The sequence below is a fragment of the Azospirillum mesophilum genome, from assembly GCF_053470405.2.
The window spans coordinates 1-46,698 of record NZ_JBPXMQ020000044.1; the positions used below are offsets into that span (position 1 = coordinate 1).

A 46,698-nucleotide genomic window follows, 5' to 3' on the forward strand; every position below is an offset into this window, starting at 1 on the left:
GCCGGCAAGGCCAATCCGCCTGGACCGCCATCCGCGACCTGATCGACGGAACCTTCGTCGTCGCCTGACCACTTACCAGCCGCCAGCCAGGTGAGCAGTTACGTCTCTGCCGACCAGCTTCCCCTACCAGGAAAGCCTCGCGATGCTGGCCGCCCGCACCGCCAAGCTGCCGCCGTGAACGCCAGGGCGACGTGCCCTCGAACGAACCTGTCCCCGCAACCCTCCAAACCCGTCGTGCCGCGCCGTTGGCGCCACCCATCAACGCGCCTTCGGACAGACCTTCCAAAACGCTGATGAATGATCCGGGCTAGCTCCGCCCCGGCGCATTGGGCGCGAAGCGGCCGCGAGCTGCGTCGTAAGCGCGAGTTGTTTGCGGAAAAAATGTTCAGGAGGCGCTTGCCGTTAAGTATCGCTCCTTAAGATCACGGGTCGTTCGATCAATGCTCGGATACACCGTGGTTTCGTTGATGTTTATGCTGCTAAGTTGCTTCAATATATGCGCCTTGTTGGTGATTTTAATTCGCGAAATCTCAATGCCTTCGATCCCGGAGTCTGGCGACTCGGTCTCGTGGCCGAACAGCAGAAAGGCACCAGATTGCGATCTGATCCGCGTGTTGGTCCGCTTAGCCTTCACACAAAGGATCGATCCCAAGTGCTCCGGGATGATGCGCCCCTCGAAAAAACCTTTTTCCGATTTGATGTGATGCAGAAGTTTTTGCCCAACCTCTGACGCGTTGAATTTATCTTGGTCAGCCCTTGGGTCAACTTTATTCTTCTGCTCGTAGGTAAGATTAGAAAGATTTGCAAGACAGCTGACGGTGTCGGAGTCGTAGTATTTTATCTTCTCTGATAGCACCTGAAAGATGATTACTTCGCCATCGATGATTCCAGCGTCCGCGCCAAGCGGCCCCTTTGCGTCGCAGCAGGCAAAAAACAGCGCGACCAGAGGGTTGCTTGTAATATCGAGAAGTCGAGTCGGCAACCCGTAGTGCTGCATACGAACCAGACGGTCGAAGCAGTACTGGTCGCCCTGGAACTCGTCATAATGAGCAATAAGAACCTCTTTGCAAAGGCGATCCTCGTTCGGCATGTAAAACCATGACCCATCCGGCCGCTTCCGCAACAAAGATGGCGTCAGCTCAAATTTCTCGTTCTCTTGTCCGCGAAAGAAAGTTTCCGTCGATTTTTTAGATGGCAATTCGTACAACATTGCAAGAAATGCCTCGACGCTATCGGCGGTCCCGATCAGCTTCTTTGTTTTTGGCGGCGGCGCGGCCGCTGCAGCCGAGAGGTCCGCCTCCAGTGGTCTTGTAACCGCTCCGGTTGTCTCCGGCTTCATCCGCGCAAGCTTGTCCAAAATCGCCTGTGCATCGCCTTCCCTGACCGCCCAATGTGTGCGGTAAAGTTGGTACCTGCTGGCATCAAACAGGTCACGCGCCTGCTTGTCATCGACAAACTCAACGACACCAAAATCAATTAACGTTCTGAATTTCGCCGTAACTTCCTTCCGGTCCGCTTTCGTATGTTCAATTCGCCCGAACTTAACGATCATTGTGACCGCGTCGCCTGTATCTTCAATTTCGCTGCACAGGAACGTAGGTAGCTTTTCCAGGAAAGCGACCGATACAGGATCAAGACCTTCAAGCCGCTTTCCGATATCGGTGGGTGTGTATTCGAACATTCGGCCACGACTCATCGCGACGACGTCGACCGCCCCTTCGACATAATCCCGGTTTCCAAATGCAATGTAATTATAGTTTTCTGACATATCCCCGCCCGCTCGACCGCCATCCGCTCTGATTGTGCGTCGATTTATATCTTACAATCGCCGGCGCGTCAGCACGAGGATCACTGGGTTGCCCGGTGGCGGCTTATGCCCTCAGCGGTTCGTTGACATCGGTCGCATCCCAGACAGCAACCGTACGGCACAAGCGCTGGAACCGGCCGACCGCTGTGAAAATTCCACTCCTGGCGAGCGGGCCTCTGCTCTCAGGAAGGCCCCTTAATCCCTTTCGGCGCATTCGCCATCGCCACCTTGACGCCCCTGGGCAGTGAAGAGGAAGCTGACGAGCGACCGTCGCCGCACGGGACAGGGGTCAAACCGTAGCGCCAATTCCCTTTGAAGGGGTGACGCGATGGCGATCAGCACGACAGCCGAAACGAAGGCCAAGCGTCTCCCGAAAAGATCCAAGAGGAAAGTGGCGATCGCCCGTCAGGGCGGCGGAAGCCACACGGCGTTCACCGCCGGCTTCCTAATGGCGATGCTCGACGACGACGCGTTCTGGAAGCACCACGAAATTGTCAGCCTGAGCGGCACCTCAGGCGGCCCCGTGTGCGCTGCGCTCGCCTGGTCCGGAATCCTGTCCGGCATGGATGGCGCCGCGCCCGGGGCAGCCCCCCGGTCGCCGAGCAAGCGGTCCCGCGCGGACGCCTTCCGCCGGCTTGAAGGGTTCTGGGGCGAGTTGTCCAGCACCGGCAACCCCGACCAGATTCCAAACGTCCTTGCGCAGATGTTTGCGAGACTCCCGATCACCGTCGACTGCGCGCTCCCCTTTGTCTCGTCAAACGTCCGCGCCCGCATGACGAGCCTGATCAACGAACATTACATGCCCCGGCGGCCCCGTCAGGTCCGGCGGCGAGACTACCCGCGCCTTAATGTCGGCGCGGCCTACGAGCCTGTTTGACCGAAATGGCGTCCTGCCTGTTGGTATCGGCAGGAGGATTGGTCGATGTGGACAGACGAACAGCGAGAGAAATACAAGGATGACGGTCGGCGCTATCCCAGTGACCTGACGGATGCGGAATGGGAGACGATCCGTCCTCTGTTTTCGGGTTACGATACCTTGACGGTGGACCTGCGTGAGATGGTGAACGCCTGCCTGTACCTGCACAAGTCCGGCTGCCAATGGCGGTATCTGCCGATGGACTTTGGGTCGTGGCACACGGTGCGCACGTGGCACGACCGCTTCCGGGCCGATGGCATCTGGGCGGAAGCGGGCGCCCTGCTGACGCGGACGGTGCGCCGGAAACGTGATCGCGCGCCCGAACCGTCAACCGGGATCCTGGACTCCCAGAGCGTCCCCTCCGGCCCGCAACGGGGCGAAAGCGGCGTGGACGGCAACAAGCGGGTCAAAGGCACCACGCGCCACATCCTGACCTGTTCATTCGGCTTCGTTCTGGCGGCGCTGGTCACCGCTGCCAACGTTCACGACACCAAAGCCGCCGGAATCCTGCTGGATCGCGCAGCCCAGGACGGTTGGAGCCTCGACCGCATCAAGGTGGACGGCATCTACGTCGGCCAGCGCATGGACGCCGCCGCCCACCGCCATGGCGTGGACGTGCAGGTTTCCAGCAAGCCTCCGCAAAACACCGGCTTTACCCCGCTGCCTATCCGCTGGCGCATCAAGGCGACCTTCGGTACCCAGACCAACCGCTACCGCCGCCTGACCAGAAACCTCGAGCAGGATCCGGCAGCCGCCGAAGATGCTGTTAACATCGCAGCCTTCAGCCGCGTTCTCAGAGTATACAGCCGCGAAATCAATCATTAAGCATAATCAAACAGGCTCTACATCTGCGAGGGGAAGCGCTGCGTCTTCTGCGACGATGATGTTAACGGCACCGCGATCCTGGCGTCGGCCGCGATCCCCCCGCTGTACGACCCCGCGCGCAAGCGGTCGGGCAACGCCGTGCACTGGTACTGGGACGGGCTGTTCGCCACCAATCCCCCATTTTCCGAGTTCGTCCGCGGGACGAAGGACTGGGGCTACAGCGACAAGCCGGATGTGGTGGTGCTCCTGCAGATAAACCCCACCCGCAAACCGGCTCTGCCCACCTTTTACTGGGAGCAGGTGGACCGGCGCAACGAACTGGCCGGCAATCTTACCCTCGAACAGGAGCGCGCTGCAAACCGATGGATGGTAAGGCCGGGAGGCCCCCGGCCCATGAAGCGTCAAAGCTCTCGCTTCCGATGGTGGGTTTCGAGTAGAGGCTCAATTTACTGACTTGGTAGGTTTGGGCAGGGAGCCATCTCACTTTCAGTGCTGATTCGCCATTTCGTCTCACCAAAAGATACTTGGCACTTTCAACCAGAGCCTTCATTATGGTGTCAGTGGATCTTCCCCACTCCCATTCAATCTAAAATCCGACAAGTTTTTTCGGCTTCGCCGTCGGCGAGATCGGTGTGCGCTGCATTTGCGGCCGCATTGTCCTGATAAGCCTGCTTCCGGCTATCATCTCGGTCCTGCACGGCACCATCGGGGCGGGTTTTGGCTGGCGATCCTCTCGCACTGGCGGGCGTGCCCAAACAGATCGCCAAATTGAAGCGATGCGCCGGCCCAGGGCACGCAAAGGTTATGCCCCGGAAACATTGCACCTCCGGTATTGAACAATTGCGGGAAGATCAAAACATCTTCTTGCTTTAGCGAACCGATGCCCCTTGCAACCATTTACTTTTCCCAGTCCGCGCGCAATGATCGTTTGTGAACCCAGCATTCTGGTCAAACACCGCGCATGCGCCTCCGTCTGTCCGTCCCGGTTCTTGCCGCCGCGCTTCCGCTGGTTGTCTTCGCGGTTGCCATGATCCTGGCGTTCAACCGCCAGCAGCAGCGCTCGGTCGAGAGCATGATCCGTCAAGCCGCGGCCGCATCGGCTCGTGCCGTGGAGGAGCGGATGGCGGTCGCGCGGAGCGCGCTTGAAATGCTCGCCACCTCCAAGACGCTGGAAGAGGCCGAAGGGGCGGCCTTCGCAGACCGCGCGCGGCGCGCCTTGCGCCAGCGCCCCGACTGGGTCGCCCTGGAGTTGCATGGCCACAACGGGTCCGTCCGGGTCTTCATGCGCGACGACGCGGACGGACGGGGCTTTCCCGCCTCCCCAACCCACGAGGACGAGGTCCAGGCCGTGTTCCAGGACGGCAAGCCCCGCGTCGGCGGTGTCGTGGCCGCCCCGGAGCTGACCGTGGAGCCCAGCGTGCCGGTGAGCGTTCCCGTAACCGGAAACCAGGGGGTGTCGCACGTCCTGACCGCCCATGTCCGGGCATGGTCGGTGCATCGCGCGCTCCGCGAGCAGGAGCTTCCGCCCGGATGGGTGCTCGAAGTCATCGACGGCGGACAGCGGCTGGTGGCGCGCACCCTGTCGGACGGCCCCCTCGATCCGACGCTGGTATCGCCGCTTGATCCCTCGGTGGGTGAGGGGCTGCGCCAGGGCGCGCCGTTCTTTTTCACGCAGACGCTGCAGGGGGAGAGGTTCTACACGGCTGCGGCCCCATCGACGGCGACCGGCTGGACGGTGCTGCTCGGCGCCCCCGCTGCCCACATCGACCGGGCCAACCGACAGACGACCATGGCCGTGATCGGCGGTGGCCTTGCAGCGTTGCTCCTCACGGCCGGCATCGGCGTGACCCTGGCCCGATCCCACGCCCGAAGGGAGGCGGCGGAACGCCGGATTCTGGCCCTGGAGGCCTCGTCCGACGCCGAGCGGCGCTCGGCCGCCATCCTCGAAAGCACGACGGACAGCGTCTTCGAACTCAGCACCGACTGGCGGATCACCTACATCAACCGGCGCGCCCGCGACCTGATCGCCGGCGGCCGCGATCTGACCGGCCGGGTTCTGTGGGAGGAGTTTCCCGACGCCGTCGTCACGCAGTTCTGGACCCAGTACCACCACGCTATGGCGACCCAGAGCCCGGTGGAGTTCGAGGAATGGTACGCGCCGTTCGGCCGCTGGTACGCGGTGCGTGCCTTCCCCACCAGCAACGGGCTGGCCGTGTACTTCCAGGACATCACCGAGCGGCGCCGCCTGTCGGAGAACCTGCGCCGGTACGAGGCCCTGCTCGACCGCGTGATGCAGACCTTGCCGGTGGGCGTGTGCGTGATCGACGCCGACGGGCAGATCCTGAAATTGAACCCCGCCGCGCAGCGGATCTGGGGTGGCGCCCGGGACGTCGGCATCGACGGCTACGGCGAGTACAAGGGCTGGTGGCGCGCCACCGGCGAACGGATCGAGCCGCAGCAGTGGGCGGCCGCGCGCGCGATCCGGCTGGGCGAAACGTCGCTCGACGAGATTATCGACATCGAGTGCTTCGACGGGTCGCACAAGACCATCCGGCACTCGGCCGCACCGCTCCAGGCCGGCGATGGCGCCATCTCCGGGGCGGTGGTCGTGCTGGAGGACATCACCGAGCAGCTGCGGGCCGAGGAACGCCTGAAGGAGGCGGGAGAGCGCGCCACGGAAATCCTGGAGAGCACCGGCGACTCCTTCTACGCCATCGACCAGGACTGGCGCTTCACCTACGTGAACCGCCAGGCGTTGCGCCTGTTCGGCATGACGCGGGACGAGCTGATCGGGCGCAACCTGATCGACGTTTTCCCGCGGATCGCCGGGAACGAGATCTGCGCCCGCTTCGCCGAATCCATGGCCGACGGGCAGGCGCGGACCTTCGACACCCATTCGGGCATCCTCCAGCGATGGACGTCCTTCAGCATCTACCCCCAGCCGGGCGGCGGGCTGTCGGTCTATTTCCGCGACATCTCCGCCCAGAAGGAGGCCGAGGCGGTCCTGAAGGACAGCGAGCATCGCTTCCGGACGCTGGCGGACTCGATCCCCCAACTGGCCTGGATGGCGCGGCCCGACGGCGCCATCTTCTGGTTCAACAAGCGCTGGTACGACTACACCGGCACCACGCTGGACGATATGCAGGGATGGGGGTGGAGCGGTCGGCTGCATCCCGACGACGCGGAGCGGGTCCTCGCCCACTTCCGTCATTCGCTGGCCACCGGGGAGCCGTGGGAGGACAGTTTCTCCCTTCTCGGCCGCGACGACGCGTGGCGCCGGTTCCTGTCGCGCGCGCTGCCCGTGCGTGACACCGACGGCAACATCATCCTGTGGTTCGGCACCAACACCGACGTGACCGAACAGTACGAGGCGGAGGAGGCTCTGCGGCGGGCGACGAGAGAAGCCGAACAGGCCGCCCGGTCGAAATCCACCTTCCTGGCCTCGGCCAGCCACGACCTGCGCCAGCCGATGCAGTCGCTGTTCCTGTTCGCGGGCGCGCTGCACGGCCATGTCCAGGACGACAAGGGCCGCGCCGCGCTGGCCCATCTCGAACGCGGGCTGGACGTGCTGAAATCGCTGCTGGACAGCCTGCTCGATGTTTCCCGCCTCGACGCCGGCGTGGTGCGGCCGACCATCGAGGACTTCCCGCTGGACACGCTGCTCGACCAGATCGCCGCGGGTTACGCGGCCGTCGCCCGGGGCAAGGGGATCGAGTGGCAGATGGGGCCTTGCCCGTTCCACGTCCGCAGCGACCGCGTCCTGCTCGGCCGCATGATCCGCAATCTGGTCGAGAACGCCGTGCGCTACACCGAGGCCGGCGGCGTCGCGATCGAGTGCCGGGCGGAGGGAACGCGGCTGCGGATCGAGGTGCGGGACACCGGCCTCGGCATCCCGGAAGACCAGCAGGCGCGCATCTTCGAGGAGTTCCACCAAGTGGGCAATCCGGAGCGCGACCGCACGCAAGGGCTGGGGCTGGGCCTGGCCATCGTGCAGCGGATCGGCCGCCTGCTCGATCACCCCGTGTCCGTGCGGTCGGAGCCGGGGAAAGGGTCGGTCTTCAGCATCGACGTCCCGCTGGGCGAAACGAAAGCCCCGGCCGACCGCACGCCCGACGCGGAGGCGCCGTCACCCCACCCCAATGAGCGCTTCGCTGTGGTCGTCGACGACGACGCCATCGTGCTGGTCAGCCTCCAGACGATCCTGAAGGAATGGGGCTACACGGTGCTCATTGCCGGATCCGGCGCGCAGGCCATCGAGAAGCTGCGTGCTGGAAACCGAACGCCCGACATCGTCATCGCCGACTACCGATTGCGCGACGGCGCCGTGGGGACGGACGTCATCCTCGCCATCCGGGCGCTGTTCGACACGGCCATTCCCGGCATCATCGTGACCGGCGAGACCGGCCCGGAGTGCCAGCGCGACGCCGCGCAGCACGGCTTCGGCCTGATGCACAAGCCGGTCACGCCGCGGCAGCTCCGCAGCGCGATGGAGCGGTATCTTGCCCTGGCGGACTGAGCAGACACGTCAACCATGCCCGGCTTCCGTGGAGACGGGGACGAAGCGCCGCTGGCCGCCGCGGTCCACCAGCAGCAGGGCGCGCTTGTCGTGCTCCAGCGCCGCCGACAGACGCCTTGCGGCGGAGGCGGCGTCGCGGACCGGCTCCTGGTTGACCTGCTCGATGACGTCGCCCGGACGGATGCCCGCGGCGGCGGCCACGCCATCCTCCTCGACCGCGACGACCAGCGCGCCCCGGGCATTGTCCGCCAGATGAAGCTGCTGCGCGACCGGCGGCGTCAGGTCGCCCAGCGCCAAACCGAGCGCAGCCCCGCCGGACTCCTCGCCCGACCCGGCGGCGGCTGCGGTCTTTTCCGTCGGCATCTGCGCGATGGCGACCGTGAGGGTCTCATCCTTTCCGCGGCGGCGGATGGTCAGTTGCGCCGGATGACCGATGGCGCTGTTCGCCACCAGCCTCGGCAGGTCGCGGGACTGCTCGACGTTCTGCCCGTCAAAGCGTTCGATCAGGTCGCCGGGCTGAAGGCCTGCCTTGGCCGCCGGCCCGCCCGGCGTCACGTCGGTCACCAGCGCGCCGCGCGGCTCCGGCAAGCCGAGCGCGGTGGCGATGTCGGGCGTCAGCTCCTGGATCGCAACGCCCAGCCAGCCGCGCGTCACCTTTCCGTTGGCCTGCAGCTGAGCCACCACCGACTTGGCGAGGTTGGAGGGAATGGCGAAGCCAATCCCGATGCTGCCACCGGTCGGCGACAGGATCGCGGTGTTGATGCCGATCACCTCGCCGCGCGTGTTGAAGGTGGGGCCGCCTGAGTTGCCGCGGTTGATCGGCGCGTCGAGCTGGAGGAAATCATCGTAGGGGCCGGAGTGCAGGTCACGGCCGCGCGCCGACACGATGCCCGCGCTGACCGAGCCGCCCAGCCCGAACGGGTTGCCGACCGCCACGACCCAGTCCCCCGGCTTGGCGTTGTCGCTGTCTCCGAAGGACAGGTAGGGAAGCGGGTGGTCGGCGTCGATCTTCAGCAGCGCCAGATCGGTCTTGTCGTCGGTGCCGATCACCTTGGCCGGATGCCGGGTGCCGTCCTGAAAGACGACGGTCACCTTGTCGGCGTCGCCGACGACGTGGTTGTTGGTCACCACGAACCCATTTGCGGCGATGATGAAGCCGGAGCCCAGCGCCACCCGCTGCCCCATGTCGCGCGGGGCTTGGTTGGGGCCGCCGAAGAATCGCCGCAGCATCTCGTCGTAGGGCATGCCCTCGGGCACGCCGGGGCCGGCCTCGGCGGTCTGGGCGGCGTCGGCGCGCTCGATGACGGAGACGTTGACGACCGCCGGCATCACCCGCTCGACCATCGGCCGGAAGCTGGGGAGACGGTCGAGGCCGGGGTCGGCGGCCGGCGCCTGGTTGAGCGCGGGTGCCGGGGGCTGTGCCTGAGTCTGCGCCTGTGTCTGCCCCTGGGTCTGGGCCAGCGCCGCCGACCCGAAGGCCGGGCACACAGCGACGCTCGCCGCCAGCAGCGCGAGGCGGACGCCCTGCGGCGTGCGGATGCGCGGGTTCCGTCGATCCGACATCGTTCAATCTCCCTCGGTGCGACCCCGGCCATGGCCGGCTTCGTGCTGCCAACACACCGGGTCGGAACTCGTCCCGCGGCAAACGACGGTGTGGAACGGGCGCTGCACCGGGGTCGTTGAGGAAACAGCATCCCATACGACGTATGGGACCCATTCCACCGAAGGGAACGACCATGAAGACGAACCATTCCGACCGAAAGGTTCCGGACGACGACTGGGTCGGCGCCTATGGCTTCGGCGGCCATCACGGCCCCGGCTATGAACCCGCGCCCGGCGAAACGCGCGACGCCTGGGACCGCGCGGCCGACTCCTTCCTCGCCCTGATCGGGGACGAGGACGCCGAACGCCGCCTCCACCAGGACCACGTCCACGCCGCAGCGCCGGCCGGCCAGAGGCGGCATTACTGAGCCTGTTCGGGCTCCCCAACGGTGAGGGGGCCGGTGGGGAGGCGGCGATGAACCAGTCTTCCGGGGCTCCATCTTCCCGCGAGGCCCCAGCACCGTCCGCCCGGCGGCGGAGCCCCATGGTGGCCTGCCAGGACTGCGCGTTGCGGCGGATGCGGCTGTTCAAGCCGCTCGACGACGGGGAACTGGCCTTTGTGGCGCAGTTGCGCGACCGGCAGATCGCCCGCCCGGCGGGCGCCCAACTGCTCCAGCCCGGACCGGCGGGAGGCTACATCTACACGGTGTTCTCGGGCTGGGCCTACCGGTCCATCCGGCTGGCCGACGGCACGCGGCAGATCCTGGAGTTTCTGCTGCCGGGGGATGTCTTCGGGCTGCAGGTGGCCCTGCTCGGCGACTGGGACTACGAGGTCACGGCGCTGACGCCCGTCGTCCTGTGCCGCCTGCGCGCGCCGTCGCTGGACGATCTGTGCAGCCGCTTTCCCGCCCTGAACCGCGCGCTGATCCACACGCTGGTGGAGGACAAGCGGCGCGCCGACGGCCGGCTGGCCGTGCTGGGCCGCACGCTTGGGCCGCAGCGCATCGCCTACCTGATGCTGGAACTGGCCGAGCGGCTGGAACTGGCCGGCCAGATGACGGACGAGTGCTGCGAATTCCCGCTGCGCCGCCGCCACCTCGCCGACGCCACCGGCCTGTCGGGGACGCATGTGAACCGCTCGCTGGCCGAACTGCGCGACAAGCGGCTGGCTCATGTGGAGGACGGGCGGCTGACCATTCTCGACCGGAGCCAGCTGGTGCTGTTCGCCGGCTACGCCTCCGTCCTGCCGCGGGTCCAAAGGCTGATCCTCTGACGGCCAGAACATCTGATGGCCGGAACATTAAATCGCGTACATATGTGCCGGATTGGCGGAACCAGTCCCCCACCGCCGAGTTGGTTGAAAGGACCGCAAACGCCGGGGGACACCGGAATGCCGACGGCCTTCGAAACCGACCTCGTGGGGTGCATCCCCGAACTTCAGCGCTACGCCCGCAGGCTGGCCGGGGAGCAGGCGATGGCGGAGGACCTCGTGCAGGACTGCCTGGAACGCGCGCTCCGCAACGCCGACAAGTTCCAGCCGGGCACCAACCTCGACGCGTGGCTGGTCACCATCCTGAAGAACATCTTCTTCAGCGAACGACGGCGTTGCCGGCGCTGCCCTGTCTGCGAACTGGAGGAGGACGACCGCACCGTTCCACCGGCGCAGCTGTGGTGCGTCGCCCTGGACGAGACGCAGGCCGCCCTGGAGGAATTGCCGCCGGCGCAGCGCGGCCTCGTGGAGATGGTCGCCATCGAAGGCATCGCCTACCAGGATGCGGCCGACCGCCTGGGCGTCCCCGTGGGCACGATCCGGTCGCGGCTGTCGCGGGCGCGCGAGCAGATCCGCGTTCACCTGGAGCGTCGGCGGCGGACGCGCATCCGCATCGCCTTGCCGCCCCAGCCGCTCCACCCACAGCCCGCTCCGGCAGCGCAGCCGCAGCCCTCGGCACCGGCGCCCAACGCCCCGGCGACCGGCAAGGGCCTGCGCCATCCCCGTCCATCCCGCCTGCCTGCGACCGTCGCGCTTTTGCCGCATCGGACGCACTACGCGGCGGTGCGCATCCGGTTCCCGGATACCCCGGAGCGTTGCGCCGGCGGCTCCGTCTGGTCCTGCGCCTGTCCGTCGGCGCGGAGCCCGCCGGCTGCGCCGGTGCCGGCCGGCGGCTTTCGCCTGTTTCCCCACACGACGCAATGACCGGGGCAGGGACGGAGGACGGCATGGCAGAGCGGATTGAGGACTACGCCCTGCTCGGGGACTGCGAGACGGCGGCGCTGGTGTCGCGCGGCGGCTCCGTCGACTGGCTGTGCTGGCCACGCTTCGATTCCGACGCCTGCTTCGCGGCCCTTCTCGGCGGGCCGGAACACGGCCGCTGGCTGCTGGCCCCGGCCGACCCCGCGGCCCGCTCGACGCGGCGCTACCGCGAGGACACGCTGATCCTGGAAACCGACATTGAGACGGCGGACGGGGCGGCGACCATCCTCGACTTCATGCCGCCGCGCGGCAAGGCGTCGGACGTCGTGCGGATCGTGGTCGGGCGGCGCGGCCGCGTGACCATGCACACCGAACTGGTCATCCGCTTCGGCTACGGCCGCTCCGTGCCCTGGGTGACCCGGCTCCACGATGGGGATCTGCGCGCCGTGGCCGGGCCGGACAGTCTGGTGCTGCGCACGCCGATCCAACTGCACGGGCACGGCCTGACCACGGTGGCCGACTTCACGGTGTCGGCCGGGGAGCGGGTTCCCTTCGTCCTGACCTACACCCCCTCCCACGAGCCCCTGCCCAAGCCCGTGGACCCCGAGCAGGCCTTGCAGGACACGGAGGGTTTCTGGCGGGACTGGACCGGCCGCTGCTGCCATGACATGCCCTGGGCGGGCGCCGTCCGGCGGTCGCTCATCACGCTGAAGGCGCTGACCTACCGCCCGACCGGCGGCATCGTCGCGGCCCCCACCACCTCGCTTCCCGAACAGCTCGGCGGCGTGCGGAACTGGGACTACCGCTATTGCTGGCTGCGCGATTCCACCCTGACGCTGCAAACGCTGATGAACGCCGGCTATTACGACGAGGCGGACGCCTGGCGCGACTGGCTGCTGCGCGCCGCCGCCGGCAGCCCGGACCAGCTGCAGATCATGTACGGTCTGGCCGGAGAGCGCCGGCTGATGGAGTGGGAGGCCGACTGGCTGCCCGGCTACGAGGGCGCGTCCCCCGTGCGGGTCGGCAACGCCGCCTCCGGTCAGCTTCAGCTCGACGTCTACGGCGAGGTGATGGACACGCTGCATCAGGCGCGCCAGGGCGGGCTCGGCAACAACCACGCCGGCTGGCAGCTGCAACGCGCGCTTGTCCAGCATCTGGAGGCCATCTGGAACCAGCCGGACGAAGGAATCTGGGAGACGCGCGGCGGGCGCCGGCACTTCACCTTTTCCAAGATCATGGCCTGGGCGGCCATCGACCGCGCGGTGAAAAGCGTCGAGCAGTTCGGCATGGACGGCCCGGTCGAGCGCTGGAAGGCCCTGCGCCGCCACATCCACCAGGACGTCTGCGCCAACGGCTACGATTCCGACGTGGGCGGCTTCGTGCAGTTCTACGGCGGGAAGGAGCCGGACGCGTCGCTGTTGCTGATGCCGGTCATCGGCTTCCTGCCGCCGCAGGACCCGCGCGTGCGCGGCACCGTCGCGGCGGTGGAGCGGCACCTGCTGAAGGACGGCTTCGTGCAGCGCTACGACACCGGGAAGAGCAACGACGGCCTTCCACCCGGCGAAGGGGCGTTCCTGGCTTGCAGCTTCTGGCTGGTCGACGCCTACGTCCTCCAGGGCCGGCGCGATGACGCGCTGGCCCTGTTCGAACGCCTGCTGGCCCTGCGCAACGACCTGGGCCTGCTGTCGGAGGAGTACGACCCGCAGGCCAAGCGGCTGGTCGGCAACTTCCCGCAGGCCTTCTCGCACATCGCCCTGGTGAACTCCGCCCACAACCTGAGCAGCGACGCCAAGCCGGCGCGCCAGCGCTCGGATCATGGTTCCGACCACGGTTCCTGACCCTTACTCCGCCGCGTGAGGCGCGCGCTCCTGATTGGCGGGCGTGTGGGACGTCCGGCGGCGCAGGCCGTCGCGCCAGACCTCGGCCAGGGTCAGCGCGTGCCGTCCCGTCAGCTGCTCCACCTGCTGGCGGCAGGAGAAACCGTCGGCGATCAGCAGCGTGTCCGGCGGGGTCCGGCGCAGCGTGGCGCCCAAGCCCTGGTCGAAGATGGCGCGCGAGACCTCGTACTTGTCCGCCTCGTAGCCGAAGGCGCCGGCCATGCCGCAGCAGCCGTCGTCGAGCATGCGCGCGTCCAGCCCGCTCTTCCGGATCTGCGCGGCGTCGCAGCCCAGGCCGAACACCGCCTTGTGGTGGCAATGCGCGTGCACCACGGCCCGGCCGGACAGGCGCGGCGGGTCGAAGCGGGCGACCTTCTCCAGGAACTCCGCCAGCAGCATGGTGCGCTTGGCGAGCCGTTTGGCCTCCGCGTCGTTGGGGAACAGGTTGGGCAACTCGTCGCGGAACACCGACAGGCAGCTCGGCTCCACGCCGACCACATAGGCGCCCGCGTCCAGCTCGCGCCTCAGCCCGGCCATGGTCCGCCGCAGCGTGCGCTTGGCGGCGTCCAGCCAGCCGAAGTCGTAATAGGGCCGGCCGCAGCACAGGTTGGCGCGCGGGATGGTCACGGCGAAGCCGGCGGCCTCCAGAACCTCGGCCGCCGCGAACAGGGGCTCCGGCGTAAAGTGGTTGTTGAAGCTGTCGGTCCACAGCACCACCGGCGGGCGCCCCCCGGCAGTTTCCGGTTTCCAGGCGCGGCGGAAGGTGCGCGCGGCAAAGGTCGGCACGGGGCGTTGCGGAGCGATGCCGGCCAGCGCCCGCGACAGCCGCCCGAACAGCGGCGTCTGCGTGGCCGCGTTGGGCGCCCACCAGACCGGCGCCAGCAGCCGCGCCCAGCGGTGGATCAGCCCCATGCTGTAGGCCGCGCGCGGCCGCAGATGCCCCTGAAAGTGATGGTGCAGGAACTCCGCCTTGTAGGTCGCCATGTCCACGTTGACCGGGCAGTCGGCCTTGCAGCCCTTGCAGCCCAGGCACAGGTGCAGCGCGTCGTGGATCGCCTCGTCCCGCCAGCCGTCCTGGATGGGGTCGCCCTGCAGCATCTCCTGAAGCAGCCGGGCGCGGCCGCGCGTGGTGTAGCGTTCCTCGCGGGTGGCGCGGAAGCTGGGGCACATGGTGCCGCCCTCGTGCCGCCGGCATTTGCCGACCCCGACGCAGCGCAGGACGGCGTGCGCGAAGGACCCGCCGTCGTCTGGATAGGCGAAGACGCTGTCGACCCGCGGCGGGTGGAAGCGGGGGCCGAGCCGCAAGTCCTGGTCCATGCGATGCGGGTGCACAACCTTGTGCGGGTTCATGCGGTTGCTCGGATCCCAGACCGCCTTGAATTCGGCGAAGGCGCGGACAAGGTCGTCGCCGAACATGATGGGCAGCAGTTCCGCCCGCGCCTGCCCGTCGCCATGCTCGCCGGACAGCGTGCCGCCATGGCACACCACCAGATGGGCGGCGTCCTCCATGAAGGCGCGGTACTTGCGCACCTCGGCGTCGGTGTGGAGACCGAAGCCGATGCGGCAGTGGATCAGCCCGTCGCCGAAATGGCCGTAGATGGAGGGGTGATAGCCGTAGCGGTCGAACAGCTTCAGCAGGTCGCGCATGTAGGCGCCGAGATTTTCCGGCGCGACCGCCGAATCCTCCCACCCCGGCCATGTGTCGTGCTTCTGCCCCGGCACCCAGGCGGTGGCGCCCAGGCCGGATTCGCGCACCGCCCACAGCTGGGCCTGCTCCCCATGGTCGGTGACCAGCTTGAGGTCGCGCACATGCGCCTCGCCACGGAGGTGGTCGGCGAGTTGGTGGGCCTTGGCGGCGGCCTCCGCCGCGGTGTCGCCGCCGAACTCGATGAACAGCCAGGAGGGGCCGTCGGGCAGCAGCGCCAGATCGTCAACATGCAGGTGCTTCTTGCGCATGAAGCCGGCCAGCCGCTCGTCCACCCCCTCGATCGCGTCGGGGGCGAAGCCGCGGATCTCGCAGATGCGGTCGGCGGCGTGCACCACCTCGTCGAAGCCGACGACCAGCAGCACCTTGGCCGCCGGGTCGGGGATCAGGTTCAGCGTGGCGCGGAGCACGGTGACGCAGGTCCCCTCCGTCCCGACCAGCGCGCGGCCGAGGTGGAAGCCGTTCTCCGGCAGCAGCGAGTCGAGGTTGAAGCCGGACACCCGGCGCGGGATCTTCGGGTAGATGCGGCGGATTTCCTCCGCGTAGCGGTCGCGCAGATCCGCCAGCGCGCCGTAGATCTCACCCGTGCGCCCGCCCGCGGCGATCAGGCGGGCCAGATCCTCCTCCCCCGTCGCCCCGACGGTCAGGCGCAGGCCGTCGTAGGTCAGGATCTCCAGGCTCTCCACATTGTGGCTGGTGACCCCGGCGATCACCGAATGCGGCCCGGCGGAGTTGTTGCCGATCATGCCGCCCAGCGAGTTGTGGTTGTGCGTCGCGGGGTCGGGGCCGAAGCGCAGGCCGTGCGGCTTGCAGCGCTTCTGAAGCTCGTCCAGCGTGATCCCAGGTTCCACCGTGGCCAGCCGGCGCTCCACGTCGAGGGACAGGAAGGCGTTGCAGTATTTGGAGCTGTCGATCACCACCGTGTGGTTGGTCGTCTGCCCGGCCAGCGCCGTGCCGCCGCCCCGGTGGGTGATCGGCGCGTCGAATTCCGCGCAGACCCGCACCGCCTTGGCCAAGGCCTCCGTGTCGTAGGGCACGACGACGCCCAGCGGCACCTCGCGGTAGTTCGACGCGTCGGTGGCGTAGAGCGCGCGGTCGCCGTCGCCGAAGCGGATCTCGCCGTCCACGCGGCTCCTCAGCGCGGCCACGAGGGCTTCCCAGTCGACGGTCCTTTCGGGGCGGTTCATGTCCGGAACCTTTCTGCGTCGGCCCGCTTCAGCGTGATGCCCAGGCCCGGACGCGTCCGGTCTGGCGCCAGCCGGCCGTTCACCGGGGTGATCGCCCCGTCGAACAGCATGGTTTCGATGCGGGCGTGGTCGTGGAAATATTCGATGTTCTTCAGGGGACGGCAGGCGCAGCCGACCTGGGCGTGCAGCGTCGGGGCGGTGTGCGCCGACAGCGGCACGGCGAAGGCCTCGGCCAGCGCCGCCGCCACCAGGAATCCGGTAACGCCGCCGCAGCGCGTCGCGTCCGCCTGGAGCACGTCCACCGCCCCCGCCTCCAGCATCCGGCGGAAATAGATGGGCGTGTAACCGTACTCCCCGGCCGCGATCATCATGCCGCCGGGGCCACGGTCGCGCAGCAGCCGCAGGCCCTCCAAGTCATCGGAGGACACCGGCTCCTCGAACCAGGACACGCCCTGCCCGGCGAAGCGCTCGGCCTGGGCCAGCGCCAGTTTGCGGTCGTAGGCGCCGTTGGCGTCCACATAGAGGTCGGTGCCGGGACCGATGGCGGTGCGCGCCAGGGCGACCCGCTCGACGTCGCGCGCCGCGTCGCGGCCGATCTTCATCTTGACCGCCGGCAACCCGTCCCGCGCCCATCCCGCAAGCTGCTCTGCCAGTACCGCGTCCGGGTAGGAGGTGAAGCCGCCGCTGCCATAGGCCGGCGTGCCGTCGCGCGCGCGGCCCAGCAGATCGGCGACGGAGCGGTCCAGCAGCCGCCCCTTCAGGTCCCACAGCGCCACATCCAGCGCGGAGACCGCCATGGACGCTACACCCGGCCGGCCGAGGTTGCGCACCGCCTCCGTCATCACGATCCAGGCGCGGTTCGTATCGAAGGCGTCGAGGCCGCGCAGGCGCGCCGCCAGCGTGTCGGCGATCAGGCGCGCGGTGGCCGTGTCGGCGTAGCCGTAGCCCAGCCCCGTACGGCCGCCCGCCTCGACGGTGACCAGCACCAGCGCGGTGTGATCCCAGTCCATGGTGCCGTCGGCCTCCGGCCGGTCGGTCGGGATGGTGAAGGTCTCGACCCCGACGCTGGTGATGGGGACGCTGTCTATGGGGATTTCCGGGCGCATCGCTCGTCCTCGCGGTCGTGCAGCCGGCCAACTCCCCCTTGACGGTCCGGTTCCTATGAATGCGGTGCCGTCCTGCCCGCCCGAAAATTCATGCCGCGCCGCCGAACCGAAACCGCCGGCCACGGTTGACCCGGAAACGGCAGCGGATTGCGTGAGAGGACACCATGGCGGCGAACGTCAGCGACTTCTTCTGGCAGCGGCTTTCGGAATGGGGCGTGCGGCGCGTCTTCGGCTATCCCGGCGACGGCATCAACGGGCTGGTCGGGGCGCTCGCCCGCGCCGGCGACCGCTTCGACTTCGTGCAGGTCCGGCACGAGGAGATGGCCGCCTTCATGGCGACGGCCCACGCCAAATACACGGGCGAGCTGGGCGTCTGCCTCGCCACCTCCGGCCCTGGTGCCATCCACCTGCTGAACGGCCTGTACGACGCCAAGCTCGACCACCAGCCGGTGCTCGCCATCGTCGGCCAGCAGGCGCTGACCGCGCTCGGCGGCCATTACCAGCAGGAAGTGGACCTGCCCTCCCTGTTCAAGGACGTGGCCGGCGAGTTCGTGCAGATGGCGTCCACGCCCGCCCAGGTGCGCCACCTCGTCGACCGCGCGGTGCGCATCGCCACGTCGGAGCGCGCGGTGACCTGCATCATCATGCCCAACGACGTGCAGGAGATGGATGCGGTGGAAACGCCGCCCCGCGCCCACGGCACCATCCATTCCGGCGTCGGCTACTCCGCCCCCGTGGTCCGGCCGTCGGACGCCGACCTGCGCCGCGCCGCCGACGCGCTGAACGCCGGCTCCAAGGTCGCCATCCTGGTCGGGGCGGGCGCGCTGCACGCCACCGACGAGGTGATCGAGGCGGCCGACATCCTCGGCGCCGGGGTCGCCAAGGCGCTGCTCGGCAAGGCGGCACTGCCCGACGATCTGCCCTTCGTCACCGGCTCCATCGGCCTTCTCGGCACCCGGCCGAGCTACGAGATGATGATGGGCTGCGACACGCTGCTGATGATCGGCTCCGGCTTCCCCTATTCGGAGTTCCTGCCGAAGGAGGGCCAGGCGCGCGGCGTGCAGATCGACATCGACCCCAAGATGCTCAGCATCCGCTACCCCATGGAGGTGAACCTCGTCGGCGACAGCGCCGGCACGCTGCGCGACCTGATCCCGCTGCTGACGCGCAAGCAGGACCGGTCCTGGCGGCAGACGATCGAGGCCGGGGTGGCCGACTGGTGGAAGGTGCTGGAAGCCCGCGCCATGAACGACGCGACCCCGCTGAACCCGCAGCGCGTCTTTTGGGAGCTGTCGCCGCGCCTGCCCGACGACGTGATCATCGCCTGCGACACCGGGTCGGGCACCAACTGGTACGCGCGCGACCTGAAGATCCGCCGTGGCATGAAGGCCAGCCTGTGCGGTGGTCTGGCGACGATGGGGCCGGGCATGCCCTACGCCATCTCCGCCAAGTTCGCCCACCCCGACCGTCCGGTTCTGGCGATCGTCGGCGACGGGGCCATGCAGATGAACGGCATGAACGGCCTGATCACCGTGTCCAAATACTGGAAGCAATGGGCCGACCCACGCTTCGTCGTGCTGGTGCTGAACAACCGCGACCTCAACCAGGTGACCTGGGAGATGCGCGCCCAAGCCGGCGACCCGAAGTTCGAGGCGTCGCAGGGGCTGCCCGACGTGCCCTACGCCCGTTACGCGGAACTGCTGGGCTTCAAGGGCCTGTTCGTGGACAAGCCCGGCGACCTCGGCCGCGTGTGGGAGGAGGCGCTGGCGACGCGAGGCCCGGTGGTGGTGGAAGCCTACACCGACCCCAACGTGCCGCCCCTGCCGCCACACATCACGCTGAAGAACGCCGCCGCCATGATGGCGACGCTCGCCAAGGGCGACCCGGAGATGTGGGACATGCTGAAGGACACCGCCAAGGACGTGATGGCGGGCGTCCTGCCCCAGGGAAACGGGAAAAGCTGAGAACGCACCCCCTGCGGTCCGGGCCGGGGTTGCCCGGACCGCAGGGATGGCGGCATCAGGCCACCGCCTGGATGGAGTCGGCGACGACGTTCATCAGCCGGTCGAGATCCTCGCGCTCGCTGATGAAATGCGGGCCGAATTGCAGCGTGTCGCCGCCGTAGCGGACGTAGAAGCCCGCCTCCCAGCACTTCATGGCGATCTCGTAGGGGCGCCGCGCCGGCTCGCCGGGCAGGGCCGCGATCTGCACGGCGCCGGCCAAGCCGTAGTTGCGGATGTCGGTGACATGTTTCAGCCCCTTCAGCCCGTGCAGGACCGTTTCGAAATGCGGTGCCAGCGCCGCCGCCTTGTCGGCCAGCTTCTCACGCTCGAACAGTTCCAGCGCGGCGAGGCCGGCGGCGCAGGCCACGGGGTGGGCGGAGTAGGTGTAGCCGTGCGGGAACTCCACCAGATAGTCCGGCCCGCCGTTGTCCATGAAGGTCTTGTAGATCTCCCGATTGGCGATCACCGCGCCCATGGGCACCGCGCCGTTGGTCAGGCCCTTGGCAACGTTCATGATGTCCGGCACCACGCCGAAGGCGTCAGCGCCGAAGGCGGCCCCCATGCGGCCGAAGCCGGTGATGACCTCGTCGAAGATCAGCAGGATGTTGTGCTTGTCGCACAGCGCCCGCAACCGCTGGAGATAGCCCTTGGGCGGCGGCAGCACGCCGGCCGAGCCCGCCAGCGGCTCCACGATCACCGCCGCGATGTTGGAGGCGTCGTGAAGGGCCACCAGCTCCTCCAGGGCGTCGGCCAGTTCCGCCCCCTGCTCCGGCATGCCCTTGGTGAAGGCGTTCTGCGGCAGCAGCGTGTGCGGCAGGTGGTCGGCGTCGACGCCGGTGCCGAACAGCTTGCGGTTGCCGCCGATGCCGCCCAGGCTGATGCCGCCGAAATTGACGCCGTGATAGCCCTTGGCCCGGCCGATCAGCTTGGTCTTGGTCGGTTGCCCCTTCAGGCGCCAGTAGGCGCGTGCCATTTTCAGCGCGGTGTCCGTCGCCTCCGATCCGGAGTTCACGAAGAACACATGGTCCAGCCCCGCCGGGGTCATGGAGGCCAGCTTGTGCGCCAGCTTGAAGGACGCCGGGTGGCCGAACTGGAATCCGGGGCTGTAGTCCAGCTCCCCGATCTGGCGGGCGACGGCCTCGCTGATTTCGCGACGGCTGTGGCCGGCCCCGCAGCACCACAGGCCGGACAGGCTGTCGTAGATCCTGCGGCCCTGCGCGTCCCAGTACCAGGCGCCCTCCCCACGCACGATCACGCGCGGGTTCGCCTTGAACTCCCGGTTCGCCGTGAAGGGCATCCAGTGGGCGTCCAACTCCTCGCGCGTCAGCCCCGCGCTCCGGTCCGGTCGGGGGGCCTGATGTTCATCCAGCGGGGTCATCCGGCAAGCTCCTTCGGCTTGGTTGATGGGCGGCGTGGTTGATGGATGGGCGGAAAATCAGTGTGCGCCCGGCTTCGGTTGCGGTTAAATCCAAACCATTCAAACTTCACGCAAGCAAACGCTTACCTATGACGCGCAAGCCCGCCCGCCCGCTTACCCCATCCAAACTGACTCCGTCGAAACTTACCGGCGTGACCGACGCCGACATCCGCCTGCTGCGCGTCTTCAAGACGGTGGTGGAGTGCGGCGGCTTCTCGGCGGCGGAGGTGGAGCTGAACATCAGCCGCGCCGCCATCAGCCTGCACATGGCCGACCTGGAGCGGCGGCTGGGCCTGCGGCTGTGCCGGCGCGGCCGGGCGGGCTTCCTGCTGACCGACGAGGGGCGGCTGGCCTACGAGGCGGCCCTGCGCCTGCTCGCCGGGCTGGAGAGCTTTCGCAGCGAGATCAACGCCGCCCATGGGCGCCTGCGCGGCGAGCTGAACATCGGCATCACCGACAACCTCGTCACCATGCCGCGCATGCGCGTCACCAACACGCTGCGCGCCCTGAAGCAGCAGGGGCCGGAGGTGCGGCTGAACATCCGCATGATCCCGCCCAACGAGATCGAGCGGGGCGTGCTGGACGGCCGCCTGCATGTCGGGGTGGTGCCGGCGCGCCGCGCCCTGCCGGGGCTGGAGCGCCTGCCGCTGTATCAGGAGGAATCGCGCCTCTACTGCGGCCACGGGCACCCGCTGTTCGACGCCGCGCCCGAGGCGGTGACCCGCGCCGCCGTGGAGGCCGCCGACGCCGTCGCCCCGCCCCAGGCGGAGCAGGCGCCGGAGGCTGCCGCCGTCCAGCAGGCGCTGAACACCACGGCGACCGCCACCGACCGCGAGGGCGTCGCCTTCCTGATCCTGACCGGCTGCTACGTCGGCTTCCTGCCCACCCATTACGCCCGGCAATGGGTGGAGCGTGATGCGATGCGCGTCCTGCTGCCGGACAGCCACCGCTACGCCCAGGACTTCCACGCCGTCACCAAGAAGGGTGCCCAGCCCAATCTGGTCCTGGAGCGGTTCCTCACCCTGCTGAAGGAGACGGAGGCGGCGTGAAACTCAGAGTTTTCAAGGCAAATAGCGGCCAGGCAACACATCCTATCGGGAAGCCACCGCCCTCCTGTTCGTCACCCCCGCGAAGGCGGGGGTCCAGAAAGCTCCGCACATAAGCTCTTGTTCGGCCTGGATCCCCGCCTTCGCGGGGATGACGACCGAAAATCCTTAGCCAGGAAGGAAGATCCTCACCGTTCAAGCTCAGAGGCTCTCACTCAGCCGCAAGCAGGAAGCGGTCGATGACGCCCTGGAGGTGGCGCGGGGTCACCGGCTTGTGGACGACGCCGAGTTCGTGGGCGGCGGCATCGTGCTGGCATTCCGGGCCGGTCTCGCCGGTCAGGATGATGCCGGGGACGCCGCGACCGAACCGCTCGCGCACGCGCAGGATGGCCTCCGTCCCGATGCGGCCGTCGCGCAGCCGGTAGTCGGCGATCACGATGTCCGGGCGGCGGTCGGCCTGTTCGAGCTTCTGCATGAGCTGGTCGGCCGAGCCGGCGATCAGCACGTCGTAGTTCCAGGACTGGAACATCGCCTGTAAGCCCAGCAACACAATGGCGTCGTCGTCCACCAGCGCCGCGAAGCGGTCCTGCGCAGGCTGTTGGGCGGACGGCTGGGCGGACGGGAGCGGAACCGGGTCGCGCACCGGCTCCAGCGCCACCGTCTCGACCGGCACCTGGATGGCGAAGACCGAGCCCCGGCCCGGCGCCGACATCACCCGGACCTCGTGACCGAGGAGGTCGGAAATGCGCTTCACGATGGCGAGGCCGAGGCCAAGGCCCTGTCCCCGGTCGCGCTCCGTGTTGCCGACCTGATGGAACTCCTCGAAAATCTTCTCCAGTTGGTCCGCGGGGATGCCGATGCCCGTGTCCTGCACCTCAATGCGGATCCGGCCGTCGCTGGTGGGAAGGCAGGTCAGTCGGATGCGGCCCTGTTTGGTGTAGCGCAGGGCGTTCTCCACGAAGTTCCGCAGCACGCGGCCCAGCAGGTTCCAGTCGCTGCGCACCGGGACATTGCAGCAGTCTTCCGCGATGAATTCCAACCCCTGGCTGGCCGCGACCGGGGTGTAGGCGTCGCGGATCTCCCCGAGCAGCCGGCCGAGCGGGAAGGCCACGATCTCCGGCTTGATGACGCCCGCGTCGAGGCGGGAGACGTCGAGCAGGCTGTCCAGCAGCGCCTTCAGCGTCTCCAGCCCGCGGTCGAGCATGACCAGCGTGCCCCGGGCCTTTTCGCTTTCCACCTGCCCGGCCAGCGCGGCGGAGAACAGGAACAGGGACTGCAGCGGCTGGCGCAGGTCGTGGCTGGCGGCGGCGAGGAACTTGCTCTTGGCAAGGTTCGCCCGCTCGGCGGCGGCGCGCGCCTCCTCGGATTCACGGCGGGCGGTTTCGGCTTCGTCACTGGCGGTCTGCAGGGCTTCGGCGTGCAGGCGGCGGTCGTGGATGTCGGTGGTCGACCCGAACCATTTCACCACAGCGCCGCTGCCGTCCCGCATCGGCAGGGCGCGGACGAGGTGCCAGCGGTAGGCGCCGTCGTGGCGCCGGATGCGGTATTCGATGTCCAGCGGGCGTTCGTCGCGCCGGGCACGGTCCCAGGCGGCGACGGTGTGCGGCACGTCGTCGGGGTGCAGGATGTCGCTCCAGCCCCAGCCCATCGCCTGGTCCGTGCTGTCGGCCCCCAGATAGTCGGCCAGCCGCGTGTTGATGAAGTCCACGGCACCATCCGGCCCCGCCGTCCAGACGATCTGGGGAATGGTCTCCGCCATGAAGCGGTAGCGGTGCTCGCTGTGCCGCCGTGCCTCCTCGGCTTCGGCGCGGCGGGCCTCCCGGTCCTGAAGGGCGTCGGCCAGATCGTCGAAGGCGCCGGCCAGGATGGACAGCTCGTTCCGCCCGCCCCGCAGGCCGGTGCGCGCCGCGAGGTCCCCATCCTTCCAGCGCTGGACCGCAGCGCCCATCCTGCGGACCGGGGCCAGCAGGAAGATCCGCGCCCCGCCCCAGGCGCACAGCAGCGCGAGCAGCATCCCGACGACGATCAGCCCCGTTCCCCGCCACGTCCGGCCGTTCAGGTCGGCGAAGGCCACCTCGCGGTCCAGCCCGACCGCCACGAACAGATCCTGCGGGGAGGAGCCCAGCGGCAGATAGCTGACGACCCGGTCCCGCCCGTCCAGCCCCGTCAGTTCGACCGTGCCGGGCCGGTCGGCGTAGAGCAGTTGCTTCAAGGTCAGGGGCAGCGATTTGCCGATCCAGTCCTGCCCGTCGAGTTCGCGGGTCAGCACCGTGCCCTTGCGGTCGGCCACGACCAGCGACATGCCCGGCAGCAGAGGCCGGCGCCCCAGCTCCTGCGAAAACCAGTCGAGGTCGATCGCCGCGCCGACGACCCCGTTGATGGTCCCGTCGTCGGCGTACAGCGGGTGGGACACGTGCAGGCTGTGTTTCCGGCTCTGCTTGCCGAAGACATACTCGCCGATGGCGATGGCGTTGTTCGCGACGGCCAGTCGGAACCAGGCCCGGTCGGCCACGTTGTTGCGGTTCCCCGGCTGCCCGGCGCACATGCCCTGGCCGTTGATGTCCATGGCGTCGATCAGCGCGTATTGCGGGAATTGCCGCAGCAGATCGCCGAAATAGTCGTGGCACCGCTCGGAGTCGAAGGTGCGGACGGGGCGTGCCTGCGACAGCACCGTCACCATCTGCTTGGCGCCGTCGATGATGCGGGCCTGCTCCGCCGCCATCAACTCGGCGTAGCGCATGGTGCCCGCCCTCACCTCGTCCCAGCGGGAGCGGCGCAGGTCGACCTCGTGGCTCGCCTGGATGGCGACCGCCGGAAGCATCGCAATGCCGACGAGCAGGAATAAGCGGACAAGCAGGGTCATGGATGGCGGCTTTTCGGTAGCGGTCGCTGGGGAAGGGAGTGCCCGGGGGCCGACGTGCCGGGCACGCGGCCTGCGGTTGTGCGCCGGAGCCTAAGCCGGAGCGCTGCGTGCCGGCTGCCCGATGGACCGCATCGCGTGGTGGCCTCGCCCATCCTTCCGACCCTCGCAGCCTGGGAACAGTCGGACATTCGCACGTTATAGTTAATCCGTGGTTAACCATAACCGCGACGGGCGAGGCGGCACCGGCAGGAACCCGGACCGGCCCGCCCGTGTTCGCTCCAGAAAGAGGTAAACCGGAACCGGTGGGATGCCCGTGCAGGGGGATGCGCCCGTTTCCCGGCAATCCAAGCGTGACCAGCAGCGGGGCCGATGCCATGGAGACCTCACGGCATGACGCGGATCCTCCTGGGAAGATGGACGACCCGACGCTCCGCCGTCGTCTGGCGGCCCTGGAGGAGGAGAACGCCCGCCTGCGGGCGGCGCTGGATTCCGCCCGGAGAACGGCCGGGGATCCGCTCCGCGAAACGCTGGAGAACACGCGGGAATACGCCATCATCACCACCAACCCCGATGGCCGCATCACCGGCTGGAACGCCGGCGCGCAGGCCATCCTCGGCTGGTCGGCGGACGAGGCGCTGGGCCGTGACGTCGCCCTGATCTTCACCCCCGAGGATCGCACCGACCACCAGCCCCGCAAGGAGATGGAGACGGCCCAGCGCGAGGGACGGGCGCTCGACAACCGTTGGCACCTGCACAAGGACGGTTCCCGCTTCTGGGCGAACGGGCTGCTGCTGCCGCTGGCCGGCGGGAAAGCGCGGGGCTTCGTGAAGCTTCTGCGCGACGCCTCCGACGAGCGCCGGGCCAAAGACGCGCTGCAGGCTGCCGACCAATGGGCCATCGACATATTGGAGAGCATCAGCGACGCCTTCATCGCGCTCGACCGCGACTTCCGGATCACCCATCACAACGGGGTCGGCGAGCGGATCAGCGGGCTTTCGCGCGCCTCCGTCATCGGCCGGTCCCACTGGGACGTTTGGCCCGCGTCCCTCGGCACGCCGCTGGAGGCGCAATACCGCCGCGCCATGGAGGAGCGCGTCGCCGTCGAGTTGGAGTATCACCACGTCGACGAGAACCAAGACATCTGGCTGGACATCCGCGTCCACCCGACGCCGCAGGGGCTTGCGATCTTCTACCGCGACATCACGGAGCGCAAACGCAACGAGGCGGAACGGGAATGCCTCGCCCGGTCGCTGGAATCGGAACGGCGCCTGCTCCGCGCGGTGGTCGAACAGATGCCCTCCGGCCTGTCGGTCGCGGAAGCGCCGTCTGGAAAAATCCTGATTCACAACGAGATGGCCGTCCGCCTGCTCGGCCACCCGCTGCTGCCCTCGCCCGACTACGCGGCCTACGCCCAGTACGGCGCCCTGCATCCGGACGGCACGCCCTACAGGGCGGAGGACTACCCGATCACCCGCGCCCTGCTCCACGGCGAGACAGTCGATCAAGAGGAGATGTGCTACCGCCGGGGCGACGGGACGCTGACCACCTTCGCCGTGAACGCGGCCCCGGTGCGCGACGGCACCGGCGCCATCATCCTGGCCGTCAGCACCTTCCACGACATCTCCGAACGCAAGGCCATGGAGAACGCCCTGCGCGCCAGCGAGGAACGGCTGCGGCTGGAGCGCGGGTTCCTGAACACGCTGATCCAGCAGGCTCCGGTTGGAATCTCCATCGCCGAGGCGGCGAGCGGCCGTTCCCTCGTGCTGAACGAGAAGGCCGTCGCCATGCTCGGCCACCGCGAAAACGGGAACGACTTCCGGCGCTATGCCACCTACGGCGCCATCCATCCCGACGGCCGGCCCTATGCGGTCGAGGACTACCCGACGGTGCGGGCCTTGCGGAACGGGGAAATCATCGAGGGGCAGGAGGCGCTCTACCGTCGCCCGACCGACGGCCGGGTTACCCGCTTCATGGTGAACAGCGCGCCGGTCCGCGACGACCAGGGCACCATCGTCGCCGCCGTCTCCATCCTGATCGACGTGGAGGAGCAGCGCCGCGCCGAGGAAGCCCTGAACCGCGCCAAGCGGGAGGCCGAACAGGCCAATCTCGCCAAGTCGAAGTTCCTGGCCGCCGCCAGCCACGACCTGCGCCAGCCCATGCAGTCGCTCCTGCTGTTCCTGGAGGTTCTGAAGCCGCACGTCGCCCCGCGCGGGCAGGAGGCGCTGAAGCATCTGGGCCGCGGACTGGACGCGTTGCGGGATCTGCTGGACAGCCTTCTGGACATCTCGCGCCTCGACGCGGGCGTGGTGGAGCCGGCGGTCGAGGACTTCCCGCTCAGCGAACTCATCGACCATGTCGCGGCGGCCTACGCCCCCGTCGCCACCGCACGGGGGCTGGAGCTGAAAGCCGCCCAGTGCCCGATGGTGGTGCGCAGCGACCGCACGCTGCTCGGCCGGATGGTGCGCAACCTGATCGAGAACGCCTTGCGCTACACCGAATCCGGGCGCATCGCCATCGAATGCCGCCCCGCCGGCGACCGCCTGCGGATCGAGGTGCACGACACCGGCATCGGCATCCCGCCGGAGCATCTGGAATGGATCTGGGAGGAGTTCCATCAGGTCGGCAACCCGGAACGCGACCGCAACCGCGGCCTGGGGCTGGGGCTCGCCATCGTCCAGCGCCTGTCCAACCTGCTCGACCATCCGGTGAACGTCCGCTCCCGCCCCGGCGAAGGGTCCGTCTTCAGCATCGAGGTGCCGCTCGGCGAGGAGGTGCCCGCGCCCGCGCACGCCCCGACGACGGAGATCGTGGGAAGCGGGCGGCTGGCGCTTCTGGTGGAGGATGACGTGATTGTTCTGCTCGGCCTGAAGGCCACCTTCGAGAGCTGGGGGTACGAGGTGCTGGCCGCCGGGTCCGCCGATCAGGCGCTGACCCAGCTGCGCAAGGCCGGCCGGCGGCCGGACGTGGTCGTGGCCGACTACCGGCTGCGCGAAGGGCGGACCGGGACGGAGGCGATCCTGCGCATCCGCGCCCTGTGCGGCGTCAACCTTCCCGGCATCCTGCTGACCGGCGAGACTGGGGCCGAGGCCCAGCACGACGCGGCGGCGCACCACCTGCACGTCATCCACAAGCCGGTCACCCCCCGTCAGCTGGGGGCCGCGCTGGAGACCATATTACAGAGCTGACCGCTGGACGGGCGCCGGCCGCGATCACATATCAGTCGGCCTACCCCGACCGGAGAAGCGTCCCGTGCCCACCGCGACCGGAAGCCCGTCCGTCCCGCGCCTCGGCTGGTGCTGCCAGTTCATCCCGCCGGACGGCGACGCCAAGCTGGCCCAGCGCATGAATCCGGGCACCGTGACCGTCTCCGCGCTCAGCAAGCTGAACGACGCCCGCGCGGTGGAGAAGCTGACCGACGTGCTGCGCCGGAACATCCAGGCCCTGCACCTGCAACTGGACGAGGTGGCGAAGCACCCGCCCTACCGCCGGCTCCTGCGCGTCAACAGCGGCCTGCTCCCGGTCTACACGCACGAGATCGGCCGGCGTCTGTACCAGGAACCCAGCGTCCGCGCGCTGGTCGAAGCCGGCCTGACCCACGCCGGCCGCAAGGCCAATGACGCCGGCATCCGCATCGGGCTGCACCCCGACCAGTTCTGCGTCCTGAACAGCGCCAATCCGGCGACGCTCCGGAACTCGGTGGACGAGTTGGAGTATCACGCGGACATCCTGCGCCTGATGGGCCTGACCGGCGGCTGGCACCCCAGGGGAGCCCACGTCAACATCCACGGCGGCGGCCGGGCGGAAGGCGTTGCCGGCTTCCGCCGTGGCTTCGCCCTGCTGTCGGAGGACGCGCGCAATCTGGTGACGGTCGAGAACGACGAAATGTCCTTCGGCCTGGACGACCTGCTGCCGCTGGCCGACGCGGTGCCCATCGTGCTGGACCTGCATCACCACTGGGTGAAGACGCAGGGCGAATACATGCGCCCCGACGACCCGCGCATCGCCACAATCGTCGCGTCCTGGCGCGGCGTGCGCCCTGTCGCGCACATCAGCGTGTCGCGCGAGGACCTGCTGGACGACTGGCCCGCCGACACCCTGCCGGACTACGCCGCGCTCGCCGCCCGTGGGCTGAAGGCCAAGGACTTGCGCGCGCATTCCCAGCGCATGTGGAACCACGCCGTCAACCGGCTGGTCTCGGCACACCTGTCCTGGGCCGACTTCGAGGTGGAGGCCAAGGCCAAGAACCTCGCCGTCGATGACCTGGAGCAGGACGCGCTGGGTACCGGTGCGCTCACTGTGTGAAGAACATCCAGGCCGCGGCGGCGATCGAGGCCAGGGAAGCCAGCACCGCGCCGCCCCGCGTCATGACGCCCTGCCGGTGCAGCGCGATGGCCATGGCGACCAGCGCCGGGGTGACGATCAGCAGGCCGATCTGTGGTTCGTTCATGATGTCCGCTCCTGCACCCACCGTCGTAGGTTGGGTTGAGCGTCCGCGAAACCCAACACACCGATGTGATGCGAAAATGTTGTGTTGAAGCAAGGCTTCAACACAACCTACGGGGAATGTTCACCCCACGACCTGCCGATACAGGGCAGGCAGAGCCTTGGTCAGGTGCGACACCTGCGGGAAGATGGCGTAGCCGCCGCGGCCGAACAGGTAGGGGAAATAGTCGCGCGCCTCGGCGTCCACGGTGATGCCGAACAGGGCGATGCCCTGGCGGCGGGCCTCCTGGATGGCGACGCGCGTGTCCTCGATGCCGTAGCGGCCCTCGTAATGGTCGGTGTCGTTGGGCTTGCCGTCGGACAGCAGGATCAGCAGCCGGTGCCGGTTCGGCCGCTCGGCCAGCCGCGCCGTGGCGTGGCGGAGTGCGGCCCCCATGCGCGTGTAGTAGCCGGGCTTCAGGGCCTGTACGCGGCGCTGCACCTTTGCGGTCAGGGGTTCGTCGAAGTCCTTGACGGTCTGCACCCGCACCCAGCTCCGCTTCCGGGAGGTGAAGGCGAAGATGGCGTGGTCGTCGCCGCAGGCGTTCAAGCCGTTGGAGAGGGCGAGCAGCGCCTCCTTCTCCACGTCCAGCACGCGGCGCCCGTCCACCCAGCCGTCTGTGGACAGCGAAGCGTCCACCAACACCGCCACGGCCAGATCGCGCGCGGCGCTGCGCACGGACTGGTAGACGCGCTCGCTGCCCGAACCGCCGGCGCGGTGATCGGCGCGGCTGCGCACCAGGGCGGACAGGTCCAGGTCATCGCCGTCCGGCTGGCCGGTGAAGACCATGCGTTTGGGCCGCAGCGCCTCGAACTGACGGCGCACCTGCCGGATGCGGCGCAGCGCCTCCTCATCGGGCGCCCAGTCCTCGCCCTCCTCGGACGCCGGTTCGGCGATGACGCGGCAGTGGGCGGCGTGGTAGGCGCGGCGGTGATAGTCCCATTCCGGGTAGCTCACCTCCGCCATCAGCGGCGCGGCATCCACCGCGGAGGGCGCCAGTTCCAGGTCCAGCTTCAGGCGGGTGGAGGGCTTCTTCTGGTGCTGGGCGAGCGCCACCTCCTCCATGTCGTCGATGGCTTGCTTGGCGCCTTCCTCGTCGTCGTCCTCGACGGAGCGCGGGATGTTCATCATCTCCGCAAGGCCGAGGAGCTTCTCGAAGCGGTTCAGGATCAGCGGATCCTCGCGCTGCACCTGATCGCTGTCGCGGCGCTTGGCCTTGCGGCGCTGGCCGTCGCTGTCGGCGGATTCCTCGGCGCCGGTCTCCGCATCGCCGTCCTGGGTGGCGGCGGATGCGCCGGTCTCGACCCGACCGGCCACCTCGCCCCACAGCGGCACGGGCAGGAAGGGCTTGTAGCCGACGGGTGCGGTGAAGCGGTCCAGCGGCACGACGTCGTCCAGGACGGCGCCGCCCTCCCCCGCGCCCAGCAGGGAGAGCACGGCGGCCTCGACGGCGGCCTCGTCCTTCGGCAGCGGGCGCTTCGGCCGCACGGCCAGCAGCGCGGCCCCCAGCTCCGCGTGCAGCCGCCGCAGGCCCGGCCAGCGGGCGAAGACGCGCGCCGTGGTGGCCTTCGCCTGCCGCAACGCCTGCACGTCGGCCCGCAGCGGGTCGGCCGGAGCCTCCGCCGCCGGCTCCGCGTGGGCGAAGTAGGCGGCCAGCCACTCGTAGAGCCGCTCGTTCAACGCCGCGTCGGGGAAGACGTCCAGCACGGCGGGCAGTTGCAGCACGTCGCCGTCGAGCGCCGGGCGCTCCATCTTCTCCGTGCCGAGCCCGATGCGCTCCAGCAGAGCCAGCCGGTGGCCGGAGCTGCTGCGCGCGGCGGCGGCCAGCCGCACGCTCCGGTCGCCACCCAAGCCCCGGAAGAACACCCCCAGCCGTGGGCGGATCGCCTCCAGCGCCACGGCGGCGTCGGGGTGGCGCGGGTAGCTCGACCGGCCGCCGATCAGGCGGTGCCAGTGGCGGCCGATGGTCTCTTCGGGCTCGAACAGCGACAGCAGCATGATGCTTTTACTTCCCAACCATCATCCAAGGGCGATGTCGGCGACACGCAGCAGCGCCTGCCGCACGTCGGCGTCGTCGGTCAGCGGTTCGATCAGGGCGGTGCGAATGGCGCGGTCCGGCTTGATGCCGGAGCGGATCAGCGTGGCGCAGTAGACCAGCAGGCGGGTCGAGACGCCCTCCTCCAGATCCTGGCCCTTCAGGTCGCGCAGCGCGCCGGCCAGCCGCACCAGCGGGGTGACGCGCCCTTCCGGCAGACCGCTTTCGCGGGCGACGATGGCGATTTCGGACTCCGGCGCCGGGAAGTCGAATTCCACGGCCAGGAAGCGCTGGCGCGTGCTGGGCTTCAGCGCCTTCAGGACGTTCTGGTAGCCGGGGTTGTAGGAGACGACCAGCATGAAGCCGTCCGGCGCCTCCAGCAGTTCGCCCGTGCGGTCCAGCGGCAGCAGGCGGCGGCCGTCGGTCAGCGGGTGCAGCACGACGGTCACGTCCTTGCGCGCCTCCACCACCTCGTCGAGATAGCATATGGCCCCCTCGCGCACGGCGCGGGTCAGCGGCCCGTCCACCCACACCGTGTCGCCGCCCTTCAGCAGGTAGCGCCCGGTCAGATCGGCCGCGGTCAGGTCGTCGTGGCAGGACACCGTGTAGAGCGGACGCCCCAGCTTCGCCGCCATGTGCGACACGAAGCGCGTCTTGCCGCAGCCCGTCGGGCCTTTCAGCAGAAGCGGCAGGCGGTGGCGGTAGGCGTGCTCGAACAGCTCGCACTCGTCGCCCACCGCTTGGTAGTAGGGAATGTCGAGGTCGTCCGCGACGGCGGCCAGAGCGCTGCGGGTCATGGAATTCTCCTGGTGGGAGTTTTTCTCCCTCTCCCCTCCGGGGAGAGGGTCGGGGTGAGGGGGACTCGCTTTTGCCGGACGTTCGGCCATCGCGGATCCCCCTCACCCTGCCCTCTCCCCGGAGGGGAGAGGGTCCTCAGAGGGCGATCACTCCGCGGGCTGGACGGCGCCGGTCAGCGGGGTCTTCCGGGACGCGGGCACCGGGCCGAGCAGGGCGTAGAGGTACAGCGCGGCACCGATGAACACCGCCACGCCGGCCGCCAGACGCACCCAGTAGAACGGAGCGATCTGATCCTGCACGGACATGTAGTCCATGCCCAGCACGCGCTGCAGGTGGACCTGCACGACGCCGGCGAAGGTCAGGGCGAAGGTCATCACCGTCATGCCGCCGCACATCAGCCAGAAGCTCAGCTTGTTGAGGGTCTGGTGGTAGGGGGCAACGCCGCGCAGGTGCGGCATGGCGTAGCTGAAGATCGCCAGGTTGATCATGGCGTAGGCGCCGAAGAAAGCCAGGTGACCATGGGCCGCCGTGACCTGCGTGCCGTGGGTGTAGTAGTTGACCGAGGACAGCGTGTGCAGGAAGCCCCACACGCCGGCGCCCAGGAAGGCGAAGACCGCGCAGCCGACCGACCACAGCAGGGCCGCCTTGTTCGGGTGGTTGCGGCCGCCCTTCAGCACCATCTGGATCGAGAAGATCACCATCGCGAAGAACGGGGCGACTTCCAGCGTCGAGAACAGCGAGCCGATCCACTGCCAGAAGCCCGGCGTGCCGATCCAGTAGTAGTGGTGGCCGGTGCCCAGCAGGCCGGAGAACAGGGCCATGCCGACGATGGCGTACAGCCACTTCTCAACGATCTCACGGTCCACGCCGGTCATCTTGATCATGAGGAAGGCGAGGATGGAGGCCATCACCAGTTCCCACACGCCCTCGACCCACAGATGGACGACGTACCACCAGTACATCTTGTCCAGCGCCAGGTTGGTCGGGTTGTAGAAGGAGAACAGGAAGAAGATCGCGATGCCCCACAGCCCCATCACCAGGATGTTGGTGATGACCGTCTTGCGGCCCTTCAGCACCGTCATGGAGATGTTGAAGAGGAAGATCAGCGCCACCACGACGATGGCGACCTTGATCCACAGCGGCTGCTCCAGGAACTCGCGCCCCTCATGGATGCGGAAGACGTAGCCGACGACCGCGGCCAGCGCCCCGAACATGAACAGGCCGAACTGGATGTAGGCCAGCTTCGGGCTGTGCAGCTCGCGCTCGGCCTCTTCCGGGATCAGGTAATAGGCGGCACCGAAGAAGCCCATCAGCAGCCACACGATCAGCGCGTTCGTGTGGATCATGCGCAGGATGTTGAAGGGCAGAAGTTCCGACAGCGTGTTGGGCAGCACATAGACCGTGCCGGCGACAAGGCCGACCAGCAACTGCACCGCGAACAGGGCCAGCGCGCCGTAGAAGAAAGGCAGCGCCACCTTTTGGGATTCATATTTCATGGCTTATTGGTCCTTTCCTCAGCCGGAGACCTTGGGCGGCCAGTTCTGCGTGTTGATGCGGCTGGTCCAGGCGAAGAAGTCGGCGAGGTCGTTGACCTCCTGGTCGGTCAGATGGAACTGCGGCATCTGACGGCGGCCCTCGATGCCGCTCGGCTGGGCGGCGAACCACGCCTTGAGCGCGTCGCGCGCACCCTGCGGGTCCTTGTCGCCGCCGTAGCGAACCCAGACATTGCCCAGTTCCGGCGCGAAATAGGCACCTTCGCCCAGCAGGGTGTGGCAGTTGATGCAGGAGTTCTTCTCCCACACATGCTTGCCGCGGGCGACGCTTTCGGTCAGCCCGGCCTTGTCCGTGCTGGTGTTCACCACATAAACGTGGCTGAAGGCGGTCAGCGACACGAAGGCCGCAAAGAAGAAAAGCGATCCGCCGTAGAAGATGTTCCGGGCGGCCGCCTTGGTAAAGCGTTCCGTCATACGTTCGGTTCCCCTGGATCGGGGCTCCCGGAACACCAGAACTGGCCGTCCGTTGAGCCCGTGCATCGGCGGCCGTGCCGCCATCCGTGCAGGAAAGTTGACTGAATTGGTCGGGCTATCCTTGACCGCGATCAAGCCGCCGTAATCAAGCCGATCAACCGAAGTTGCGTCCGCGAACGCCCGCCCTGTTTGCGCCCTTTGATCACGGCGGCTCTTGATGCGAATCAAGACGAACGCATTCCGTGGTGACATGATCGGCACCAACCCAGGCGGATCGCGGCCTCATTCGTCCGTGCCCCGATCCCAAACCGCATTTTTGGCTCACGAGGCCGCCATGACCATCACCGCCGACCAGCCCCTGCTCAAGATCCTGCGCGACGACGAGTCCGCGCGGGAGCGGCTGCTGTCCCTCCTCGGTCCCGACAGCGCGCTCGCGGACCTGATCGTGCAGGACGTCGTGCCCGCCCGCCTGCGCGTGGGGGAAGCGGCGCGCATGGCAGGCATCCCGCTGGAGCGCTTCGCCGCCGTTCTGAACGGCGACCTCTGTCCGGCCTCCGAACCCGCCCCGCCCCCGACCCAAAAACCGCCGGCCCCAAAGCCTGTATCTCCTACTGCCCCGATCAGTCAAAACGACTGGTTCGCGCAGGCGGAGGCCGTGGGGGCCGTGCATCTGGACGTGCGCCCGATCCTGGAGTCGGGGCGCGACCCCTTCGCCGACGTGATGCGGGTGACGGGGGACGTGCCGCCGGACGGCTTCCTCATCGTGGACGCGCCCTTCGACCCCGCCCCCTTGCGGCGCGTGCTGGCCGGCAAGGGCTTCACGTCCGTGGGGCGGCTGGTGGAGCCCGGCCACTGGCGCATCTGCTTCCGCCGCGCCCTGTGCGCCCCGGCAGCCCAGCCGGCGATGACGATGCCCGGCGAGACCTGGCGGGAAGGCAACGTCGTCCACATCGACGTGCGCGGCATGGTCCCGCCGGGTCCGCTGAACGCCATCCTGAAGCTGGTCGAATCGGGGGAGGCCCCGGCGATCATGGCCCATCTGGACCGCGACCCGCTGCCGCTCTACGCGGAGCTGGAAAGCCTTGGATGGGACTGCGTGGCCAAGCAGAAGCACGGCAACGAGGTGCGCCTGATCCTGCGTCCGAAGGGGGCGGCCTGAGCGAGAGTTCGTCGGTCGGGAGACCTTTGCCCCCTCCCCGACCCTCCCCCGCTATGCGGGAGAGGGGGCTTTGGCAGAGCGACGGCAGCCCCCTCCACCTCGAAGAGGGGGAGGGTTGGGGAGGGGGCCAACCAGTTCAGCTCTCGAACTCCGGCATCCGCCATGGCCCGCCCAGGTCCGCGTTCCGCAGCAGCAGCACCAGTTCCTCCCGCGCGCGGGTCACCGCCGTGTAGAGCCAGCGCCACTTGTGCTCGCGGAAGGCGGCGGAGTCGTCCAGCACCGTGACCGATGGGAACTCCGACCCCTGGGAGGCGTGGCAGGTGATCAGCCACGCCCAGTCGAACAGCTGGATGTCCCGGTCCACCCGCGTCGGGGCGGGCTCGCCGCTGTAGTGGGCCTGGAACAGGCCGGGATGGACCAGCAGGTTGGTCCGCATCCGCATCTCGTCCTCCATCTGCACGCCAAGCGACCACAGGCCGTCGCGCTTGCCGCGCCCCTCGGTCGCGGGGCGGGTCAGCGTGCCGATCATGCCGTTGAAAAGACCTTCCTCCCGGTCGTTGCGGCGGCAGATCACCCGCTCCCCGGCCTGGGGCATGACGGTGGCGAAGCCGTGGCGCGTGCGGATGCGCCGGGTGAAGTCGGAGCGGACGCGGTGCGTGCCGCAGATGGACTGGGTGTCCACGCGCATCGCCAGCCCCTCCGTCGTCCGGTTCAGCGGCAGCACATGGGCCTTCCCGGCCGAGCCGAAACGGCGCGGCAGCTCCTGCCGGCGCAGCAGATGGGCCAGCCGGATCACCGGGCTTTCGCGCGCGGTGCGGTGCGGCTCCACAAGACGGAAGTCCGGCTGGCCGGCGGTCAGCGTGCCCTGCCCCGACACCGGCGGAAGCTGGTAGTCGTCGGCGATCATCAGGATCTTCTTGCCCGACCGGATCAGGTCGCCCGCCACGTCGTCGCCGATCATCGAGCCCTCGTCGCAGACGATCAGGTCGGCCTCGACGAAGGCGCCTTCCGCCCGGCGGGCGAAGAACAGCTCCCCCGTGTCGTCGTCCTGGCGCGGGGCGTAGATCAGCGAATGCAGCGTCGCCGCCTGCTCCAGCCCCTTGGAGCGCAGCACCTGCGCCGCCTTGCCCGTCGGCGCCCCGACGACGAAATGCTCCAGCCGGCGGCGCTCCTGAAGATGGTCCAGCGCGAAGACGGTGGTCTTGGTCTTGCCGGTTCCGGCCTCCCCCGCCAGCCAGAAGATCTGCTTGGCGTTGGGGTCGGTGTACCACGCGTCGATGGCCTGGATGGCGCGGTGCTGCTCGTCCGTCGGCGTTTCCGAACGGCTGGGTCTGATCTTTTCCGGTGGCTGGGACATCACATGCTCCGAGGGGTGGGGCACTTTACCCCGACGCCGAACATCGGTGCAGGGAAAGCATGCAACCCACCGCACCGAATCGCGTTGTTGTTGTGTACGCACATGGAGAGGAGGCCGGTATGCGCGCACTCGCCATCGGAATCATGACCGCCCTGATCAGCATCGCGGCCCCACAGGCGCACGCGGCGTCGGCCTGCCCCGGCGTGGAGGATTTGCCGGTCGTCGGGGGCGAGCCGCTCTCCGATTTGGACGACCTGATCGACCGCACCGTCACGGGCAGCGACGGCCAGCGGGTGGGGACGGTGTGGGACGTGACGCTCGACCGCTGCCGGTCGCCGCAGGACATCATCCTCGCGGAGAGCGACGGCAGCCGGAAGGTCGCGATCCCCATCGACCGGATACGCACCGTGACCAACGACAACCGCGTGGAGTTGAGCGGCCTGTCCGCCGCCGACGTGCACGCCCTGCCGGCCTACCGGGGCAGCGCGGCGCTGACCTCCCTGGCGCGCGGACGGCCGTAGGCCGGCGCCTTGGTGAGCCGGACCCCAACCAGCGCGGCGAACACGCCCCCATAGACGAAGGGCGGGATCTGCCAGCCCTTGACCAGCATCATGTAATGCAGGCAGCCCGCCGCCCCCGCCGCGAACACCGCCTTGTGCAGCGCCCGCCAGCGCCGCCCGCCCAGCCGGCGGACCATCCTGTCGGTGGAGGTGGCGGCGAGCGCCGACAGGATCACGAAGGCGCCCATGCCGACCGTGATGTAGGGGCGCTTCACGATGTCCTTCCAGATCGCCGCCCAGTCGAAGAACTGGTCCACGACAACGTAGCTCAGCACATGGACCACGGCGTAGGCGAAGGCGAACAGCCCAATCATGCGCCGGAACCGGGCCAGCGCCGCCACCCCGGTCAGCACGCGCAACGGCGTGACCGCCAGCGCAATCAGCAGGAAGCGCAAGGCCCACAGGCCCGTCTGCCGCACACCCTCCGCCACCGGTTCGGCACCCAGCCCGCCGGTCAGCGCCAGCCAGACGGTCCAGCCCATGGGCAGCAGCGCCAGAACGAACAGCGCCGGCTTCGCGGCGCGCGCGGACAGCGCCACCGTCAGTCGTTTCTTCAAGGGAACGGCCATGTCAGTAGTTCTTCCGCAGGTCCATGCCGGCGTAGAGCGACGCCACCTCCTCCGCATAGCCGTTGAAGGGCAGCGTCTTGCGGCGGAAGAAGTCGCCGACGCGCCGCTCGTTCGCCTGGCTCCAGCGCGGATGGTCAACGTCCGGGTTGACGTTGGCGTAGAAGCCGTATTCGCGCGGTTGCAGCTTGTTCCAGGCGGTCGGCGGCTGGTCCTTCCTCAGGGTGATGCGGACGATGGACTTGATCGATTTGAAACCGTATTTCCAGGGCACGACCAGCCGCACCGGCGCACCGTTCTGGTTCGGCAGCACGTCCCCGTACATGCCCACGGCCAGGATCGCCAGCGGGTGCATGGCCTCGTCCAGCCGCAAGCCCTCCACATAAGGCCAGTCGATCACCCCCAACCGCTGGCCGGGCATCTGCGCCGGGTCGTTCAAAGTTTGGAAGGCGACGTATTTGGCGGAACCGGTGGGCTCCACCCGCTTCAGAAGCTCGGCGACCGGGAAGCCGATCCAGGGGATCACCATCGACCAGGCCTCGACGCAGCGCAGCCGGTAGATGCGCTCCTCCAGCGGGAAGGCCAGCAGATCCTCGATGCCGAAGGTCGTGGGCTTCGCCACCTCGCCGTCCACGACGACCGTCCAGGGGCGCGTGCGCAGCTTCCCGGCATATTCGGACGGATCGGTCTTGCCGGTGCCGAATTCGTAGAAGTTGTTGTAGGTGGTGGCCGACTTGATCGGCGTCACGGCATCGAGCTTCGCGTCCGGCGGGCTGACGGTCGTCTTGGCGTCGAAGGTGGCGGCGCTGGACAGCAGGGGAAAGCCGCTCCCGACCGCCAGGGCGGCGGCCCCGCCCGCGATGACCGAGCGCCGGGACAGGAACAGCCCCTTGGGCGTGACCTCGTCCTCGCGGGCCTGCGACGCGGCGCGGAATTTCAGCAACATTCGGGCGACTCCAGGCGGACATCCATGGATATCACAGTAATCCTGGTGTCGGCGGAGGGCGAATCACAGCGGGAACACGATCGCGTGAGGGCGTTTTGCCCCCTCCCCAGCCCTCCCCCGCTTCGCGGGAGAGGGGGCCTGTTCCCCTCCACCGCCAAAGGCGGGGGAGGGTGCCCGCGAAGCGGGCGGGAGGGGGCAACCGCAATCTTACGCCGCCGCGACCGCCGCGACCGGGACCGACCGGATCAGGAAGTCGAAGGCCGACAGCGCCGCCTTCGATCCCTCGCCCATGGCGATGATGATCTGCTTGTACGGCACCGTGGTCGCGTCGCCTGCGGCGAAGACGCCGGGGACGGAGGTGCGGCCGTGCGCGTCCACCTCGATCTCGCCGCGCGGGGACAGGGCCAGCGCGCCCTTCAGCCATTCGGTGTTCGGCACCAGACCGATCTGGACGAAGATGCCTTCCAGATCGATGCGGCGCAGCTCGCCGCTGGTGCGGTCCTTGTAGCTGAGGCCGGTCACCTTCTCGCCGTCGCCGTGGACCTCGGTGGTCTGGGCGTGGGTGATGACGGTGACGTTCGGCAGGCTGTACAGCTTGCGCTGGAGCACCGCGTCGGCGCGCAGTTGAGTGTCGAACTCGATCAGCGTGACCTGGGCGACGATGCCGGCCAAGTCGATGGCCGCTTCGACGCCGGAGTTGCCACCGCCGATCACCGCCACGCGCTTGCCCTTGAACAGCGGGCCGTCGCAGTGCGGGCAGTAGGCCACGCCCTTGTTGCGGTACTCGTCCTCGCCGGGGACGTTCATCTGCCGCCAGCGGGCGCCGGTGGACAGGATGACCGTCTTGGACTTCAGCGATGCGCCGCTGGCCAGCTGCACCTCGATCAGGCCGCCGGGCTCCGACGCCGGGATCAGCTTTTCGGCGCGCTGGAGGTTCATGATGTCCACGTCATAGTCCTTGACGTGCTGCTCCAGCGCCGCGGCCAGCTTCGGCCCCTCGGTGTGCGGAACGGAGATGAAGTTCTCGATCGCCATGGTGTCCAGCACCTGGCCGCCGAAACGCTCCGCCGCGATGCCCGTGCGGATGCCCTTGCGGGCCGCGTAGACCGCCGCCGCCGAACCGGCCGGGCCGCCGCCGATCACCAGAACGTCGAAGGCATCCTTGGCCTTGATCTTCTCCGCCTCGCGGGCCACCGCGCCGGTATCGATCTTGGCAAGGATCTGCTCCAGCCCCATGCGGCCCTGGCCAAACGGCTCGCCGTTCAGGTAGATCGACGGGACGGCCATGACCTTGCGCGCCTCGACCTCGCCCTGGAACAGCGCGCCGTCGATGGCGACATGCTTGATCCGGGGGTTCAGCACGCTCATCAGGTTCAGGGCCTGCACCACGTCGGGGCAGTTCTGGCAGGAAAGCGAGAAATAGGTTTCAAAGACGTAGTCACCCTCCAGCGCCTTCACCTGCTCGATGACCTCCGGCGATTCCTTCGCCGGGTGGCCGCCGACCTGCAGCAGCGCGAGGATGAGGGAATTGAACTCGTGCCCCAGCGGCAGCCCCGCGAAGCGCACGCCGATGTCCGTACCGGCGCGGTTGATCGCGAAGGAGGGCTTGCGGGCATCGTCATCGCGCCGGACCAAAGTGATCTTGTCCGACTGCGCGGCGACGTCCTGGAGGAGGTCGAGGAGTTCCTGGGACTTGGCGCCGTCGTCCAGGGATGCCACCAGTTCGACGGGCTGAGTGATTCGCTCGAAATAGGCCTTGAGCTGGCCCTTCACATTATCGTCCAACACGAGACTGGCTCCCGAAACGGTGGAATGCGGCGCGAAGGTGGGCTGTGCCCTGGACCCGGTGGGAACCGGGTCCAGGGACATGCACGGTACAGCCGTGGACTTAGATCTTGCCGACCAGGTCCAGCGACGGGGCGAGGGTCTTCTGACCTTCTTCCCACTTGGCCGGGCAGACTTCGCCGGGGTGCGAGGCGACGTACTGGGCGGCCTTGACCTTGCGGAGCAGCTCGCGGGCGTCACGGCCGACGCCGCCGGCGTTGATCTCGACGATCTGGATCTTGCCGTTCGGGTCGATCACGAAGGTGCCGCGGTCGGCCAGACCCTTCTCCTCGATCATGACTTCGAAGTTGCGGGAGATGACACCGGTCGGGTCGCCGACCATGGTGTACTCGATCTTCTTGATGGCCGGCGAGGTGTCGTGCCAGGCCTTGTGGCAGAAGTGGGTGTCGGTCGACACGCTGTAGATCTCGACGCCGACCTTCTGGAACTCGGCGTAGTTGTCGGCCAGATCCTCAAGCTCGGTCGGGCACACGAAGGTGAAGTCGGCCGGGTAGAAGAAGACGACCGACCACTTGCCCTTCAGGTCGGCATCCGACACGTCGATGAACTTGCCGTTCTTGAAGGCGGTCGCCTTGAAGGGCTTCACTTCGGTGTTGATCAAAGACATGTGTTCTCCATCAGTCTGATGATTCGGGCAAGCGTTGATCCGGCGTCCCGCGTGGCCCGCCGGCCGTCCGCTCCCCCTCGTTGGTCTCGTGACGCCCCGAACGTTAGGGGGAAGCGATCAGAGAGGGAAACGAAAAATACTGATCGCGGTGATCGATAAAATCGATTACACTCCACCGCATGAAGCCGCTGCCCACCCTTCGCCAGCTCCACTATCTCGTTGCCGTCGTCGATCGCTGCCACTTCGGCCGCGCGGCGGAAGCCTGCCTCGTCAGTCAATCCACCCTCTCCGCCGGCATTCAGGAGCTGGAAAACCTCCTCGGCGCGCCGCTTCTGGAGCGCACCAAGCGCACCGTGCTGCCGACCCCGCTGGGCCGGGAGATCGCGGAACGCGCCCGCGCCCTGCTGAAGGGGGCGGAGGATCTGGTGGACGTCGCCCGCTCGGTGGAGGACGCCATGGCCGGGCCGCTGCATCTGGGCGTGATCCCGACGATCGGGCCGTTCCTGATCCCGCGCGTCATGCCGGCCCTGCGCGAGGCCTTCCCCAAGCTGAAGCTCTACCTGCGGGAGGACCAGACCGCGCGCCTGCTGGACCGGCTCGAAGGCGGAGAGCTGGACGCCGCCCTGCTGGCCCTGCCCTATCCCTCCGGCGACGTGGAATCGGTGGACATCGCGGAGGACCGCTTCTCCGTCGTCTGCCCGCCGGGGCACCGGCTGTGCAAGGTCAAGGCGGCGCGGCCGTCCGACATGGCGATGGACGACCTGCTGCTGCTGGAGGACGGCCATTGCCTGCGCGATCATGCGCTGGCCGCCTGCTCGCTGGACGGGGCGCGGCAAAACGCCGCGTTCCAGGGAACCAGCCTGCACACGCTGGTCCAGATGGTCGCGAACGGCCTTGGCGTGACGCTGTTGCCGCAGATGGCGCTCGACTCGGGCATCCTGCGGGGCCTCAACGTGGAGGTGCGCCCGATCGACGCCGCCCGGCCCTTCCGCCGGATCGGGCTGGTCTGGCGCCGCACCTCCGGCCGGAAGGAAACCTTCCGGCAGTTGGCGGCGGCGCTGACCAAGGCGCTCGAACCGGCGGCGCTGGAGCCCGTCACGCAGCCTGCCTGAGCAGGCCCTGCATGTCGTCGAAGGACGGCAGCCGGTCGAGCACGCCCACCGCCGACACGGCCATCGGGCCGGCGAACAGGCTGCGGGCGGTCTCGGCAACGTCCTCGACGCGCACCGAATCGATGCGGTCGAAGATCTGCTCGATCGTGCGGATCTCGCCGGTGCGCAGCAGGGTGCGGGCGAAGCGGTCGGCGCGGCGCATGGTCGATTCCAGCGACTTGCCGACGGAGAAGCGCATCTGCTCCTTCGACCGTTCCAACTCGGCGGCGGTGACGCCGTCCTGCACCTTGCGCAGCTCCTCGAAGAAGACCGGCACCAGCGCCGCCACCTCCTCCGGCCCCGTCCCGGCGTAGAAGCCGAGCGCGCCCCCGTCGGCGTACTGGATCGGCGTGGCGTAGACCGAATAGACCAGCCCGCGCTTTTCCCGGATTTCTTGGAACAGGCGGGAGGTCATGCCGCCGCCCAGGATGTTGGCGAGGTGGCGCAGCGCGTAGCTGGCCGGATCGTCCGAGCCCACGCCCGGAAAGGCCGCCATGAAATGCACCTGCTCCGCCTCGCGCGGCAGCAGGGCGGCCCCGCCCTTGTTGGCGACCGCCTCGTGGAAGGGGGCGTCCTTGGGCGTCAGATGGCCGAACAGCATCTCCACCCGGCGCACCACCGTGTCGTGATCGACGTTGCCGGACACCACGTAAACCATGTGGCGCGGGTCGTAATGGGCGACGTAGTCCAGCAGATGCTCCCGCCCGAAGTTGGCGACGTTTTCCTTCGGCCCCAGGATCGGACGGCCCAGCGCCTGCCCCTCGAAGGCGGTGCGGCGCAGCGCCTCGTAGACCACGTCCTCCGGCTCGTCGGCGTAGCGGCCAATCTCCTGAATGACGACGCCGCGCTCCTTCTCCACCTCCTCCTGCGGGAAGACGGAGTTCAGGACGATGTCGCCGATGATCTCGCAGGACACGTCCACATGCTTGGCGGCCATCTGCGTGTAGTAGGCGGTGACGTCGTAGTCCGTGTAGGCGTTGAAGTCGCCGCCGCGGTTCTCGATCTCCAGCGCGATGTCCAGCGCGTCGCGGGTCTCCGTCCCTTTGAAGATCATGTGCTCCAGGAAGTGGGCGATGCCGTTCACCTCCGGCCGCTCGTTGCGGGCGCCCACCCCGACCCAGACCCCGCTGGTGATCGTGCCGAGATGGGGCAGATGGTCGGTCAGCACGCGGAAGCCGTTGGGCAGGGTGGTCAGTCGGATCGTCACAAACACTCTCCTGGATGGGCGGCGATGATTCTTAGGAGGTAGGGCGCCGGGGGCGGCGGGACAACAGGTGGGCTTTATTCCCCCTCGCCCATCTCCGATGGGAGAGGGGATTTTAGGCCGCGTCCTCATCGATGACGGTCACCCGCTCGGGATTGCCCTGCTCGGCGGTGGCCTGTTCCCACAGTTCGCGGAAGCGCGGCTGGCGGCGGAGCAGGTCCGGCAGGGTGCCGATGTCCAGAATCCGCCCGTCGTACATGTAGACGACGGTGCCGAAGCGCGGCAGCAGGTGCAGGCGGTGGATGGAGGACACGATGCAGGAGTCGGGGAATTCCGCCATCAGGTTGCCGTAGACCTGCGCCTCCGTCGCTGGATCGAGGCTGCTGGTCGGCTCGTCCAGCATGATGATGGAGCTGGTCTTGGCGGCCAGGATGCCGCGCGCCAGCGCCAGCCGCTGCTTCTGCCCGCCGGACAGGTTGCCGCCGCGCTCCACGATGCGGGTGTTCAGCCCCTGGGGCATGGCCTCCACGATGGGGGTGAGGCGGGCGAGGTCGCAGGCGCGACGGACGGCGTCGGCGCCGTGCTCCACGCCCATGGTGATGTTGTGTTCCACCGTGTTCTCGAAGATCTCCGGGTCCTGGGGGATCAGCGTGGCGGCGGAGCGCAGGTCGACCAGTTCCGGATGTTCCACCCCATCGATGTGGAAACGCACCGCGCCGGCCTCGTACAGGCCGCTCAGCACCCGCATCAGGGAGCTTTTGCCCGACCCGCTTTCCCCCACCAGCGCGATGCGGTCACCGCGCCGCAACGTGATCGACACGTCGTCCAGCGTCGGGGCGGCGCTGCGCCGGTTCGGGTGGTGGAATCGCAGGCCCTCCGCGTGAATTTCCCGCCAGTCGTCCGGCACATGGCCGCCGAAGCCCCGGCGTTCCTTGGCGTCGAAGATTTCGTCGGCACCGGACAGGTCGGTGCCGCTGCGCACGATGTCCTGCCATTGCGTGGCGAAGGAGCCGACCACGTCGCCGATCTGCTCCGAATACTGATAGACCATGACCGCCGTGCCGACCATGATCACGCCCGCCGAGCGCCATTCCAGCCACGCGTAGAAGGCCACCAAACCGACGCGCAGCACCTGCCCGAACAGCTCGATGGTCAGCCACTTCGTCTCATTGATCACGATGTTGCGGCGAAGCGGGGCGAAGACCGCGTGCAGGCGGCCCATCATGGCCTTGCGCGTCGCCTCCTCCAGCCGCAGGGTCAGCACCGTGCCGACGTTGCCCAGGCTGTCCACCATCTCCGCCGTGTAGCGCCGCTCCGCCACGTTCTCGTCGTCGATCAGGCGGGCCATGGTGCGGTCCAGCCGCAGCACGACCAGCCCCAGCACCGCGTAGGCCGCGACCGCCACGGCCCCGACCGGCGGGGAGATGGCGAAGATCGCCACCAGAGGCCCGAACAGCCCGACCGCGTTGCGCAGGTAGGTCCATTGGTTCTGGGCGAAGCCGAACAGGGCGAGGTTGGCCTTGCCGACGCGCTGGATCGTCTCGCCGGAATGGTGGGTCTCGTGCCAGCCCATGGGCAGGCACATCAGCTTGGCGTAGACCGCGTCGGAGAAGCGTTCGCGGATCTTCAGGGCGGTGAAGCGCTCCACCACCCGGCCGGGACCGTGCAGCAGCCAGCCGATCACCCCCGCCGCCAGCATCAGCAGCAGCGCGAAGCCCGCCGCCCGAATGTCCTGCGCGCGGGTGTCCTGCAAGGCGTTGACCGCCTGCCCGAAGAAGTAGGGCACCGCCAGCCGCGCCAACTGCGCGCCGACCAGCAGCGCGAAGAACAGCACGACCAGATGCCGGCTGCCCGCCGCGAAATGCCAGAGCGCGCCATAGAGGCGCCACAGGCCGCGGCTCTTGCGGGGGGCGGAGGTCTGCGGGTGCCGGTCCAACAATCCGATCCTCGGGTCAGGAAGCGTTCCCCCTGACAACACCCCAGATCATTGGAAGGTCATCAGAGGATGGTCGCAAGCCGCTCCGGCAGGCTGCCCAGGGCCTGCAAGGCGGTGGCGACGATGTGGCGGGCGGACAAGCCAGCCTCGTCATACTGCTTGGCCGGGCTGTCGTGGTCGAGGAAGCGGTCGGGCAGCACCAGCGGGCGGATCTTCAGGCCCCCATCGAGCAGCCCGGATGTGGCGAGGAACTGCAGCACGAAGCTGCCGAAGCCGCCGACGGAGCCCTCCTCGATGGTGATCAGCACCTCGTGGTGCAGGGCCAACTGGCGCACGAGGTCCTCGTCCAGCGGCTTGGCGAAGCGCGCGTCGGCCACCGTCGTGGACAGGCCCCGCGCGGCCAGCTCGGCCGCCGCCTTGCGCGCCTCGCCCAGCCGGGTGCCGTAGCTGAGGATGGCCACCTTGCTGCCTTCCTGCACCACCCGGCCCTTGCCGATGGGCAGCACCAGCCCACGCTCCGGCAGTTCCAGCCCGACGCCCTCGCCGCGCGGGTAGCGCAGCGCGGAGGCGCGGTCGTCGATGGCCGCGCTGGTCGCCACCATGTGCATCAGCTCCAGCTCGTCCGCCGCAGCCATCAGCACGATGTCGGGCAGGCAGCCGAGATAGGCCACGTCGAAGGAGCCGGCGTGGGTGGCCCCGTCCGCCCCGACCAGCCCGGCGCGGTCGAGCGCGAAGCGCACCGGCAGGTGCTGCAGGACGACGTCGTGCACCACCTGGTCGTAGGCGCGCTGCAGGAAGGTGGAGTAGATGGCGCAGAACGGCCGGAAGCCCTCGCAGGCCAGCCCGGCGGCGAAGGTCACCGCGTGCTGCTCGGCGATGCCGACGTCGAAGCAGCGGTCCGGGAAGCGCTGGGCGAACAGGTCGAGCCCGGTGCCCGAGGGCATGGCCGCGGTGATGGCGAGCACCGACGGGTCGGCGGCGGCCTCGGCGATCAGGGCGTTGGCGAAGACGCGGGTGTAGGTCGGGGCGTTGGAGGCCGGCTTGGCCTGGGCGCCGGTGATGACGTCGAACTTGGCGACGGCG

33 protein-coding genes are annotated in these 46,698 nt (G+C 68.4%); 14 read left to right on the plus strand and 19 right to left on the minus strand.

Features of this window, described 5'->3' with window-relative positions; genetic code table 11:
• Nucleotides 1–385 precede the first annotated feature (385 nt).
• Nucleotides 386–1,768: an FRG domain-containing protein gene (locus ACSVC7_RS27355; RefSeq protein ID WP_448207105.1), complete on the minus strand. Its 1,383-nt coding sequence runs from the start codon at nt 1,766–1,768 to the stop codon at nt 386–388.
• A gap of 367 nt (nt 1,769–2,135) precedes the next feature.
• Between ACSVC7_RS27355 and ACSVC7_RS27360 the strand changes: the two genes are divergently transcribed.
• The 3 genes from ACSVC7_RS27360 (at nt 2,136) to ACSVC7_RS27370 (ending at nt 8,064) form a co-directional block, all read left to right on the plus strand.
• Nucleotides 2,136–2,684, plus strand: coding sequence for a patatin-like phospholipase family protein (locus ACSVC7_RS27360; protein WP_448207104.1), 549 nt, complete (start codon nt 2,136–2,138; stop codon nt 2,682–2,684).
• 45 nt (nt 2,685–2,729) lie between these two features.
• On the plus strand, nt 2,730–3,548 hold the full coding sequence (locus tag ACSVC7_RS27365; protein WP_448207103.1) for an IS5 family transposase: 819 nt from the start codon (nt 2,730–2,732) through the stop codon (nt 3,546–3,548).
• 961 nt (nt 3,549–4,509) lie between these two features.
• A complete protein-coding gene (locus ACSVC7_RS27370; RefSeq protein ID WP_448207102.1) occupies nt 4,510–8,064 on the plus strand; it encodes a hybrid sensor histidine kinase/response regulator in 3,555 nt (1,184 codons plus the stop codon).
• A 9-nt stretch (nt 8,065–8,073) separates the two neighbouring features.
• On the opposite strand, the gene ACSVC7_RS27375 is transcribed toward ACSVC7_RS27370, so the two are convergent.
• A complete protein-coding gene (locus tag ACSVC7_RS27375) occupies nt 8,074–9,627 on the minus strand; it encodes a DegQ family serine endoprotease (RefSeq protein ID WP_448207101.1) in 1,554 nt (517 codons plus the stop codon).
• A gap of 173 nt (nt 9,628–9,800) precedes the next feature.
• Between ACSVC7_RS27375 and ACSVC7_RS27380 the strand changes: the two genes are divergently transcribed.
• The 4 genes from ACSVC7_RS27380 to ACSVC7_RS27395 all read left to right on the plus strand — a co-directional run bounded on the left by ACSVC7_RS27380 (nt 9,801) and on the right by ACSVC7_RS27395 (nt 13,635).
• A complete protein-coding gene (locus tag ACSVC7_RS27380; protein WP_448207100.1) occupies nt 9,801–10,034 on the plus strand; it encodes a hypothetical protein in 234 nt (77 codons plus the stop codon).
• 47 nt (nt 10,035–10,081) lie between these two features.
• Nucleotides 10,082–10,879 carry a Crp/Fnr family transcriptional regulator gene (locus tag ACSVC7_RS27385; RefSeq protein WP_448207099.1) on the plus strand — a complete coding sequence of 266 codons (798 nt, stop codon included), beginning with the start codon at nt 10,082–10,084 and terminating at the stop codon, nt 10,877–10,879.
• Between the two features lie 117 nt (nt 10,880–10,996).
• A complete protein-coding gene (locus ACSVC7_RS27390) occupies nt 10,997–11,800 on the plus strand; it encodes a sigma-70 family RNA polymerase sigma factor (RefSeq protein WP_448207098.1) in 804 nt (267 codons plus the stop codon).
• 23 nt (nt 11,801–11,823) lie between these two features.
• Nucleotides 11,824–13,635, plus strand: coding sequence for a glycoside hydrolase family 15 protein (locus ACSVC7_RS27395; protein WP_448207097.1), 1,812 nt, complete (start codon nt 11,824–11,826; stop codon nt 13,633–13,635).
• Nucleotides 13,636–13,638: 3 nt separating this feature from the next.
• Here the strand turns inward: ACSVC7_RS27395 and ACSVC7_RS27400 are convergent, their stop codons facing one another.
• Nucleotides 13,639–16,566 (minus strand): FAD-binding and (Fe-S)-binding domain-containing protein, encoded by a 2,928-nt coding sequence (locus ACSVC7_RS27400; protein WP_448207096.1) that lies wholly within the window; start codon nt 16,564–16,566, stop codon nt 13,639–13,641.
• The gene (locus ACSVC7_RS27405) at nt 16,563–17,672 is read right to left on the minus strand and encodes an enolase C-terminal domain-like protein (protein ID WP_448207095.1); all 1,110 of its coding nucleotides are present in this window, start codon (nt 17,670–17,672) and stop codon (nt 16,563–16,565) included. The genes ACSVC7_RS27400 and ACSVC7_RS27405 overlap by 4 nt, the downstream gene beginning before the upstream one ends.
• A gap of 164 nt (nt 17,673–17,836) precedes the next feature.
• Here ACSVC7_RS27405 and ACSVC7_RS27410 point away from each other — a divergent pair, with 164 nt between their 5' ends.
• On the plus strand, nt 17,837–19,636 hold the full coding sequence (locus ACSVC7_RS27410; protein WP_448207094.1) for a thiamine pyrophosphate-requiring protein: 1,800 nt from the start codon (nt 17,837–17,839) through the stop codon (nt 19,634–19,636).
• 55 nt (nt 19,637–19,691) lie between these two features.
• Here ACSVC7_RS27410 and aptA read toward each other — a convergent pair whose 3' ends face one another.
• Nucleotides 19,692–21,053, minus strand: coding sequence for an omega-aminotransferase AptA (gene aptA, locus ACSVC7_RS27415; protein WP_448207093.1), 1,362 nt, complete (start codon nt 21,051–21,053; stop codon nt 19,692–19,694).
• Between the two features lie 191 nt (nt 21,054–21,244).
• Here aptA and ACSVC7_RS27420 point away from each other — a divergent pair, with 191 nt between their 5' ends.
• Nucleotides 21,245–22,141, plus strand: a complete 897-nt coding sequence (locus ACSVC7_RS27420; RefSeq protein ID WP_448207092.1) for a LysR family transcriptional regulator — start codon at nt 21,245–21,247, stop codon at nt 22,139–22,141.
• 208 nt (nt 22,142–22,349) lie between these two features.
• Here ACSVC7_RS27420 and ACSVC7_RS27425 read toward each other — a convergent pair whose 3' ends face one another.
• A complete protein-coding gene (locus ACSVC7_RS27425; protein WP_448207091.1) occupies nt 22,350–25,001 on the minus strand; it encodes an ATP-binding protein in 2,652 nt (883 codons plus the stop codon).
• 413 nt (nt 25,002–25,414) lie between these two features.
• Here ACSVC7_RS27425 and ACSVC7_RS27430 point away from each other — a divergent pair, with 413 nt between their 5' ends.
• The gene (locus ACSVC7_RS27430) at nt 25,415–28,186 is read left to right on the plus strand and encodes a PAS domain-containing sensor histidine kinase (RefSeq protein WP_448207090.1); all 2,772 of its coding nucleotides are present in this window, start codon (nt 25,415–25,417) and stop codon (nt 28,184–28,186) included.
• A 64-nt stretch (nt 28,187–28,250) separates the two neighbouring features.
• Entirely contained in the window at nt 28,251–29,303 is a 1,053-nt protein-coding gene (locus tag ACSVC7_RS27435) for an apurinic/apyrimidinic endonuclease family protein (protein ID WP_448207089.1), read from the plus strand.
• Here ACSVC7_RS27435 and ACSVC7_RS27440 read toward each other — a convergent pair.
• The 5 genes from ACSVC7_RS27440 to ACSVC7_RS27460 form a co-directional block, all read right to left on the minus strand.
• Nucleotides 29,293–29,448, minus strand: coding sequence for a hypothetical protein (locus ACSVC7_RS27440; protein ID WP_448207088.1), 156 nt, complete (start codon nt 29,446–29,448; stop codon nt 29,293–29,295). The two genes, ACSVC7_RS27435 and ACSVC7_RS27440, sit on opposite strands and share 11 nt — an antisense overlap.
• 120 nt (nt 29,449–29,568) lie before the next feature.
• Entirely contained in the window at nt 29,569–31,482 is a 1,914-nt protein-coding gene (locus ACSVC7_RS27445) for a nitric oxide reductase activation protein NorD (RefSeq protein ID WP_448207087.1), read from the minus strand.
• 21 nt (nt 31,483–31,503) lie between these two features.
• Nucleotides 31,504–32,316, minus strand: a complete 813-nt coding sequence (locus tag ACSVC7_RS27450) for a CbbQ/NirQ/NorQ/GpvN family protein (protein WP_448207086.1) — start codon at nt 32,314–32,316, stop codon at nt 31,504–31,506.
• 147 nt (nt 32,317–32,463) lie between these two features.
• Nucleotides 32,464–33,813: a cbb3-type cytochrome c oxidase subunit I gene (locus ACSVC7_RS27455; protein WP_448207085.1), complete on the minus strand. Its 1,350-nt coding sequence runs from the start codon at nt 33,811–33,813 to the stop codon at nt 32,464–32,466.
• A gap of 18 nt (nt 33,814–33,831) precedes the next feature.
• Entirely contained in the window at nt 33,832–34,284 is a 453-nt protein-coding gene (locus tag ACSVC7_RS27460; RefSeq protein ID WP_448207084.1) for a c-type cytochrome, read from the minus strand.
• A gap of 334 nt (nt 34,285–34,618) precedes the next feature.
• Here ACSVC7_RS27460 and ACSVC7_RS27465 point away from each other — a divergent pair, with 334 nt between their 5' ends.
• Nucleotides 34,619–35,443, plus strand: a complete 825-nt coding sequence (locus tag ACSVC7_RS27465; protein WP_448207083.1) for a DUF2249 domain-containing protein — start codon at nt 34,619–34,621, stop codon at nt 35,441–35,443.
• A gap of 136 nt (nt 35,444–35,579) precedes the next feature.
• Here ACSVC7_RS27465 and ACSVC7_RS27470 read toward each other — a convergent pair whose 3' ends face one another.
• Nucleotides 35,580–36,800: an ATP-dependent DNA helicase gene (locus ACSVC7_RS27470; protein WP_448207082.1), complete on the minus strand. Its 1,221-nt coding sequence runs from the start codon at nt 36,798–36,800 to the stop codon at nt 35,580–35,582.
• Nucleotides 36,801–36,919: 119 nt separating this feature from the next.
• Between ACSVC7_RS27470 and ACSVC7_RS27475 the strand changes: the two genes are divergently transcribed.
• Nucleotides 36,920–37,321 carry a PRC-barrel domain-containing protein gene (locus ACSVC7_RS27475; protein ID WP_448207081.1) on the plus strand — a complete coding sequence of 134 codons (402 nt, stop codon included), beginning with the start codon at nt 36,920–36,922 and terminating at the stop codon, nt 37,319–37,321.
• Here the strand turns inward: ACSVC7_RS27475 and msrQ are convergent.
• The 4 genes from msrQ to ahpC all read right to left on the minus strand — a co-directional run bounded on the left by msrQ (nt 37,273) and on the right by ahpC (nt 41,324).
• Complete coding sequence (gene msrQ, locus ACSVC7_RS27480) at nt 37,273–37,929, minus strand: protein-methionine-sulfoxide reductase heme-binding subunit MsrQ (RefSeq protein ID WP_448207080.1); 657 nt, start codon at nt 37,927–37,929, stop codon at nt 37,273–37,275. The genes ACSVC7_RS27475 and msrQ overlap by 49 nt on opposite strands.
• Nucleotide 37,930: 1 nt before the next feature.
• Entirely contained in the window at nt 37,931–38,872 is a 942-nt protein-coding gene (gene msrP / locus ACSVC7_RS27485; protein WP_448207079.1) for a protein-methionine-sulfoxide reductase catalytic subunit MsrP, read from the minus strand.
• Nucleotides 38,873–39,079: 207 nt separating this feature from the next.
• The gene (gene ahpF, locus ACSVC7_RS27490) at nt 39,080–40,660 is read right to left on the minus strand and encodes an alkyl hydroperoxide reductase subunit F (RefSeq protein WP_448207078.1); all 1,581 of its coding nucleotides are present in this window, start codon (nt 40,658–40,660) and stop codon (nt 39,080–39,082) included.
• A 100-nt stretch (nt 40,661–40,760) separates the two neighbouring features.
• On the minus strand, nt 40,761–41,324 hold the full coding sequence (gene ahpC, locus ACSVC7_RS27495; RefSeq protein WP_448207077.1) for an alkyl hydroperoxide reductase subunit C: 564 nt from the start codon (nt 41,322–41,324) through the stop codon (nt 40,761–40,763).
• Between the two features lie 179 nt (nt 41,325–41,503).
• Between ahpC and ACSVC7_RS27500 the strand changes: the two genes are divergently transcribed.
• Entirely contained in the window at nt 41,504–42,436 is a 933-nt protein-coding gene (locus tag ACSVC7_RS27500) for a hydrogen peroxide-inducible genes activator (protein ID WP_448207076.1), read from the plus strand.
• On the opposite strand, the gene ACSVC7_RS27505 is transcribed toward ACSVC7_RS27500, so the two are convergent.
• From ACSVC7_RS27505 to ACSVC7_RS27515, 3 genes are all read right to left on the minus strand, one after another.
• A complete protein-coding gene (locus ACSVC7_RS27505) occupies nt 42,420–43,682 on the minus strand; it encodes a M16 family metallopeptidase (protein ID WP_448207075.1) in 1,263 nt (420 codons plus the stop codon). The two genes, ACSVC7_RS27500 and ACSVC7_RS27505, sit on opposite strands and share 17 nt — an antisense overlap.
• Before the next feature lie 112 nt (nt 43,683–43,794).
• Nucleotides 43,795–45,615, minus strand: coding sequence for an ABC transporter ATP-binding protein (locus tag ACSVC7_RS27510; protein WP_448207074.1), 1,821 nt, complete (start codon nt 45,613–45,615; stop codon nt 43,795–43,797).
• Nucleotides 45,616–45,677: 62 nt separating this feature from the next.
• Nucleotides 45,678–46,698 (minus strand): transketolase C-terminal domain-containing protein (locus tag ACSVC7_RS27515; RefSeq protein WP_483508891.1); only part of this gene is annotated, 1,021 nt, incomplete at its 5' end.

Excerpts from the sequence above, each read along its gene's own strand:
- ACSVC7_RS27455 (WP_448207085.1), bottom strand. The coding sequence starts at position 33,813 with ATGAAATATGAATCCCAAAAGGTGGCGCTGCCTTTCTTCTACGGCGCG.
- ACSVC7_RS27460 (WP_448207084.1), bottom strand. The coding sequence starts at position 34,284 with ATGACGGAACGCTTTACCAAGGCGGCCGCCCGGAACATCTTCTACGGC.
- msrP (WP_448207079.1), bottom strand. The coding sequence starts at position 38,872 with ATGTTGCTGAAATTCCGCGCCGCGTCGCAGGCCCGCGAGGACGAGGTC.
- ACSVC7_RS27430 (WP_448207090.1), top strand. The coding sequence starts at position 25,415 with ATGGACGACCCGACGCTCCGCCGTCGTCTGGCGGCCCTGGAGGAGGAG.
- msrQ (WP_448207080.1), bottom strand. The coding sequence starts at position 37,929 with ATGGCCGTTCCCTTGAAGAAACGACTGACGGTGGCGCTGTCCGCGCGC.
- ACSVC7_RS27500 (WP_448207076.1), top strand. The coding sequence starts at position 41,504 with ATGAAGCCGCTGCCCACCCTTCGCCAGCTCCACTATCTCGTTGCCGTC.
- ACSVC7_RS27440 (WP_448207088.1), bottom strand. The coding sequence starts at position 29,448 with ATGAACGAACCACAGATCGGCCTGCTGATCGTCACCCCGGCGCTGGTC.
- ahpC (WP_448207077.1), bottom strand. The coding sequence starts at position 41,324 with ATGTCTTTGATCAACACCGAAGTGAAGCCCTTCAAGGCGACCGCCTTC.
- ACSVC7_RS27375 (WP_448207101.1), bottom strand. The coding sequence starts at position 9,627 with ATGTCGGATCGACGGAACCCGCGCATCCGCACGCCGCAGGGCGTCCGC.
- ACSVC7_RS27385 (WP_448207099.1), top strand. The coding sequence starts at position 10,082 with ATGAACCAGTCTTCCGGGGCTCCATCTTCCCGCGAGGCCCCAGCACCG.
- ACSVC7_RS27390 (WP_448207098.1), top strand. The coding sequence starts at position 10,997 with ATGCCGACGGCCTTCGAAACCGACCTCGTGGGGTGCATCCCCGAACTT.
- aptA (WP_448207093.1), bottom strand. The coding sequence starts at position 21,053 with ATGACCCCGCTGGATGAACATCAGGCCCCCCGACCGGACCGGAGCGCG.
- ACSVC7_RS27360 (WP_448207104.1), top strand. The coding sequence starts at position 2,136 with ATGGCGATCAGCACGACAGCCGAAACGAAGGCCAAGCGTCTCCCGAAA.
- ACSVC7_RS27355 (WP_448207105.1), bottom strand. The coding sequence starts at position 1,768 with ATGTCAGAAAACTATAATTACATTGCATTTGGAAACCGGGATTATGTC.
- ACSVC7_RS27380 (WP_448207100.1), top strand. The coding sequence starts at position 9,801 with ATGAAGACGAACCATTCCGACCGAAAGGTTCCGGACGACGACTGGGTC.
- ACSVC7_RS27410 (WP_448207094.1), top strand. The coding sequence starts at position 17,837 with ATGGCGGCGAACGTCAGCGACTTCTTCTGGCAGCGGCTTTCGGAATGG.
- ACSVC7_RS27465 (WP_448207083.1), top strand. The coding sequence starts at position 34,619 with ATGACCATCACCGCCGACCAGCCCCTGCTCAAGATCCTGCGCGACGAC.
- ACSVC7_RS27395 (WP_448207097.1), top strand. The coding sequence starts at position 11,824 with ATGGCAGAGCGGATTGAGGACTACGCCCTGCTCGGGGACTGCGAGACG.
- ACSVC7_RS27370 (WP_448207102.1), top strand. The coding sequence starts at position 4,510 with ATGCGCCTCCGTCTGTCCGTCCCGGTTCTTGCCGCCGCGCTTCCGCTG.
- ACSVC7_RS27400 (WP_448207096.1), bottom strand. The coding sequence starts at position 16,566 with ATGAACCGCCCCGAAAGGACCGTCGACTGGGAAGCCCTCGTGGCCGCG.
- ACSVC7_RS27475 (WP_448207081.1), top strand. The coding sequence starts at position 36,920 with ATGCGCGCACTCGCCATCGGAATCATGACCGCCCTGATCAGCATCGCG.
- ACSVC7_RS27405 (WP_448207095.1), bottom strand. The coding sequence starts at position 17,672 with ATGCGCCCGGAAATCCCCATAGACAGCGTCCCCATCACCAGCGTCGGG.
- ACSVC7_RS27425 (WP_448207091.1), bottom strand. The coding sequence starts at position 25,001 with ATGACCCTGCTTGTCCGCTTATTCCTGCTCGTCGGCATTGCGATGCTT.
- ACSVC7_RS27470 (WP_448207082.1), bottom strand. The coding sequence starts at position 36,800 with ATGTCCCAGCCACCGGAAAAGATCAGACCCAGCCGTTCGGAAACGCCG.
- ACSVC7_RS27445 (WP_448207087.1), bottom strand. The coding sequence starts at position 31,482 with ATGCTGCTGTCGCTGTTCGAGCCCGAAGAGACCATCGGCCGCCACTGG.
- ACSVC7_RS27450 (WP_448207086.1), bottom strand. The coding sequence starts at position 32,316 with ATGACCCGCAGCGCTCTGGCCGCCGTCGCGGACGACCTCGACATTCCC.
- ACSVC7_RS27365 (WP_448207103.1), top strand. The coding sequence starts at position 2,730 with ATGTGGACAGACGAACAGCGAGAGAAATACAAGGATGACGGTCGGCGC.